At 64.2% G+C, this 57,671-nt stretch carries 52 protein-coding genes and 1 pseudogene (1 of these 53 running past the window's edge); 19 read left to right on the top strand and 34 right to left on the bottom strand.

Translation table 11 applies throughout. The features are described from left to right. The 6 genes from BST12_RS14920 to BST12_RS14945 form a co-directional block, all read right to left on the bottom strand. Nucleotides 1-521: PE family protein (locus BST12_RS14920; protein ID WP_083113903.1), on the bottom strand; the 521-nt coding region annotated here is incomplete at its 3' end. Nucleotides 522-708: 187 nt separating this feature from the next. Further along, nucleotides 709-2,997 carry a phosphoenolpyruvate synthase gene (gene ppsA / locus BST12_RS14925; protein ID WP_083113904.1) on the bottom strand — a complete coding sequence of 763 codons (2,289 nt, stop codon included), beginning with the start codon at nt 2,995-2,997 and terminating at the stop codon, nt 709-711. A gap of 3 nt (nt 2,998-3,000) precedes the next feature. Next, nucleotides 3,001-4,527, bottom strand: coding sequence for a bifunctional aminoglycoside phosphotransferase/ATP-binding protein (locus BST12_RS14930; RefSeq protein ID WP_083113905.1), 1,527 nt, complete (start codon nt 4,525-4,527; stop codon nt 3,001-3,003). Between the two features lie 35 nt (nt 4,528-4,562). After that, nucleotides 4,563-5,450 (bottom strand): universal stress protein, encoded by an 888-nt coding sequence (locus BST12_RS14935; RefSeq protein ID WP_083113906.1) that lies wholly within the window; start codon nt 5,448-5,450, stop codon nt 4,563-4,565. A 135-nt stretch (nt 5,451-5,585) separates the two neighbouring features. Continuing rightward, a complete protein-coding gene (locus BST12_RS14940) occupies nt 5,586-7,955 on the bottom strand; it encodes a heavy metal translocating P-type ATPase (RefSeq protein ID WP_245850319.1) in 2,370 nt (789 codons plus the stop codon). Nucleotides 7,956-8,001: 46 nt separating this feature from the next. Further along, nucleotides 8,002-8,880: a universal stress protein gene (locus tag BST12_RS14945; protein ID WP_083113908.1), complete on the bottom strand. Its 879-nt coding sequence runs from the start codon at nt 8,878-8,880 to the stop codon at nt 8,002-8,004. 211 nt (nt 8,881-9,091) lie between these two features. On the opposite strand from BST12_RS14945, the gene otsB reads away from it, so the two are divergent. Together otsB and BST12_RS14955 are read left to right on the top strand one after the other, a co-directional pair. Beyond that, nucleotides 9,092-12,721 (top strand): trehalose-phosphatase, encoded by a 3,630-nt coding sequence (gene otsB, locus BST12_RS14950; RefSeq protein WP_083113959.1) that lies wholly within the window; start codon nt 9,092-9,094, stop codon nt 12,719-12,721. A 122-nt stretch (nt 12,722-12,843) separates the two neighbouring features. Next, nucleotides 12,844-13,662: a universal stress protein gene (locus tag BST12_RS14955; RefSeq protein ID WP_083113960.1), complete on the top strand. Its 819-nt coding sequence runs from the start codon at nt 12,844-12,846 to the stop codon at nt 13,660-13,662. A gap of 28 nt (nt 13,663-13,690) precedes the next feature. Here BST12_RS14955 and BST12_RS14960 read toward each other — a convergent pair whose 3' ends face one another. The 10 genes from BST12_RS14960 to BST12_RS15010 form a co-directional block, all read right to left on the bottom strand. Continuing rightward, nucleotides 13,691-15,340 (bottom strand): sensor histidine kinase, encoded by a 1,650-nt coding sequence (locus BST12_RS14960; RefSeq protein ID WP_170062130.1) that lies wholly within the window; start codon nt 15,338-15,340, stop codon nt 13,691-13,693. 193 nt (nt 15,341-15,533) lie between these two features. Beyond that, complete coding sequence (gene dosR / locus BST12_RS14965) at nt 15,534-16,190, bottom strand: hypoxia response regulator transcription factor DosR/DevR (RefSeq protein ID WP_083113910.1); 657 nt, start codon at nt 16,188-16,190, stop codon at nt 15,534-15,536. Nucleotides 16,191-16,601: 411 nt separating this feature from the next. After that, nucleotides 16,602-17,372, bottom strand: coding sequence for a universal stress protein (locus BST12_RS14970; RefSeq protein WP_083113911.1), 771 nt, complete (start codon nt 17,370-17,372; stop codon nt 16,602-16,604). A gap of 119 nt (nt 17,373-17,491) precedes the next feature. Beyond that, complete coding sequence (locus BST12_RS14975; protein WP_211281279.1) at nt 17,492-18,505, bottom strand: 1-phosphofructokinase family hexose kinase; 1,014 nt, start codon at nt 18,503-18,505, stop codon at nt 17,492-17,494. A gap of 5 nt (nt 18,506-18,510) precedes the next feature. Then, nucleotides 18,511-20,547: an erythromycin esterase family protein gene (locus BST12_RS14980; RefSeq protein ID WP_083113912.1), complete on the bottom strand. Its 2,037-nt coding sequence runs from the start codon at nt 20,545-20,547 to the stop codon at nt 18,511-18,513. An 18-nt stretch (nt 20,548-20,565) separates the two neighbouring features. Next, the gene (locus BST12_RS14985) at nt 20,566-20,997 is read right to left on the bottom strand and encodes an HSP20 family small heat-shock protein (protein ID WP_083113913.1); all 432 of its coding nucleotides are present in this window, start codon (nt 20,995-20,997) and stop codon (nt 20,566-20,568) included. Nucleotides 20,998-21,442: 445 nt separating this feature from the next. After that, nucleotides 21,443-24,007 carry a cation-translocating P-type ATPase gene (locus tag BST12_RS14995; RefSeq protein ID WP_083113914.1) on the bottom strand — a complete coding sequence of 855 codons (2,565 nt, stop codon included), beginning with the start codon at nt 24,005-24,007 and terminating at the stop codon, nt 21,443-21,445. Further along, nucleotides 24,000-24,983 (bottom strand): Acg family FMN-binding oxidoreductase, encoded by a 984-nt coding sequence (locus BST12_RS15000; protein ID WP_083113915.1) that lies wholly within the window; start codon nt 24,981-24,983, stop codon nt 24,000-24,002. Before BST12_RS15000 ends, BST12_RS14995 begins: the two co-directional genes overlap by 8 nt. Nucleotides 24,984-25,020: 37 nt before the next feature. Then, a complete protein-coding gene (locus tag BST12_RS15005) occupies nt 25,021-25,893 on the bottom strand; it encodes a universal stress protein (protein ID WP_245850321.1) in 873 nt (290 codons plus the stop codon). Nucleotides 25,894-25,905: 12 nt separating this feature from the next. Beyond that, a complete protein-coding gene (locus tag BST12_RS15010; protein ID WP_083113916.1) occupies nt 25,906-26,508 on the bottom strand; it encodes a hypothetical protein in 603 nt (200 codons plus the stop codon). Between the two features lie 200 nt (nt 26,509-26,708). On the opposite strand from BST12_RS15010, the gene acsA reads away from it, so the two are divergent. From acsA to BST12_RS15045, 7 genes are all read left to right on the top strand, one after another. Further along, nucleotides 26,709-28,505 (top strand): acetate--CoA ligase, encoded by a 1,797-nt coding sequence (gene acsA / locus BST12_RS15015; RefSeq protein WP_083113917.1) that lies wholly within the window; start codon nt 26,709-26,711, stop codon nt 28,503-28,505. Beyond that, complete coding sequence (gene pdhA, locus BST12_RS15020; protein WP_083113918.1) at nt 28,502-29,515, top strand: pyruvate dehydrogenase (acetyl-transferring) E1 component subunit alpha; 1,014 nt, start codon at nt 28,502-28,504, stop codon at nt 29,513-29,515. Before acsA ends, pdhA begins: the two co-directional genes overlap by 4 nt. Further along, entirely contained in the window at nt 29,512-30,489 is a 978-nt protein-coding gene (locus tag BST12_RS15025) for an alpha-ketoacid dehydrogenase subunit beta (protein ID WP_083113919.1), read from the top strand. The genes pdhA and BST12_RS15025 overlap by 4 nt, the downstream gene beginning before the upstream one ends. Next, nucleotides 30,486-31,691, top strand: a complete 1,206-nt coding sequence (locus BST12_RS15030; RefSeq protein WP_083113920.1) for a dihydrolipoamide acetyltransferase family protein — start codon at nt 30,486-30,488, stop codon at nt 31,689-31,691. Before BST12_RS15025 ends, BST12_RS15030 begins: the two co-directional genes overlap by 4 nt. 6 nt (nt 31,692-31,697) lie before the next feature. Next, a complete protein-coding gene (locus tag BST12_RS15035) occupies nt 31,698-31,961 on the top strand; it encodes an acyl carrier protein (protein ID WP_083113921.1) in 264 nt (87 codons plus the stop codon). A gap of 68 nt (nt 31,962-32,029) precedes the next feature. Next, nucleotides 32,030-32,476 carry a pyridoxamine 5'-phosphate oxidase family protein gene (locus BST12_RS15040; protein ID WP_372511070.1) on the top strand — a complete coding sequence of 149 codons (447 nt, stop codon included), beginning with the start codon at nt 32,030-32,032 and terminating at the stop codon, nt 32,474-32,476. A gap of 77 nt (nt 32,477-32,553) precedes the next feature. Continuing rightward, complete coding sequence (locus BST12_RS15045; RefSeq protein WP_139801697.1) at nt 32,554-33,003, top strand: hypothetical protein; 450 nt, start codon at nt 32,554-32,556, stop codon at nt 33,001-33,003. On the opposite strand, the gene BST12_RS15050 is transcribed toward BST12_RS15045, so the two are convergent. The 3 genes from BST12_RS15050 to BST12_RS15055 are packed head-to-tail and all read right to left on the bottom strand — an operon-like array spanning nt 32,973 to nt 34,273. Then, entirely contained in the window at nt 32,973-33,587 is a 615-nt protein-coding gene (locus tag BST12_RS15050; protein ID WP_425437397.1) for a CBS domain-containing protein, read from the bottom strand. The genes BST12_RS15045 and BST12_RS15050 overlap by 31 nt on opposite strands. Beyond that, nucleotides 33,571-33,699: a hypothetical protein gene (locus BST12_RS34875; protein WP_372511069.1), complete on the bottom strand. Its 129-nt coding sequence runs from the start codon at nt 33,697-33,699 to the stop codon at nt 33,571-33,573. Before BST12_RS34875 ends, BST12_RS15050 begins: the two co-directional genes overlap by 17 nt. Next, on the bottom strand, nt 33,692-34,273 hold the full coding sequence (locus BST12_RS15055; protein ID WP_372511068.1) for an SRPBCC family protein: 582 nt from the start codon (nt 34,271-34,273) through the stop codon (nt 33,692-33,694). The genes BST12_RS34875 and BST12_RS15055 overlap by 8 nt, the downstream gene beginning before the upstream one ends. A 223-nt stretch (nt 34,274-34,496) precedes the next feature. On the opposite strand from BST12_RS15055, the gene BST12_RS15060 reads away from it, so the two are divergent. Continuing rightward, nucleotides 34,497-35,894 carry a WS/DGAT/MGAT family O-acyltransferase gene (locus BST12_RS15060; protein WP_083113964.1) on the top strand — a complete coding sequence of 466 codons (1,398 nt, stop codon included), beginning with the start codon at nt 34,497-34,499 and terminating at the stop codon, nt 35,892-35,894. Between the two features lie 15 nt (nt 35,895-35,909). Here the strand turns inward: BST12_RS15060 and BST12_RS15065 are convergent, their stop codons facing one another. Next, nucleotides 35,910-36,713, bottom strand: a complete 804-nt coding sequence (locus BST12_RS15065; RefSeq protein ID WP_083113924.1) for a ribosome hibernation promotion factor — start codon at nt 36,711-36,713, stop codon at nt 35,910-35,912. Between the two features lie 778 nt (nt 36,714-37,491). Here BST12_RS15065 and BST12_RS15075 point away from each other — a divergent pair. Together BST12_RS15075 and BST12_RS15080 are read left to right on the top strand one after the other, a co-directional pair. After that, nucleotides 37,492-37,812, top strand: coding sequence for a DUF4189 domain-containing protein (locus BST12_RS15075; RefSeq protein WP_245850323.1), 321 nt, complete (start codon nt 37,492-37,494; stop codon nt 37,810-37,812). A gap of 135 nt (nt 37,813-37,947) precedes the next feature. Continuing rightward, on the top strand, nt 37,948-38,415 hold the full coding sequence (locus tag BST12_RS15080) for a hypothetical protein (protein WP_245850325.1): 468 nt from the start codon (nt 37,948-37,950) through the stop codon (nt 38,413-38,415). A gap of 4 nt (nt 38,416-38,419) precedes the next feature. Here the strand turns inward: BST12_RS15080 and BST12_RS15085 are convergent, their stop codons facing one another. Next, on the bottom strand, nt 38,420-39,823 hold the full coding sequence (locus BST12_RS15085) for a wax ester/triacylglycerol synthase family O-acyltransferase (RefSeq protein ID WP_083113927.1): 1,404 nt from the start codon (nt 39,821-39,823) through the stop codon (nt 38,420-38,422). A gap of 13 nt (nt 39,824-39,836) precedes the next feature. Then, nucleotides 39,837-41,087: an alpha/beta hydrolase family protein gene (locus BST12_RS15090; protein ID WP_083113928.1), complete on the bottom strand. Its 1,251-nt coding sequence runs from the start codon at nt 41,085-41,087 to the stop codon at nt 39,837-39,839. A 234-nt stretch (nt 41,088-41,321) separates the two neighbouring features. Here BST12_RS15090 and BST12_RS15095 point away from each other — a divergent pair, with 234 nt between their 5' ends. Continuing rightward, nucleotides 41,322-41,582, top strand: coding sequence for a hypothetical protein (locus BST12_RS15095; RefSeq protein ID WP_083113929.1), 261 nt, complete (start codon nt 41,322-41,324; stop codon nt 41,580-41,582). 62 nt (nt 41,583-41,644) lie between these two features. Here BST12_RS15095 and BST12_RS15100 read toward each other — a convergent pair whose 3' ends face one another. Together BST12_RS15100 and BST12_RS15105 are read right to left on the bottom strand one after the other, a co-directional pair. Further along, nucleotides 41,645-43,483 (bottom strand): nitrilase-related carbon-nitrogen hydrolase, encoded by a 1,839-nt coding sequence (locus BST12_RS15100; RefSeq protein WP_083113930.1) that lies wholly within the window; start codon nt 43,481-43,483, stop codon nt 41,645-41,647. A gap of 12 nt (nt 43,484-43,495) precedes the next feature. Further along, nucleotides 43,496-44,554 (bottom strand): cupin domain-containing protein, encoded by a 1,059-nt coding sequence (locus tag BST12_RS15105; RefSeq protein ID WP_083113966.1) that lies wholly within the window; start codon nt 44,552-44,554, stop codon nt 43,496-43,498. Nucleotides 44,555-45,185: 631 nt separating this feature from the next. On the opposite strand from BST12_RS15105, the gene BST12_RS15110 reads away from it, so the two are divergent. From BST12_RS15110 to BST12_RS30900, 4 genes and pseudogenes are all read left to right on the top strand, one after another. Beyond that, nucleotides 45,186-47,069 carry an AMP-dependent synthetase/ligase gene (locus BST12_RS15110; protein ID WP_083113967.1) on the top strand — a complete coding sequence of 628 codons (1,884 nt, stop codon included), beginning with the start codon at nt 45,186-45,188 and terminating at the stop codon, nt 47,067-47,069. 10 nt (nt 47,070-47,079) lie between these two features. Beyond that, nucleotides 47,080-47,514, top strand: a pseudogene (locus tag BST12_RS15115) (phosphoribosyltransferase); the annotation flags it as partial. Nucleotides 47,515-47,647: 133 nt separating this feature from the next. After that, nucleotides 47,648-48,751: an IS3 family transposase gene (locus BST12_RS15120; protein ID WP_245850327.1), complete on the top strand. Its 1,104-nt coding sequence runs from the start codon at nt 47,648-47,650 to the stop codon at nt 48,749-48,751. A gap of 60 nt (nt 48,752-48,811) precedes the next feature. After that, nucleotides 48,812-49,141 (top strand): hypothetical protein, encoded by a 330-nt coding sequence (locus BST12_RS30900; RefSeq protein ID WP_083113933.1) that lies wholly within the window; start codon nt 48,812-48,814, stop codon nt 49,139-49,141. Here BST12_RS30900 and BST12_RS15130 read toward each other — a convergent pair. The 10 genes from BST12_RS15130 to BST12_RS15175 form a co-directional block, all read right to left on the bottom strand. Continuing rightward, nucleotides 49,088-49,366: a DUF1876 domain-containing protein gene (locus BST12_RS15130; RefSeq protein WP_083113934.1), complete on the bottom strand. Its 279-nt coding sequence runs from the start codon at nt 49,364-49,366 to the stop codon at nt 49,088-49,090. The two genes, BST12_RS30900 and BST12_RS15130, sit on opposite strands and share 54 nt — an antisense overlap. After that, entirely contained in the window at nt 49,363-49,833 is a 471-nt protein-coding gene (locus BST12_RS15135; RefSeq protein ID WP_083113935.1) for a hydrogenase maturation protease, read from the bottom strand. The genes BST12_RS15130 and BST12_RS15135 overlap by 4 nt, the downstream gene beginning before the upstream one ends. Next, the gene (locus tag BST12_RS15140; RefSeq protein WP_083113936.1) at nt 49,830-51,122 is read right to left on the bottom strand and encodes a Ni/Fe hydrogenase subunit alpha; all 1,293 of its coding nucleotides are present in this window, start codon (nt 51,120-51,122) and stop codon (nt 49,830-49,832) included. Before BST12_RS15140 ends, BST12_RS15135 begins: the two co-directional genes overlap by 4 nt. After that, a complete protein-coding gene (locus tag BST12_RS15145; protein WP_083113937.1) occupies nt 51,119-51,877 on the bottom strand; it encodes an NADH-quinone oxidoreductase subunit B family protein in 759 nt (252 codons plus the stop codon). The genes BST12_RS15140 and BST12_RS15145 overlap by 4 nt, the downstream gene beginning before the upstream one ends. Then, nucleotides 51,878-52,735 (bottom strand): FAD/NAD(P)-binding protein, encoded by an 858-nt coding sequence (locus BST12_RS15150; protein WP_083113938.1) that lies wholly within the window; start codon nt 52,733-52,735, stop codon nt 51,878-51,880. Further along, complete coding sequence (locus BST12_RS15155) at nt 52,728-53,852, bottom strand: 4Fe-4S dicluster domain-containing protein (protein WP_372511067.1); 1,125 nt, start codon at nt 53,850-53,852, stop codon at nt 52,728-52,730. Before BST12_RS15155 ends, BST12_RS15150 begins: the two co-directional genes overlap by 8 nt. A 70-nt stretch (nt 53,853-53,922) precedes the next feature. Then, nucleotides 53,923-54,528 carry an Rv1733c family protein gene (locus BST12_RS15160; RefSeq protein WP_083113940.1) on the bottom strand — a complete coding sequence of 202 codons (606 nt, stop codon included), beginning with the start codon at nt 54,526-54,528 and terminating at the stop codon, nt 53,923-53,925. Beyond that, nucleotides 54,509-55,519, bottom strand: a complete 1,011-nt coding sequence (locus BST12_RS15165; protein ID WP_083113941.1) for an Acg family FMN-binding oxidoreductase — start codon at nt 55,517-55,519, stop codon at nt 54,509-54,511. The genes BST12_RS15160 and BST12_RS15165 overlap by 20 nt, the downstream gene beginning before the upstream one ends. Before the next feature lie 291 nt (nt 55,520-55,810). Further along, nucleotides 55,811-56,227, bottom strand: coding sequence for a type II toxin-antitoxin system VapC family toxin (locus tag BST12_RS15170; protein ID WP_083113942.1), 417 nt, complete (start codon nt 56,225-56,227; stop codon nt 55,811-55,813). Then, complete coding sequence (locus tag BST12_RS15175; protein WP_083113943.1) at nt 56,224-56,475, bottom strand: FitA-like ribbon-helix-helix domain-containing protein; 252 nt, start codon at nt 56,473-56,475, stop codon at nt 56,224-56,226. The genes BST12_RS15170 and BST12_RS15175 overlap by 4 nt, the downstream gene beginning before the upstream one ends. A 361-nt stretch (nt 56,476-56,836) precedes the next feature. Between BST12_RS15175 and BST12_RS15185 the strand changes: the two genes are divergently transcribed. Together BST12_RS15185 and BST12_RS15190 are read left to right on the top strand one after the other, a co-directional pair. Then, the gene (locus tag BST12_RS15185) at nt 56,837-57,448 is read left to right on the top strand and encodes a hypothetical protein (RefSeq protein WP_083113944.1); all 612 of its coding nucleotides are present in this window, start codon (nt 56,837-56,839) and stop codon (nt 57,446-57,448) included. After that, nucleotides 57,445-57,671, top strand: the 5' portion of a protein-coding gene (locus BST12_RS15190; RefSeq protein WP_083113945.1) for a helix-turn-helix domain-containing protein. It continues 820 nt past the right edge of the window; only the first 227 of its 1,047 coding nucleotides appear in the window; its start codon is at nt 57,445-57,447; its stop codon lies beyond the right edge, outside the window. Before BST12_RS15185 ends, BST12_RS15190 begins: the two co-directional genes overlap by 4 nt.

The raw sequence follows: 57,671 nt of genomic DNA on the forward strand, positions 1-57,671 counted from the left end.
CCACCGGCCCCGCCTGCGCCGATCAGCCCCGCGGCACCACCGGCCCCGCCGGCGACTCCGGTCGCGGTTTGCGTAAAGCCATTGCCGCCGTTGCCATACAGCACGCCGCCGGCCCAGCCATTGGGATGTGCGGCCGTGCCATTAGCGCCATTGCCGACCAGCGGGCGCTGTAACACCGCCTCGGTGGGCGCGTTGACCAGGGCAAGCACCGCGCGCTCGGCGGTCTGCAACGGCGAGGCGTTCGTAGCCTCGGCCAGCCCGTAGGCCCTCCCGGCGGCCCGCAGCGCCTGGACAAACCGGTCGTGCAGCTCAGCGGCCTGCGCGGTGACGGCCTGGTACTGCTGAGCGTGGCTGCCGAACACGGCCGCGATCGCCGCCGACACCTCATCGGCGCCGGCGGCCGCGAGGACGCTGGTCGGGCCGGCCGCGGCCTGGTTCGCATAATTGATCGCCACACCGATGTCAGCCAGATCCGACGCGGCAGCCGCCACATATTCCTGCGTCACGCTCACAAACGACATCGCGTACCTCCAATCACCAATCAGTGACCGAAGGTTTGCTGGTTTTGGTGCCGGTTCGGTCGCCGTGTACGAGTCACGTGATGACGCTAAGAAACCGGCATGCCAGCGTCTAGCAAAAGTTTACGAAGTAACTATTGCACGCAACGCAAGCATCGAAAGGGCATCACCGTGGCGCACACGACGTCGGTTATGCACCTCCGCGGGCGTTCTCCAACAGCAACCGCCGCTCTGCGGCGGCAACCGTGCGACGGGTGGCGTCGACCGCATCCGGGTTGACCGACACCGAAGTGATCCCCATGCGGACCAGGTGTTCGGCGAAGGCCGGGTTGGTCGACGGCGCCTGCCCGCACAGCGAAGAGGTAATGCCGTGTTTGCGCGCGGTCGCCACGATGCGACCGATCGCATCCAGCACAGCCTCATCGGATTCGTCGAACAGCTCGGCGCAAATATCGGAGTCGCGGTCGACGCCCAGGACCAATTGGGTGAGGTCGTTACTGCCGATGGACACTCCGTCGATTCCCATGCCGACGTACTCGGGCAGCCAGTAGGTCACCGAAGGCACCTCGGCCATCACCCAGCGATGCAGACCCCGCTGCGAACCGAGCGGGCTGGAGTCGACCAATGACAGGCAGGTTTCCAGTTCCCATCGGGTGCGTACGAACGGAATCATCAGATGCACGTTGGGATTCTGCTCGCGCACTCGCGCCAAGGCCTCGAGTTCCAGGGCGAACAAGTCCGGCTCTTTGATGTATCGGTAGCACCCGCGGTACCCGATCATCGGATTGTGCTCGGCCGGCTCGTAAGCATCACCGCCACGCAGGCCGCGAAACTCGTTGCTGCGGAAGTCGGTAGCGCGGTAGACGACTGGCCGGGGCGCGAACGCCGACGCGATTCGGCCGATGGACCCCACCATGGCATCCACCAGTTTGGACTGCTCGTCGTGTGCGATGAGGTCGCGTGGGTGCCGCCCGGAAAGCGCTTGGGTAAGCATGAATTCCGCGCGCAACAGGCCCACCCCGTCGACATCCTGTGCCGCGACAGCTTCGGCCGAGTCGGGTATGGCCAGATTGACGTAGATCTTGGTGCCGGTGGTGACGCCGGCCGAAATGCTCACGGGCCGTTCGATCGTCGCAGCCTGCACCTGCGCTTTGGCGGCTCCCGCTACGACGTTCCCGTGCGCGCCGTCGACGGTCACCAGCTGGCCGTCGTGCAGGGTGGTCGTCGCGCCGCGAGCTCCCACCACGCACGGAACCATCAGCTCACGCGCGACGATCGCGGCGTGGCAGGTCATGCCGCCGGTCTCGGTGACCAGTGCGGCCGCCCGCCGGATGGCGGGCAACCAGTCCGGGTTGGTCATGGGGGCGACCAGAATCTCGTTGTCCAGCAATCGGTTTCCCTCTTGCGGCGTCTGCAGCACTCGGACCCGTCCCGACGCCGAGCCCGGCGCCGCGGGCAGTCCGCGTAACAACACACTCGAATCGCCCGGCTCTTCGGTTCCGTTGTTGCCCAACGTGGTGATGGGCCTGGCCTGCACCAGCCACACTTGTCCCGAGGCGATCGCCCATTCGACGTCTTGCGGGCAGCCGTGGTGGGCCTCGGTGGCAATCGCCAGTTCGGCGACACGGCGCAGGGATGCGTCATCGAGAACCCGGGCTTCGGCCTGCGACGGCGTCAGCTCCACCACTATGTCGTGGCCGTCGGGGCCGCGCTCGATCTTGAACGCCTGGTACCCGATTCGCACGTCGAGGACCTCGAGTGTCTTCTTGTCGACGAGATAGGTGTCTGGCTGGACCTTCCCGGACACCACCACCTCGCCGAGGCCGACGGCGGCCTCGATGACGAGATGATCCCGCTCCCCCGTGCTGGGGTCGGTGGTGAATGCGACGCCCGACTGCTCGGAGGCGATCATCTGCTGGACGACGACGGCCATCGCGGGATCCGCCGTGAAGCCACGGCTGGCACGATAGGTGATTACCCGCGGGCTGAACAGCGAAGCCCAGCATTGCTTGACGGCGCCGATCAACTCGTCTTCGCCCATCACATTGGTCAGGGTCTGGTTCATTCCCGCGAACGACGCGTCGCGGCCGTCCTCGCCCGTTGCCGACGAACGCACCGCGACAACACAATTGGGCCCTAGCCGTTGGTAGGAGTCGAGCAGCCGGGTGCGAACGTCATCGCTCAAGCCGGCCTTGGTCACCAGAGTCTGCATCCGCCCGCACAGCTCCGAGAGCCGGGCGCTGTTGCCGATCTGCTCGAGTGCTTCGCGGTGCAGCGCGGCGAGTTCGGCGTCGACTCCGCCCGCCTGCATCGACGCCAGGTAGCTGCTTCGCATCAGCACGAATCCCGGTGGAACGGGAAGACCAGCAGCGACCAGCTCGCCCATGTTCGCGCCCTTACCGCCGGCTTCCTCGGCATCACTTAGCCGCAATGTCGCTATGTCCGAGGCGAAAGCGTTGACGTCAGTGTCTGTAGGCATTTCCTACTCCTTCCAGTTGGCTCGACGCCAGATGTCGCGAGCCTCTCGTAATGAATCCTCAAGCGGCCGATCGGTTTGCAGTACGTGCGCGGTGTCCCAGCCGTTGTGTTGTGCGGCCAGGGCAGCGGCGATCTCCGGCGTCGCGTCGGAGTTACCCGGCTCTCTCGTCCGGACCCTGCCCGCCGCCGCATCGACAGGCGCGGCGCACATCAACTCGACCAGTGCCGAATGTGTTTCGGTTGCAAGGCAATGAGCCAGTGCACGAATGTGGGGATCACGCCAGGTGGCGTCGAGAATCACTGATTGCCCATTGACCAGATGCTCACCGGCCCGGCGCAGCGCCACCTCGTAGACGGCCATGACGTTTTGCGGGCGGTAAAGTCCGGCGTCCAAGACGCCGGGCTCTCCTGCGATGGCGCCCTGATCGCGCAGCTCTCGGCGCACCTCATCAGTGGAGATGACCTGGGCCCCAACGTGTTCAGCGAGTGCGGCCGCCAAAGTAGACTTCCCGGTGCCGGGATTTCCCCCGACGAGCGCCAGCCGGACGCCGCCGTCTTCCAGGTGCCAGGTTGCGATGGCGAGGTGACAGGCGGCGTCCATCCCGGCCTGCGCTGCGCCCTGGGACAGCCGGACACAGTCGACCTTGGCCCGGACCAATGCTCGATAGGCGACATAGAAGTCGCGCAGTGACGCCGGCGCCGAATCGGCCGAATGGGCTTCGTAGCGTTCCAGGAAATAATCACCAAGGTCTTTTCGACCCAGGAATTCCAGATCCATCGCCAGGAACGCGGCGTCGTCGATGCGATCGACATACCGCAGTGCGTCGTCGAACTCCAGGCAATCGAGGATGGCCGGCTCGCCGCGTACCCAGAAGATGTCGTCGGCGAGCAGATCGCCGTGGCCGTCGACGATGCATCCCTGCGCAATGCGGTCGGCGAACAACGCCGCGCGACCCGCGATGAATTCGGTGAACAGCTGCTGAATCCGTGCCAGCGACTCCTCGGAAAAGGTTGCACCCGCATAGCGCTGCAGTTCCTGCAGGTTGTCCATCCAGCGTCGGTTAACGGCTTCGGTGCTGCCTTGTGCGTCGATCGCCGGGCTACGTTCGGCGCGCTCGTGAAAGCGAGCCAGCACCCTGGCAATGGCGTTCAGCACGCCTCGGACCGACTCGTCGTCTTCCCCGGTGCGCCCGCGTGTGACCAATGCCGCCAATCGGTCCCGGTCGCGATAGCGGCGCATGACGACGAACGGTTCGGGCGGACCTCCGGCGGGATCCTCGAGATGGGCGATCCCGAGGTAAGTGCCCGCGGACAGCCGGCTGTTCAACGCGACTTCCCGGCGACACGCGTGTTCGCGCAACTCGGGTGTGCGGAAGTCGAGGAAGTCGGTTAGCACCGGCTTTTTGGCCTTGTAGGCCCGGTCGCCGACCAGCAGCACCACGCCGGTGTGGGTTTCGTGAACCTCGACGTAGGCCCCCGCCGCGGCCGTCAGTGACCCGGCGGTATCGGTGGTAGGGATCGTGGCATTCATGACGTTGAGTCAGCTCGGCATCGGGGATTCCAGCGTCACGACTGTCGTGCCACGATGACCGGGATATGAACCGAGTGGACGACCGCGTTGCTGACCGAGCCCAGCAGCATTCCGGCCAAGCCGCCTCGGCCGTGGCTGCCAACGACGACGAGCTGAGCCGAAGACGCATCTTTGAGCAGGCGCCGCGCGGGGCGATCGCACACAACGGAGCGGTGGACCTTCACGTCGGGATAGCGTTCTTGCCAGCCCGCCAAACGTTCGGCCAGAATCTGCGCCGCTTCCTCCTGGCATGCAGACCAGTCCAGCCCCGGCAGTTCCACCACTTCGACGTCGCTCCACGCGTGTACCGCATTCAGCTCCACGCCGCGGCGCGACGCTTCGTCAAAAGCAATGGCGGTCGCCAGCTCTGACGCCGGTGAGCCGTCGATTCCCAACAGCACCGGAGCCGACTCGGGATCAATCGGATGGGGCTCCGAGGCGCCTTCCTCCCGGATCACCGCTACCGGACAGTTCGCCCTTCGCACCACGCCCGAACTGACCGAGCCGAGCAATCCGCGCGCGACCGCACCCCGCCCGTGGCTACCGACGACCAGTATCTCGGCCTCCCGGGATAGCTCGATGAGTGTGGGAGTGGGCGGCGACCAGATGAGCTGGCTGGAAATGTGAACCTTGTCCGACGCCAAAGCGTCCTTGACCATCTTGATCGCCTGCTCAATGACTTGGCGGCCGTCTTCTTCCAACCACACCGAGATGCCGGCAAGCATCGGCATCTCCGGCCACGTCGGAGCGAGATTCACCATGTGCACCAAGGTCAGTGGGAGGCCGCGCAGCGCGGCATCGCGCGCCGCCCAACAGACCGCCGAATTCGAGGCGGGCGACCCGTCGACTCCGACCACGATGCCATGACGTTTGGGTGTGGACATTTGTTCTCCCTCAACAAGTAATTGCAACGGTAGTGACCACGCGGTGGTTGGTCGTGAGGCTTTAGTCCCCAACCGCATGGACATGCGACCTCAGATGCAACCCGTGGCGTCGAGGACGCGAGCGGCAGCCGACGATCACAATGGCGTTGGTGTACCCCGTTTTTCGTCTTGCTCGATATCGTCGACAGCAAGAATGAAGTAGCTTTCCTCTTCCTGGGCGAAGTGCAGACGCAACAGCGCATACAGTCCGTACAGGCACGCCAAGAGGTCGCCGACTTGGTCCTGCTGGATGCCGCCGGCGGCTTGGGCAAGGGCCAGATGGGTGCCGATGCGGTCGGACATCCGCCGGATTTCGGCGTGCATTCGACTCATGGTGGCGGTCGCTTCGCCGCTGCCCAGGGGGCGCGCCAACGCCGGGTAAAGCTGAGTTTCCTCGGCGTCCTCGTGCGGCAGAATTCGTTCGGTCAGCAAGGTATGCACTGCCCCCAGCGACTCCAGGGCCGCACCAGGCGGACCGGAGACCAGTTCGTCGGCGGTGGCGCGCAGCCGTCCGACGGTGTCGCGAAGCCGGTCGTGTTCTGCGGCGAAGCGGTGCAGCAGCTGCTCGGTGCCCGCGGCTAACGACACGTCGGTGGCGGGGTCGCCGCGCAGCGCACGCAGGGCGTTGAGGATGACGGCCAGATCGATACCCTCTTGCAGCAGTGCCCCGGCTGCGGGCGGCAACCAGCCCAGTGCGGCAATCCCCATGGCCATCAGTGACAGGGTCATGCCGACGACCGCGCTTTGTACGGCGATGCGACGTGACCAGCGTGCGATGTCCATCGCGTCGGCCAGCCGGTCCAGCCGATCGGTGGTGAGGACGATGTCGGCGGCTTCCGACGAAGCGGTGGCCCCGCGCCCACCCATGGCCACCCCGACGGTGGCCGCGGCCAGCGCCGGAGCGTCATTGACGCCGTCGCCCACCATCACCGTGACCGCGCGTGCGGTTTCGGCACGCACGGCAGCGAATTTGTCGGCCGGAGTCTGGTCGGCATAGACCTCATCCAGACCCAGGATGGTGGCCACCTCGCGAGTCGGTTCGGCCCGGTCGCCGGTGAGCAGGATCAACCGGGTGAATCCGGCCTCGCGCAACCGCCGCACCGTGCGCGGGGCCTGCCAGCGCAACGGATCCCGCAACAACAGGGCACCCGCCGGCTCACCGTCCAGCCACACCCAGGCGATCGCTGCGCCGTCCAGCCGCGCCCGGTTGAGTACCGACTCCACCCACGGGCCGGTGACGGTGTCCGCCGGCAACTTGCCGACCGACACTCGACGCCCGTCGACGGTCGCGGCCACACCGTGGCCCGGCTGCTCGACCACATCGGTTGGCAGCGACAGCTGCAGGCCCCGGTTGAGCGCCTCGGTGACGATGGCCTCGGCCAGTACATGCGGGGAGAATTGGTCGGCCGAAGCGGCCAGCCGCAACAGGTCGGCCGCGTCGACACCGGGCGTGACCGGCAGATCGATGACCGCCGGTCGTCCCATGGTCAGGGTGCCCGTCTTATCCATCGCCAAAGTCGTTGCGTGCCCTAGGTTTTCCAGTGCGCCGCCGCTGCGGATGACCACTCCGGCACGCGACGCCCGGGATAGACCGGCGACGATCGCCACCGGCGCGGCCAGCAGTAGCGGGCATGGGGTGGCGACTACCAGGACCGCGACGGCTCGCACGGCCGACCCGCTGACCAGCCAGGCCACCCCGGCCAATAGCAGTGTCAGCGGCAGGAACCAGGCCGCAAACCGGTCGGCCAACCGGACGATCGGCGCGCTCTCGGCGCCGGCTTGCTGCGCCATCCGCACGATGCCGGCGTATGTACTGTCGTCGGCGCTGGCGGTGGCACGAACCTCGAAAACGCTGCCCGCGTTGACCACACCGCTACGGACGGGTTCACCGACCGCCCGTTCGACCTGCAGCGACTCCCCCGTCAGCGCCGACTCGTCCAGAACTGCCACCAGGTCGACGATTCGGCCGTCCACCGGGACGACCTCGCCGGGGCCGACCACCAAGGTGTCGTTGACCGCCACCTCCGCCAGCGGGATCACGCTGACCTGGGTTCCGACCCGTCGCCGCGCGAACCGCGGAGCACGTTCGAGCAGACCTCGCAGATCCCGCGAGGCCCGGCGCTCGGCGGCAGCGTCGAGCGCCCGGCCACCGGCCAGCATCACCGCGATCAATGCGCCTGCCAGATACTCGCCAACCAAAAGGGTGCCGATCAGCGACAGCACCGCGACGACGTCCACGCCGACGCGTCCTCGACGCAACGCGACCACTACCCATACCAGCGCGGGCATGATCGCCACCGCGGTGGCCGCAATCCAGCAACTATCGGCCAGCGTCGGCCTGCCGATCAGCCAGGCGACCCCACCGGCGGCCAGGCCGCTGACCGTGAGCACCACCATGCCCAACTCAACCAGCCAACGCAGCCGCCACATCCGTAGGCCCCCCGCGGTTTCCGCGCCAGCGACCATCGCCGAACCCCGTAAATTGTTGCCGAATAAGGTATTTCACGCACTCCTATGCCGGGCGTGCCACGATCACCGGCGCACAGACCGAGTGCACAACCGCGTTGCCGACCGAACCCAGCAGCATGCCGGTCAACCCGCCGCGGCCGTGGCTGCCCACGACTACCAGCTGAGCGGTTTGCGACTCGTCGATCAGAGCGCGACCGGGGTGATCGAGAACGACCACCCGGTTCACCTTGACATCTGGATAGCGTTCCTGCCAGCCCGCCAGGTATTCGGCCAGGCTGCGCTCGGCTTCTGCTTGCCAGTCCAGCCACGGCAGCTGATACACCGCGATATCGCTCCATGCGTGCAATGCAGTGAGTTCCACACCCCGGCGCGACGCTTCGTCGAATGCGATGGCCAGCGCAAGCTCGGAGACCGGCGAGCAATCGATGCCCACCACAACTGGGGCCCGATTGGACCGCGGCAGCCACGAAGCCTCGTCGCGGATGACCGCGACCGGGCACCTGGCGCTGTGCACCACACCCGAACTCACCGAGCCCAGCAGGGTCCGCTCGACCGCGCCGCGCCCGGTGGAGCCGACGACGACCATCTCGGCATCGTCGGACATCTCGACGAGCGTCGGTACCGGAGGCGAACACTTCATTTCGTGGGTCATCGCGATCGGTCGTTCGGTTGCCGCGACGTCTTCGGCGATCTTGACCGCCTGCTCGAGCACCTGACGGCCATCTTCCTCCTGCCACAACGCAATTCCGTTCGGCATGGGCATCTGCGGATAGGTGGGCACGAATGCTCGCAGCATATGGACCACAGTCAGCGGGACGTTGCGCAGCGCCGCCTCGTGCGCCGCCCAATAGACTGCGGCATTCGATGCGGCGGATCCGTCGACGCCGACGACGATGCCATAACGCTTCAAGGTGGTGGACATGTTGCTCTCCTTAGTCCGTCACCCAAAACGCTATTGCGGGAATTCTCGCCAGGCTGGGGCCTTTAGTCCTCTAACGGGTAGCCCTGAGACCCTCATCGACCGCACGGGGTAGATCGCGGCTCATGCCGGTGGCATCGTCACAAGGGTGACCGAATGGCCAGCCACCATCGATGGGCGTTACCACGACGCGGTCGTCTTCGACCTCGACGCAATGGTATTCACCGATACCGCCTCGGGCCGCGTTCGCGCCTTCGACTCAACCGTCCCCTTGCTGCGCCAGCTGCGCACCGTTGGTATCGCGACCGGCGTCTACTCGCGCAGCGGCAACTGCACGCAACTGTTGCGCGAGGCCGGCATCAACGAACTTGTCAACGTGACCGCCGGCGACGCCGCCGGACGACTCAATCAGGCGGTCCTGATCGCGGTAGCCAACCGGCTGGGCAGCCGTCCCGATCGCTGCGTCGTCGTCGCCGACGACGAGTCCGGGGTTCGGCTCGGCAGCTACGGCGGATTCAACCTGGTATTCGGTCTCGACCGCACCGGACACGTCGACGGACTCATCTCCTGCGGAGCCGATGCGGTGATCGGCGACCTGGCCGAAATCTCGGTGCGCAGCGGTGACGCCGGCATCTCGGCCATTCCCGATGCCCTACGCAGCTACACCCAGATAAAAGAACTGATGAACGGCCGACGACCGGCAGTGTTCCTCAACGTAGACGCAACCTTGTCCGAGATCATCGATCACCCCGAGTCGACAGGGCTGGTCGCCGACGCCACCGAGGCGCTGCAATTGCTGGCCAAACGCTGCCCCGCGGTATTGATCAGCAGCTGGGAATTGGCCGATATCCGGGAGCGGGTCAATGTCGACGAACTCTGGTTTGCCGGTAGCCACGGTTTCGAACTGGTCACCCCGGCCGGCGCGCGGCACGAGAACCGGGTGTCCACCCCGTCGACGAACACATTGGAAAGTGCGGCGGCGCAACTGAACCTAGAGCTGAGCGGCACGCCAGGGATACTGGTGGAGCTCAAGCGGTTCTCGGTGGCCGTGCATTACCGCAAAGTCGATCGTGAGCACATCGACAGCGTGATCGCGGCGGTGCGCCGACTCGGGCGCTCCCAAGGCTGGCGGGTGACGATGACCCGCAAGACGATTGAACTCTATCCGAACATGGCTTGGGACAAGGGCAAAGCGCTGGAATGGATGCTCGGACACCTTTCCGGAAATGACGGCGCTGCCGATTCTGCCACCGTTTTGCCGATCTACATCGGCGACGATATCACCGACGAGGATGCGTTCGACGCGGTCCGCTTCGACGGCGTGGGAATTGTGGTGCGTCACGACAAGAACCGCAACCGGCCCTCTGCCGCCTCGTTCAGTCTCGAAAACCCGCTCGCGGTAGTGCAATTCATTCAGGTCCTGGCCGAAGACTTACGAGATGCCGCGGCCCATCCAAGCGACGAATGGGAACTCGTCTACCAAGGATACGATCCCGATACCGAGCCGCTGCGCGAGTCATTGTGCACGATCGGCAACGGCTACGTCGCCACCCGCGGTTGCGCACCGGAGGCGACGTCCGCAGCGAGGCACTATCCCGGCACCTATGCGAGCGGCGTATACAACACGCTGACCGATCGGATCGCCGGCCGGGCCATCGAGAACGAAAGCCTGGTCAACCTGCCCAACTGGCTGTCATTGACGTTCCGGATCGACGGCGGCCCTTGGTTTTCCGTCGACGACGCGGAGTTGATGTCCTATCGTCAGAGTTTCGACCTGCGGCACGCGACACTCACCCGGACACTGCGCTTCCGCGACACCGCCGGCCGAATCACCACGCTGACGCAGCAACGGTTCGCCTCGATGGACCAGCCCCACGTACTTGCCATGCGCACTGTCGTCAACGCCGAGAATTGGTCGGGCACAGTCGAATTCAGATCACTGCTGGACGCAACCGTGGGCAACACCCAGGTGGAGCGGTATCGTTCGTTGTCCAGCATCCACCTCACCGACTCTGAAATAGAAGAAATAGCACCGGGCTCGGTGCTACTGCGCACTCGAACTTCGCAATCATGTATAGCGATTGCGGTTGCCGCGCGTACTACGTTGTGGCGCGACGACGATATCCCGGTGGATGCTCATTACACGGTGGTCCGCGAACCCAACCGCGGCGGCCACGATGTTCCGGTGACGCTGTCGGCCGGACAATCGATTGCCTGTGAGAAAGTTGCTGTCATATTCACCGGCCGAGACGCCGCCATTTCCGAACCGTCCAGCACCGCCTGGCATTATCTCGACGAAGCCGGCCGCTACGGTGAACTGCACCAGCAACATGCCCGCGCCTGGGCGCGGCTGTGGGAGCAGTGCAGCATCGGCCTGCTGGACGGCACCAACTCACTGCGGGTGCTGCGCTTGCATTTGGTGCACCTGCTGCAGACCATTTCACCGCATACCGCCGAACTGGACGCGGGCGTCCCGGCCCGTGGCCTACACGGGGAGGCCTACCGGGGACACGTCTTCTGGGATGCGTTGTTCATCTCTCCGGTGCTGAACATGCGGATGCCGAACGTGTCGCGGTCGTTGCTGCTGTATCGGCATCGCCGGCTTCCCGAGGCCCGGCGCGCGGCACACAAGGCGGGTTATCTGGGTGCGATGTTTCCCTGGCAGTCGGGCAGTGATGGACGTGAGGTAAGCCAGGAGGTCCACCTCAATCCGCAGTCGGGCCGGTGGAATCCGGACGCCAGTGCGCGCGCACACCACGTCGGCCTCGCCGTCGCCTACAACGTGTGGCAGCACTACCAGGTAACCGGTGACCATCAGTATCTCGTCGACTACGGGGCCGAGACGCTGGTCGAGATCGCCCGTTTCTGGGTGTGCCTGGCCGACTTCGACGACGGTCTGGGCCGCTACACGATACGAGGAGTCATCGGTCCTGACGAGTTCCACTCCGGCTATCCCGGCCGTGAGTACGACGGGATAGACAACAACGCATACACCAACGTCATGGCGGTTTGGGCGATCATGCGGGCGATGGACGCGCTGGATCTGCTGCCGTTGCGCGATCGGCTGGCAATCGTCGGAAAGGTCGGGCTGACAACGCAGGAGCGCGACCGGTGGGATCTCGTGAGCCGGCGGATGTTCGTCCCGTTCCACGACAATGTGATCAGTCAGTTCGAAGGTTATGCGGAACTCAAAGAGCTGGATTGGGAGCGCTATGAGCAGCGCTACGGCAACATCCGGCGCCTCGATCGCATCCTGGAAGCCGAGGGCGACAGCGTCAACCACTACAAGGCGTCCAAGCAGGCCGACGCCCTGATGTTGTTCTATCTGCTCTCCGCCGATGAGTTGCTTGGCCTATTCGGCCGGCTCGGTTACCACTTCGCTCCCGAACAGATCCCAAAGACCGTCGAGTACTACATGGCGCGCACTTCGCACGGATCGACCTTGAGCGAGATCGTGCACTCGTGGGTATTGGCCCGCGGCAACCGCGATAACGCCATGGAGTACTTCGAACAGGTGCTCAATTCCGACATCGCTGATATCCAAGGCGGTACGACGGCCGAGGGCATCCATTTGGCGGCGATGGCCGGCAGCATCGACCTGCTGCAGCGGTGCTTCACCGGTCTGGAGACTCGCGACGACCGGCTGATTATCAACCCGCACTGGCCAACTGACCTGGGGTCGATCGAATTCCCATTCGTTTACCGGGGTCACCGCCTTCACCTCCGCATCAGCGGACGAACCGCCGATCTCACCGCCGAAGCAGGCAACGCCAGGCCGATCGAGATCGAATGCCGTGGCCGGGTGCAGCGCCTGCAGCCCGGGCAAGCCATCGCGGTTCACTAGCAGTTGCGAGATGACCATGGCAGGCAAAACCAGGGCCGAACGGCCCTGCTGGAAATCCGCTGCCGCAGATAGCCTCTCGGGCAGATGATGCTGGAAATCCAGCCATGGGGACGGAGCAGCTGATGAGTGATCGAACGTCGCCGCGATCGATCGCGGTAGGCATCGACGGTTCAACCGCTGCCATCAATGCCGCGATATGGGCGGCCGCGGAAGCCCACAGCCGTGACATCCCCCTGCACCTCATCCATGCCATCGCCGAACAGCAAGCCGATGCGCCGCCGGACGAGATCAACCTGGACAGGCAATACGGTGAGACGGCACTGCGCGCGGCCTCGGCCGCGGTGCACGCCACGGGTCAGCCGGTCAAGGTCGAAACCGACATGGTCCTCGGCTCCCCGGCCGATGTCTTGATCGACGAATCATCCCACGCGGCAATGGTTTGCGTTGGCTCGGTGGGAATCGGTGTGCTGGCACGCAAACTGCTCGGCTCGACCGCCGAAGCCGTAGCACGCCACTCGCTCTGCCCGGCGGCGATCATTCGCACCGATCACGAATACGCCACGCGTACGGATTCGGACTGGATCGCCCTGGTCGTCGACGACGCGCCGGACAACGACGCAGTGCTCGAACACGGCTTCCGGCAGGCACGGCTACGTAATGCACCCATCTTGGCGTTGGGCGTGTGGCCGTGGGGTTTCGGTGAGATTCCGTACGAACAGCTGAATCACCGTCTCGGACAGTGGGTTTCCCGGTATCCGGAGGTGCACGTGCAGCCGGCTGCGGCCCGGCGGGGAGCCGCGACATTTCTCACCAGCACGCAGGAACCGGTTCAATTGGCCGTACTCGGCAGCGCCGACGCCGATCACGTCAGCAAAATCGTCGGTCCGGTCAGTGCCCATTTCGGCCACTCCGGGTGTTCGGTACTGGTGGTACGCGAATGAGTTCTCGCCTACCCGGCCGGGCTCGCCGTCACCGGTCGGGTAGCGGCGCCGTCCAGTAGACCCGGGTGCCGCCCTCGGGCGGGGTGATGATCTCGCAGGTGCCCCCGAGTTGTTCGGCGCGACGCGCCATATTGGCCAACCCGCTGCGGCGGCGGTTGTGGTCCGGCATGCCGCAACCGTTGTCGGTGATGGTCAAGGTGAACATGTCGGCGGCGACGACCTCGACGGTGAGTCGCGAGGCGCCGGAATGGCGAACGGCGTTGCTGATCGCTTCGGTGGCGACGGCCTCGGCCTGCTCAGCGAGTTCACCACCGATAGCGGTCATGGGCCCGTCGATGCGGACGGTGGTGACGATGTCGCGGTTCTCGGTGAGGTCGGCGATGACTTGCTGCAGTTGCTGCCGGAAATTGCCGTCGGCTACCGGCGTCGACTTCAGCCGGAAGATAGTGGTGCGAATCTCCTCGATGATGGTCTGCAGGTCGTCGAGCGTCCGATTGAGCCGAGTGGCGACTTCTGGCGAACGCGCCCTGGCAAGGGTTCCTTGCAAATCCATCCCGGTCGCGAACAGCCGTTGAATGACATGATCGTGCAGGTCGTGCGCGATGCGCTCGCGCTCCCCCAGAATCGTCAGCTGTCGCTCGTTCTCCTGGCCGGATGCCAGCATGAGGGCTATCGCCGCGTGCGTGGCGAACTGCTCTACCACGTCGAGATCGCTGTCGACGAAGGGCTGCTGGTAGGCGCCCCGAGCCAGCGCGATCACACCGGAACTTTCGTCATGGGCACGCAGCGGCATCACGATCGCCGACCGCTGCCCGACGTCGGTGAACGCCTGGATCGGATAACTCAATGACTCGGTGATCTGCGGTTGCCCTGAGCGAAAAACCTCACCCGTGGTAGAGCCGTCGACCGGAACCCGCTGACCGACCACCTCAGCCGCGTGCACTCCCACCGCGGCGGACACGACCAGCGTGTCGGTTTCGTCCGGCGGCAAGTCGGCGTCGACCGGGACGAGCACGATCGCCTGTTCGGCGTCGGTCAGCGCGCAGGCGCGCTCAGCGATGAGCTGTAGTGGCCGTAGCTCGCCCTCGGTGTTGGCCAGCAGGGCGGTAGTGATTTCCCGGCTGGCCTCCATCCACTTCACCGAAGTCCGTTCGCGCTCGAATACCTGCGCGTTGTCAATGGCGACGGACGCCGCGAAAGCCAAAGCACGCGCGGCGAATTCATCCGATTCGGAGAACACCCGGCCCGGCTCGACATGGGTCAGATACAGACTGCCGAAAACCGTTCCCCGGATCGTGATCGGTACTCCAAGGAAGGCACGCATCGGCGGATGGTGTTCGGGAAAGCCGACAGCGGCCGGATGCATGGTCAGATCGTCCAGCCGCAGCGCCGGAGTTTCGACCAGCGATACGCCCAGCACGCCCTTACCGACCGGCAGATGCCCGATCCGGTCAGCCGTATCGGGGTCTATTCCCCCGTGCACGAACGACAGCAAGGTGCCGTCAGTATCACGGACGGCCAGGGCGCCGTACGGAGCACTGGTCAGTTCCCTGGCTGCGAGGATGATGCGATGCAACGTCGCCTCCAGGTCGAGATCTGAACCGATCTCGACGATCACCCGCAGCAACTGCTCCATCTGATCGCGGGCTGCCAGCAACTCGTCGAGCTGTTGGTGCATTCGGTTCACGAGTCCGGGCTGACCGAGCCCAGCAAACACCGAGCCGGTTTGCTCGTTTGCCACCCGATACCTCCACGCGCATTGGGTTCAGCCGGCCAAGTCCCGCGGTCAGCCGAATGACTTCAGTGTAGTGGGCCGTCGCCCGACGACCAGGTTTGGCAAGACCAGCTAACTTTTGCTTTAGCTGCACGTATTAGTTGCCGGTACTCGGCGAACTCGACTTTCGGCCCAGCTTAGAAGCGAAAACCGCCGCTTGGGTACGCCTCTCCATGCCGAGCTTGGCTAACAATCGCGAGACGTAGTTCTTCACTGTTTTCTCGGCCAGAAACATCCGCGCCGCGATCTGCCGATTAGTCAAACCCTCGCTGAGCAGCCCAAGCAGCGTCCGCTCCTGCTCGGTCAATCCGGCCAATGGGTCCTGTTCCTCGGTACCGCCGCGCAGCTTGGCCATCAGGGCCGCGGCGGCCCGGTTATCCAGCAGCGATTTACCTGCTCCGACGTCTTTGATGGCCCGGGCCAGCTCCATACCCTTGATGTCTTTGACGACGTAGCCGCTGGCCCCGGCCAGAATCGCCTCGAGCATCGCTTCGTCGGAGGTGAACGACGTCAGCATGAGGCAGCGCAGGTCAGGAACCGCGGAAAGCAGGTCGCGGCACAGCTCGATTCCGTTACCGTCGGGCAGGCGCACGTCGAGCACGGCGACGTCGGGCCGCAACGCCGGAATCCTGGCCATCGCGGCGGACACCGAATCCGCTTCGCCGATGACTTCCAGTTCAGGGTCGCAGCTAAGCAGGTCGACCAGTCCGCGACGTACGACCTCATGGTCATCGACCAGGAAAACCTTAACCATTGCGAATCCTTCCGGCCGAGCATGCGAAGTAAAGTCCGCAGGTTATAGGCCAACCTCTCACATGTGACGATGCGCAAACAAGATGATCGGCACACGGCGCGGCAGCGGACTGGCCGAAGGGTTGCACAGCGAGACCCACCCACTAGCCCTGCGATGCGGCGCAGGGATGGCCGGACCTCGCAGATGTTCGTCCGGCACTACCGTCGACACAGCCGGCCCGATGCCGAGTGGAAGGCAATGTCGAAATCGTTGCCCCACTTGCTATCCCGGGCGGCGGTCGCTACTTGGGTCAATTCGGCCCGGGCTGCGATATCACCCGCGATATCGCACTTCAGAATCGCCTATTGGCACGCTTGCCGATACGCCTGTGGCTCATGTGACTTCGACACCGGCAAACGGCACCGGGCACTGCTAGTGCCGCAGCAGCAGCACCGAGCAATCCGGGTAGCCCAAAATGGGATGGCAGTTCGGCGTGACCAGACCTGGCAGCTCCTCGGCATCGGCCTGCCCCACCACCGCCAATCCGATTGCGCTGCTGTGAGTTTCAGCGCCCTTGGCGCCGGTGCCCGCGGCGACGATCTGGACGGGGACATCCGGATACCGGCGTACCCAGCTGTCCACGCGTCGATCGATCTGCCGAACGACTGCGTGGCGGCGGCGTCCTTCTTCCATTGCCTGGTGTACGACTTCGTCGTTGTCGGGATCATCGTTGAGAACCACGGCGATCACGCCGACGTCGGTCGGCGATCCGTCGGGATTGGTTCGGATGACGGCCACCGGACAGTGCGCCCGCGCCACCAACCCCGCGGCGGTGGGACCCAGTAATCCATCGGCCGCCCATCCCCGTCGCGCGGTGCCCACGCAAACCAAGGCGGCATCGCGCGACTCGTTTATCATCACCTCAACGGGATCGCCGGACAGAATCGCCGTTTCCACCTCGACCGGTCGACCTGCGTCCTGTACGGCACAGTCGGCCTGGGAGAGCGCCATTTCGCCCCGTTCAAGCTCCCAGTCGGAGGCGGGAGCCGATGCGGCGGCGTCACCCGAACGCCGCACGACATAAACGAGTCGAAGGGGCATCTGCCGGCTGATCGCTTCGTCGATCGCCCACTTAGCCGCGTTGACGGCGGCTTGCGTGCCATTGACGCCCACGACCACCGACTTGGCGTCCAGTTGGTTCATGTCGGCTCCCGGTTGGTTCCATTGGCTCAACGTCAGGCTATTGCGCCCATCGCCGGCTGCGCAGGAGTCGTTCGTCCTCACCTGCGCTGCCGTTCGTCCTCAACCGGCCAAGGAAGGACTCACACGTCGGCGGGCGCTGCGGCAACGACCTCCGTGGGATCGACGACTCGCTCGAACAAGTCCTCCACATCGGCCCGATCGCAGGCGGCGGTTCCGGGCGTCATCAGCATCGCCGCACCCGCTGCGATGCCTAGCCGAACCGAGTCGACCAGCGACCATCGGCGGCTGAGGCCCATGGTGATCGCGGCTACCATCGCATCACCGGCACCCACCCCGCTGCCGCTGGGCATCGAAACCGCCGAAAAGCGCTGTCCGCCATCGCGTGTCGCAAGCAAGGCGCCGTCGGCACCCAGGGACACTACTACCACTTGGGCACGACCGCGTTCGATGAGCTCTTGTGCGGCAGCCAATTGGTCGATCTCGGTGAGGAGGTCGCGTCCGACGCATTCCCGCAATTCCCGCAGGCTCGCCTTGAGCAGGAACACCCCCGAAGAAATGTGCCGCAGTCCGCCGCCGGAGGTGTCCAGAATCAGGACGGCACCCGCGTGCCGGCAAACGTCGGAAACCCGTTGGTAGTAATCGGCCGGCACCCCCGGGGGCAGGCTGCCGCTTGCTACCACAAAATCGGCCGATTCTGCGGCCGTCCGTAGCCTGCCCAGACATTCCTCTTGTTCCGCCGGTGTCAGCCGCGGCCCGGGAAGCACGAATCGGTATTGCCTGCCGGTGCTGGTCTCGTTGACAGTGAAGCTTTCTCGCGTCGCCTCCCCGATCGGCACATGCTGAAAGGGCACGCCGGCATTGCGCAGCAAAGCCGTGATGAGACCACCCGTGGGCCCGCCGGCCGGAAACACCGCCAACACCGACCCGCCCAGAACCCGCAGGATCCGAGCGACGTTGATGCCGCCGCCACCGGGATCGCGGCGCGGTGCACCGCAACGCATCTTGTCCATGGGCCGCACCACGCCGATGTCTGTGGTGATGTCGAGCGCCGGATTCATGGTCAGTGTGACGATCCGCGGTTCGGTCGCAGCCTGTCCTACCGGGCCCTCAAAGTCCGCTTCTACACTGATCATTTCGATTACAAGCCGCTCGGGTAGGTTTCCGGAGTTTCGCCGGCGATCCATAGACTCGTGGTCTCGAGAGGCTCGAGTGCGCGGGTCTTGTCGATGTGGATCATGGCATCGAACTGATCGGCAGGCCGGACGTGGAAGTAGTGGCTCTGGCGCTCGGTCGCGGGCAGATAGATCACCCCGATGGCGCGCCCGAGCCGGACGACGGCCAGCGGGTCAGCGGCCCGCGGGTGCAGCGCCGCCGATACGACGAAGGCATCCCTGCCGGTCTCGTGGAACAGTTCTTCGATGCTGCCGTTGAGCGCCGGCCGCACCATCTTCCGCTCGGCAATTCCGCCCCACTCACTGGCAGCCGTGACCGTGCCGGTGAAGGTGCTGAGCCCGATGAGGCGCGACTCGTCACCGTGTTGCTGTCGAACGAGCTGGCCGAGGGTGAGCTGTCCGTCGGACCCCACTTCGGTGGCCCGCGCATCCCCTACGTGAGAATTGTGGGCCCACACCACGATTCGGGCTCCGTCGCCGTGCCGGTCCAGGTGCTTCAGCAGCGCCTCCAACGTCTGCGCCATGTGCTTGTCGCGCAGATTCCAGGAGGTGACCCGCCCGCTGAACATGGCGCGGTAATACACCTCCGCGTTGCGGACCGTTTGTGCGTTCTGCTGCGCGTAGAACAGTTCGTCTTCGGCAAGCAGGCCGTCGCGCCGCGCATAGGCCAAAGCGTTGCGCTGCATGTCGATGAGTTGCTCGATCGCCTGACGCTCACATGAGGGTCCTGCGCCGAAGGCCGCCGAGAAGCCGTATGCCTGACCATCATCGGCTGACGCGTGGTCGAAGCAGGCATAGCGAGCGCGCGCCCGCGCCGCCGCATTCGAGTCGATGTCGTCGAGGTAGTTGATGACTTCCTGCATCGACCGGTGCAGGCTGTAGAGATCCAAACCGTAGAACCCGGCCTGTCGCGCACCGGTTGCCGCACACCGTTGGTTGCGCGCGCGCAGCCAGTCCACGAAGTCACGCACGACAACGTTGCGCCACATCCAGGCCGGAAATCGCTCGAAACCGCTCAGCGCTTCATCGGCGTTGCCGTCTGCGCCGACGCCGCGGACGTACCGATTGACCCGATATGCATCAGGCCAGTCCGCTTCCGCGGCGACGGCGCAGAAGCCCTTGTTCTCGATCAACCACTTCGTGATGGCGGCCCGCGCCTCGTAGAACTCGTGGGTGCCATGGGAACTTTCGCCGATCAGCACGATCCGGGCGTCCCCAATGATCTCCTCGAGCGTGTCATACGGCGGAAAACCGCCGGGAGCGTCGACCGCCACGCTGCGAATCACCTCCGCGGCGGTCGGCGCCGCCGCAGCGGTGATGGTGGACCCGACCGTCGGGGTCGACAGCAGCTGCCGGACTTCATCGTCGGTGACTTGGCGGAAGTCCCAAAAGGATTCGCCGACCGCGAGAAATGGAGTCGGCATCGACGCGCAAACCATGTCGTCGACCAAACCCGCGAATTCCCGGCAGGTGGATTCCGGAGCTGCCGGCACGGCGATCACGATGTGTGCGGGCTCGGCGTCGCGTAACGCCTGCACCGCGGCGAACATACTGGCTCCGGTGGCCAAACCATCATCCACCAGAATCACCGTCTTGCCGGTCACCACCAGCGGCGGGCGCCCCGCACGATAGGCGGCCTCGCGCCTGACCAGCTCGCGGCCCTCCCGCTCGGCGATGTCACGCAGCTGCTGGGGTGTGATTCGCAGTCCGCGCAATACATCGTCGTTGACGACGACGCGGCCGCCGCTGGCTAACGCGCCAACCGCGAACTCTTCGTGGTCGGGTGCGCCAAGCTTGCGCACGATGAACGCATCCAGGGGCGCCTGCAGCGCGGCGGCGACCTCCCACGCGACAGGTATTCCGCCCCGCGCCAAGCCGAGGACTATCACGTCCTCGCGGTTGCGGTACGCGCTCAGCAGTGTTGCCAACACCCGGCCGGCTTCGCGGCGGTCTCGGAATACCCGCCGCGGTGAGTGCCGGCTGAGCTTGGCTGCTGTGGTCATTTCACACCGGTATTCGGGCTAGTTCGGCGATTGGATCTGAACGCGCCGCTCGGCCGGCTTCTTCTGTGCGACGGCCACCGAAATAGTGAGTATGCCTTTGTCGTAGGTGGCCTTGATGTCGCCGTCGTCGGCCCCGTCCGGCAACGAGAGGGTTCGGACGAAGGAGCCGTAGGAGAATTCCGATCGGCCGTCGAAGTCCTTTTTCTCGCTGCGCTCTGCCTTAATGGTCAGCTGACCGTCGCGCACAGTGATATCGATGTCCTTTGCCGGGTCGACACCCGGGATTTCGGCGCGCACCTCGTAGCGGCCATCCTTCATTTCGTCTTCGAGCCGCATCGCGCGGGTATCAATGACCGGACGCAGACCGGCAAATGACGGGAACGCTGCGAACAAGTCCGGGAACTCCGGGAAGAGCGACCTCGACGCACGCTGTGCGGGAACCGTACTCATGATTGGCTCCTAATAGAGTTTGGTGGATTATCGATATCCATTCGACCAGTCAGCCACCGTCTCCGACAGGGACCGAAGTCCCCCTTTTCGAGGCCATTAGTCGATCGCATTGCTGACCGGCCCGCGTCCGGCGAGCTTGGCCGATATGGCTCATGACACTGTCAAGCAGCAGAACGTAGGCATCGCCGTCTTCGAAGAGACGGTCAAATCCCTCGCGTCGGAGAAACCCCTCAAGCCGCCGATCCAGCGTCCAATCGATATAGGTTTTATCGGCGTATGCGGATCTGAGAAATTGGCACGCAATTGCATCAATATCGAAATCAGTCAATGTCAACGGTCCACCTAGGCTGACTGTCATATCACTTCCCTGCGCCCAGATACGCTTTGAAAACTCTGGTCAGAACCATTGTTTCGGCGATAGGCGGCTCGCCAATAGGGTCAGAAGTCACCTTTGCCGCCGCAACCGCCAGCGGTAGATCTCGTCGACGCCCCAGACGGCCCATGGCATAGGCACCAGCATGAGCAGCATCCATGGATCGGGAGCCGCGGTATCGAAGACACATTGCAACGGGGGCAGGTAGATCACTGCGGCGGCAAAGATCAACTCGAACGCAATGCCGCTCAACACGAGTCGATTGGTCATGAAACCAACCGACTTCAGCGATGCCCACGCCGTTCGCGATGCCAGCGCCGTGCCGACCTGACACGCCACAATCGCCGCGAAGGACATCGTCGTCGCCTGCAAATACGTTCGATGCAACGGTGTTCCCACTCCGGTGGGAGCTGCCGGATGCCAGCCGCCGTGCAGCAGCACCGCCAGAAATGCGGCCATGACCGCCACCGCCGAGACCGTTCCCATCAATCCCCAGGCCCGCCAGAGCAAGCGGCGAGTGATGACATTCTCCGATTGCGAGCGTGGTGGCTGTTCCATCAAACCCGCCTCGGCCGGTTCGCGGCCCAACGCCAGAGCCGGCAGCGTCTCGGTGCCCAGATCCACCGCAAGGATCTGCACCACGGTCAGTGGCAGCGGGACGGCGCCACCGGAAAGTGCGAAGACGAGAAACGGTACGACCTCGGGCACCGCGTGGGCGAAGATATACATCACGAACTTTCGAACGTTCGCGAAAACTCGTCGCCCTTCGCGAATGCCTGCTCCGATCGTCGCGAAATTATCGTCGGTGATGACCACCATGGCCGCCTCGCGGGCGACGTCAGTCCCGCTGCGGCCCATGGCGACACCGATGTCGGCGCGACGCAGCGCCGGTGCGTCGTTCACGCCGTCACCAGTCATCGCCACCACCAAACCCAACTGATGCAGCGCATCGGCGATGCGCAGCTTGGCCTCTGGCAGCACCCGAGCGAAGATGATCTCGTCTCCGCTGGTAAGCAGTTCGTCGAGCTCGCGCTCGCTCATCTGGTCAAGTTTCTCGCCGTCAATCACCTGCTGGGCGTTGATGCCGACCTGACGTGCGATCTCGGCGGCGGTACGGCCGTTGTCCCCGGTCACCACATGCACGCGGATCCCCGCGCTGTGGCACTCATTCACCGCCGCAAGGACTTCGGGTCGCGGCGGGTCCAGCATGCCAATCAGCCCAAGGAGATTGAGCTGGTCTTCGGCCTGCTCCCGGGCGAGATCGGGACTTTCGGTTGTCAAGTCGCGGCTGGCGATCGCGAGCACCCGCAGTCCACGTTCGGTCATGCCGTCGACTCGCTGTTGCCAACGTCGGCCGGCCTCGGGCGCCAAGGTGCAACGCGGCAGGACTTGTTCGGGCGCCCCTTTGGTATGCAGGACCTTTCGCTCGGCCACCCCGTCGAGTGTCGACATGCGCATGAGTTGAGGTTCGAAACGAAACAGCTTGAGGCGCTGGTTATCCCGCTGTGCTACGTCGATCGACAACCCCGATGAAGCGGCGTGGTCGAGAAGTGCTATCTCGGTAGGATCCCCCATCCGATCGCCGTCGTAGGTGGCGGTGGTGCAAAGCGCCGCCGCGATCAGCAACGGCTCGCTGGCGCCGACGGGTTCGACCTCGACCACTCGCATCTTGTTCTCGGTCAGCGTGCCGGTCTTGTCGGTGCAAATGACCGCGGTGCATCCCAGTGTCTCGACCGACGACAGCCGTTTCACCACAGCGCCAACGCGGGCCAGCGAGCGCGCACCGGCGGCCAGCGCCAGCGTGATGGTGGGCAGCAGCCCCTCGGGAACATTGGCCACCAGTAACCCGATGGCGAATAAGAACGCGGCGCCAAGGCTGAGACCGGCGAAAAAGCCCAGGGGTAGGAACAACAGCCCCACCGCGATCGCAACGCCGGCGATCATCCACGCCACTCGCCGAACCTGACGCTCCAGCGGGCTCATGTCGGAGCGCACTTGCCGCGACAGCGTGGCGATCCGGCCCAGTTCGGTGTGGCTGCCGGTGTTGCGGACGATCCCGACAGCCGATCCGGCAACACACGTTGTTCCGCTGAATACCAACACCTTTGAGTCGAGCGGACGCTGGGATTCGCCGGCATCGCCGGCGCTGCGTTCGACCGGTGTCGACTCTCCGGTGAGCGCCGACATGTCGACTTCTACGCTCCCCTTAATGAGGCGCACGTCGGCCGAAATGCGCTCGCCTTCGTCGATGAACAACACGTCGCCGGGAACCAGTTCGCGCGCTAGGACCTGAACACGATGGCCGTCGCGCTGAATCCAGGCCCGTTGGGGCAGATACGCGCTCAGCGCCTCGACGGCGTGCTCAGCGTGCTGTTCCTGGAAGAAGGCCACCAGCGCGTTGAGCACGATGACGGCGAAAATGGCGATCCCCAACACCATTGAGCCCGACACCAGCGCAAGAACAGCTGCCAGCCACAGCAGCAGCGCCAACGGATGGCTGAACTGCCGCAGCAACCCGGCCAGGCGTCGTTGGGGGCCGGCCGCCGGCAGCTCGTTGGGTCCATATACCTCGCGTCGGCGTGCCGCTTCACGTGACGTGAGTCCCGTTTCAGGACAGGCATTCTGAGCGCTAACGATGAATCTCCACTACATCGCTGAGCGGCCGCCGCGGCGTCGGCTGCCGGCTCTTGCCGGAAAGCTCGATACCGACCCGGATCAAGACCTGAGGCATCGCTTCGGTGGCGCGTATGAGCTGCCGCACCATGTCGCGGCTGTTCTTCACCTCGGTGAGGTGCGATACCGGGCAGGTTGCCAGTCCGGCCATGGTGCACTCCAACAGGACCGAAGAGAGCGCCTGGCCGCAGTTCAACGCATCCATACGCGTGTCGGCGGGCGTGGTGAGCAAGAGGATCTTCGCCTCGTCTTGCCCGCTGGAGGCACCGCGCTCCTGGTACCACCTGGGCGGAAACCGGCGCTGCACATCGACCCGGCGGGCCTGTGACTCCGATAGCAATGCGCTGTGCGGTATCCCGTCAGACTCTCTGGAAGGTTCAGTCCACCAAGTCAATTCGTGCTGATATTCGTCGTCGTACCGGCGTAGCGACTCAGCGAGAAGCGACGCCGCCGCGAGTTGCGGGCGCACCTCGTCAGGCAGAACTTCGAGTGCGGCCAATTCGCTGTCGTAGCAACTGAAGAGCAATGGCTCGAATGACGACCAGTCCTTCGGTGCGCGAAACGGACGCCGATCGGTGCGGCGCTGCGAAATCGCCTTGGCTCGGTCGCGCCGGGCCTCGGCGACGGAGTCCAGGTGTGCGAAGTCGATCGCGGCGAGATGATCACGATTGTTCGGGTTGGGCAGGTAGTCGACCTGGCAGTCCCAGCCGGCCGCGGCCATGGCGACCCTGAAGTGGTCCAGTACTGCCCCGCAGCTGATGATCGCTTCGCGGCCCGAGCTGTCGGCTTCGCTCACGATTCGGTGCGGGTCAGCGAACAGGTCCACACTGGTGTGTGCAACGATCCACCGCCAGGGCTGACTGTTGTGCAGAGAAGGAGCTCGGCACGCCAATTCCAGTGCCTTACTGATGACTTCGGTATCCACCATCGTTCGAGTCATTGCTCACGCCCCTCCCGCTGTCTGCTCTCAGCACCGCTCACAGATGTTGACGATCCACGACCAGCACCGAGCAGTCCGCGTTGTGCAGCACCGCATTGCCCGTCGGCCCCACCAGTTGCTCTAGCTGCTCGCGGTTGCGAATGCCGACAACGACCAACCGCACCGTTCGCCGGTGCTCGGACAGGTAGTCGAGCAAGGTGCCATGCCACACCGCGGCATCGATGCCGACGTCCGGGTAGTGCCGCCGCCACCGCGCCAGGCGGCGGTCCAAGTGGCATAGCATCTGGTGATCGCCGTCCTCGCTGCCGACTTGCGCGCCGAAGCCACCGCCCGACCCGTGGCGGTAGCTCACCACTACCCGAAGGGGCAACTGGCGCAGCCGCGCTTCCTGAATCGCTGCACCCATCACCGCATCGTTGTCGACCGACCCGTATGCGTCGACGACGATCCACTGGCCATCACGCGCCTCGTGACCTCCATGGCCGCGAATGATGGCCACCGGGCAATGCGCCGATGCCGCAAGCGCGGTCGCGGTTGAACCCGCCCGCTCCGGCCGGAAGTGGTGCAGGCCGACGGCACCGACGCACACCATGGCAGCAGACGCCGAAGCCCGGATCAACGACACGATCGGGAACTCCTGGTCGATCTCGACTTCGATCTTGACCGGCTTCTCCTCGGCCTCGACGGCCATCGAGACATAGCGAACCGCGTTTTCTGCGATGGACAGTTTGCGGGCCGCCCGTTCCACGCGGTTCTGCGGCGTATCGTCCGGTTCGATCGCATAAACCAGGCGCAAAGGTAAGTCGCGGCTCACCGCTTCATCGACCGCCCACAATGCCGCCTGGATTGCCGTCCGCGAGCCATCGATGCCGACGACGACGGACGGCGAAAGTGATTCATTCACAGCCATTTCCGGGCCACCTCACGCACTTCGCATCAAGGTCTTGTTGATCCGCTCCTGAGCCGCGGTCATCTGCCGATCCGCCAGAAACAGGTAGGCGACGAACTCGCTGTGGTAATTGGTCTTCGCCCCGGCAAGGGTGGACAGACACATGTGCGCGGCCGAATGAAAATCTTCGATGGCCCCCCGCAGCTCGGCCGTCAGCTCCGAGTCGGGCGAAGGCAACCGGGACTGCAGTTTGACCTCCGCGGCGTCGTGCAGGTGCAGACATGCCGGCTCCAAAGCCTCGGGAAAGCCGATCCGCGCGGCGCGTACCACATCCACGGACGCACGCTGCACCTCGGTGAAGTCGTCGCTGGCCCGCAGCCACCATTCCTGCAGCGGCGTCACCGCCGCGCTCACCGGATGCGACGAAGCCGCGCGCTTGGTCTCTCTTGCCGTAATAATGCCCGCGACAGCGCCGACGACCAGACAGATCAACACGACCGCCACTGTCACTGCGAGCCACTTGCGCCAGCGTCGCGCCCGGGGCGCGGGTGAGAGCAAGTTCCCGCCCATCCCCGGCCCGTCTTCTGGATAGCGGCTTTCGGGCCCGAACTGTAGATCGGTGTGCGTGCTCCGCATAACGCCGACCGTATGGAACCTCCACCGGTGGCGACAGGGTCGTTGGGCCGCAAGGTACGAGTCTTTGGTCCCAAGGAACCCTCGCCCGCCGCGACTGATGACTTTCGTCTCTATTGCGGCACCGAGTGCGCGGAAAACGATGAAGGTCTCCCGGCGACTGCAAAGGCAGTGAACCGCCGGCCACGCCGTTAGGACCCCTAATGGAACTCATCCGAAAGACAGCTCACGACCGCCGCGTGCGGCCGAACCTCACCGACTATCAGCAGACGCGGGCGCTGTTCGACTGGTCTGATGTGCCGGCATTGTGCGAAGGCATGGGAGCCGGCAAGTGCAATATCGCTTATGCCGCCGTGGAACGGCATGCGATGGGACCGGCCGCGAAACGCACCGCGCTGAGGTTTATCACCGACAAGGGCTGGGACGGTGCGATCGCCACCCGAGATCTCAGCTACGGCGAACTCGACCGTCTCACCAAACAATTCTCGAGCGTGCTGCGTTCGCTGGGCGTCAGCAAGGGCAACCGCGTCTTCACACTCATGGGCCGCATCCCCGAGCTCTACATCACCGTGCTGGGAGCGCTGCGAAACGGCTGCGTCGTCTCTCCGTTGTTCTCGGCCTTCGGCCCGGAGCCGATTGCGACCAGGGTGAACATCGGGCAAGCCGATGTCCTGGTAACCACCAAGGCGCTTTACGACCGCAAGATCGCCAAGGTACGCAACCGATTACCGTCGCTGCGATACGTGCTGATCATCGAGGACAAGACCGACGGCCAGCCGTCCGGAACGCTGAACTTCTGGCATTGGATGAACGCGGCCGAGACGAACACACCGATCGAACCCACCACCGCCGATGATCCGGCGCTGTTGCACTTCACCAGCGGCACCACCGGCACGCCGAAAGGCGCCTTACACGTACACGGCGCGGTCGCAATGCATTACATGACCGGCTTGTATGCGCTCGACTTGCATCCCGACGACACCTATTGGTGCACAGCCGATCCCGGCTGGGTCACCGGAACGTCGTACGGCATCATCAGTCCGCTGCTGCACGGGGTCACCTCCATCCTCGACGAGGCGGAGTTCGATGCCGAACGGTGGTATGCGATTTTGCAGGACCAAGGTGTTTCGGTGTGGTACACGGCCCCCACCGCGATCAGGATGCTGATCAAAACGGGATCCGAACTGCCGTCGCACTACCAGTTCCCGCGCCTTCGTTTCATCGCCAGTGTCGGCGAGCCACTCAATCCCGAAGCGGTGTGGTGGGGAAAACGGGTGTTGGGCTTGCCAATTCACGACAACTGGTGGCAGACGGAGACCGGTGGCATCATGATCGCCAATACCCCGGCGTTCGACATCAAGCCCGGGTCGATGGGCCGGCCGCTGCCCGGGGTGGACGCATATATCGTGCGGCACAACGATGATGGCACCTCGACGGTCGTCGACGAACCCGGGGTCGAGGGCGAACTCGCGATCAAACCGGGCTGGCCCTCCATGTTTCGCAGCTATCTGGATGCCGAGGAGCGCTACCAGAGGTGCTTCGAAAACGGGCTTTACCTGACCGGAGACCTGGCCAAGAAAGACGCCGACGGGTACTTCTGGTTCGTCGGACGCAAAGACGACGTGATCAAGTCCGCGGGACACCTCATCGGCCCCTTCGAAGTCGAAAGCGCACTCACCGATCATCCGGCAGTGGCCGAAGCCGCGGTGATCGGCAAACCTGATCCCACCGTCGGCGAGCTGGTCAAGGCCTTCGTCACCCTCAAAGACGGTGTCGTCTGCGACGAAGAGCTGCGGCTGCAGTTGCTCGGTCACGCACGCAAGCGCCTCGGAGCGGCGGTGGCGCCCAAGGAGATCGAGTTCGTCGAGTCGTTGCCGCACACCAGTAGCGGCAAGATCATGCGGCGGCTATTGAAGGCACGCGAACTGGGGCTGCCCGAAGGCGATACCTCCACGATCGAGCAGCACGTTAATCACCAGGCCGAGGGAGTTCCGTCATGACCGATGCCAAGCTTGCGCACGAACTCATGTCGGATATGGTTCGCGTGCGCCGCATGGAGGAAAAGTGCGCAGAGCTCTACAGCGCAGCGAAGATTCGCGGATTTTTGCATCTGTATGTCGGAGAGGAAGCCGTCGCCGCAGGCTCACTGAGTGCGCTCACCGACGATGACGCGGTCGTGGCGACATACCGTGAGCACGCGCATGCACTCTTGCGTGGTATCCCGATGACTTCGATCATGGCCGAGATGTACGGCAAACAGGAAGGCTGCTCACGCGGACGTGGCGGGTCGATGCACCTATTCGATGCGTCCAGGCGCTTCTACGGTGGCAACGCGATCGTCGCCGGCGGCCTGCCATTGGCGGTAGGAATTGCACTCGCCGACGCAATGCTTCAGCGTCGCCGGGTCACCGCATGCTATTTCGGTGACGGCGCGGTGGCCGAGGGCGCATTTCACGAGTCCTTGAACATGGCTGTCCTGTGGCACTTGCCGGTGCTGTTCTGTTGTGAGAACAACCTTTACGCGATGGGAACCGCATTGGACCGGGCACAGTCGCAGACCGATCTCACCCTCAAAGCGGCGGCATACCGGATTCCGACGCTGGCTGTCGACGGAATGGATGTCCAGGCCTGCCATGCCGCCGCCCAGCAGGGTGCCGAGCACGTCCGCAGCACCGGTGGGCCCTTCTTCCTCGAGTTCCGCACCTACCGGTTCCGGGCGCATTCGATGTTCGACCCGGAGCTGTACCGGGACAAGGCCGAGGTCGAGCGGTGGCGCGAGCGCGATCCGATCCAGTCGTTCATCAAGCAGTGCCTGCTGGACGGCACGATGTCCGAAGACGACGTGCGTGGCATCGAAGATGCTGCGGCCGAAGAGATCCAGTCCGCCGTGGCGTATGCCGAGGCGGGGACATGGGAGGACACAGCCGATCTCGAGCGCGACGTGATGACGCCCTCCCCTTGCGACGAATGGAATACGCTCGAACAACCGACACCGGAGCCGGCACGATGAAAACCACCTATCGAACCGCAGTACACGACGCGATCCGCGATGCCCTGCGCGAGGACGAACGTGTCGTTCTCATGGGTGAGGACGTCGGACGCTACGGCGGCACATATGCGGCGTCCAAGGGACTACTCGAGGAGTTCGGTCCGGAACGGGTGCGCGACACCCCGCTGTCGGAACTGGGCTTCGTCGGTGTCGGAATCGGTGCGTCTCTCAACGGACTCCGTCCGATCGTCGAAGTGATGACGGTGAACTTCAGCCTGCTGGCACTCGATCAGATCGTCAATACCGCTGCGGCCCTGCGTCATATGTCCGGCGGGCAGTTCTCGGTCCCCCTCGTCGTCCGGATGGCCACCGGCGCCGGACGCCAGCTCGCCGCGCAGCATTCGCACAGTCTGGAGCCGTGGTACGCGCACATACCCGGCATCAAGGTGCTGTCTCCGGCCACCGTCGAGGACGCATACGGCATGCTCGGCCCGGCATTGGCCGACCCCGACCCGGTGGTGATCTTCGAACACGTTCAGCTCTACAACACCTCCTGCGACATCGATGCTCTATCCCCTACCGATATCTCTCGGGCAGCGATCCGCCGCACCGGCGCCGACGTGACCGTGGTGGCCTACGGCGGATCGCTCCCCAAAGCACTCGACGCCGCCAACGAGCTGTCGCTGGCCGGGATCGATTGCGAGGTAATCGATCTGCGCGTGCTGCGACCGCTTGACGAGGGCACCATTCTGGAATCGGTCGCCAAAACACACCGCGCCGTCGTAATCGACGAAGCGTGGCGCAGCGGGAGCCTGGCGGCCGAGATCATGGCTCGAATAATGGAGGGCGCTTTTTACGAGCTGGACGCGCCGGTTGCCCGCGTGTGCAGCACCGAAGTGCCGATGCCCTATGCCAAACACCTGGAGCAGGCGGCTCTGCCGCAGGCCGCCGATATCGTGGCCACCGTGCATGGACTATTCGGAGACCGGCAATGATCGAGTTCACCATGCCCTCACTGGGTTCCGATATGGACGAAGGCACCTTGGTCGAATGGCTGGTGAAACCCGGCGACAAGGTGGCGCGGGGCCAAATAGTGGCAGTCGTCGACACCACCAAGGCCGCAGTCGAGATCGAATGCTGGCAAGAGGGAACGGTCAGCGAACTGATCGTGCCCGTCGGTGAAACCGTCCAAGTGGGAACGGTATTGGCCACGCTGACCGGAGCCGGCGAGGCGGTCGCCAAGCCTCCCGCCCAGCGCACCGGCCCGGCGAAGAAGGCTACGACAACGACAGGCGCGACAGGAGCGCCCGAGGAGCCGGCGAAAGCCGCTCCCACGACGGCCGCACGGCGGCGTCGCTGGGTCTCACCGGCTGCCCGCCGCCTGGCTCAAAGTCTCCGCGTCGACATTGCGGGCGTTACCGGCTCCGGGCCGCAAGGAGCGGTCACCATCAGCGACGTCGAGCATGCGGCCGCCTCTGCTGAGCAACCGGCCGCCAAGCCGAAGTCGAAGTCGTCGCCGGCTGAGCGCGCCGCCCAGATGCGAAAGTCGATCGCGGCGGCGATGAGTCGGTCCAAGCGGGAGATTCCGCACTACTACCTGGCCGATGAAATCCTCCTTGAGCACTCGTTGACGTGGCTGAGTGCGCGAAACGCGCAGCGCTCCATCGACGAACGGGTATTGCCCGCCGCCCTGTTGCTGAAAGCCGTCGGCGTCGCAGCACAGCGGTTCGGTGAGTTCAACGGATTCTGGCGCGAAGACGGCTTCGAGCCGGCTACCAAAGTCCATGTGGGCGTAGCAATCTCGTTGCGCGGCGGCGGGCTCGTGGCGCCGGCTATTCATGATGTTCCGGACAAGAAGCTCGACGAGTTGATGGACGACCTCACCGATCTGGTCGCGCGGGCACGCTCCTTCTCGCTGCGCAGCTCGGAGATGTCCGACCCGACCATCACGGTTACCAACCTGGGCGACAAGGGCGTCGACACCGTCTTCGGCGTCATCTACCCGCCTCAGGTGGCTCTCGTCGGATTCGGCCAGCCGGCTCCACGGGTGTGTGTCATCGACGGCGGTATCCGAGTGGTCACTACCGTGCAGGCCACCCTCGCCGCCGACCACCGGGCAAGCGACGGTCATCGCGGCGCCCTGTTCCTCACCGCAATCAACGAACTACTACAGCAACCCGACCTGCTAGAAAAGTGATGTGCCATGACTGAAAACGACACGCGCGACGTGATTTTGTCCGTACTGCAAAGCATTGCTCCGGAAGTCGAATCCGATGAGATCGAGGACGACATGCTGCTGCGCGATCAAGTCGATCTGGATTCCATGGACTGGCTCAACTTCTTGCGCGGAATTCACAAGCGCCTGCACATCGACATACCGGAATCGGATTACGCGACGCTGCGCACGCTGGCCGATGTGGTGAGCTACGCCGATAGGAAACGCTCCGCCGGCGTCGAACCTCAATAGCGAACGTAACTTTGGTCCCTGTCCGGCGGGACTTTTGGCCACCGATTTTTCCAGCCTTCGACAATAGGATGGTCACTATGAACATGCCGAACGAAGATGGCGTCACGATCCTGCCGGCGCAGGAGTGCTGGGATCTGCTGGCGGGTAGGACACTGGGACGGCTGGTGACCAGCGTCGACGGCCGGCCCGACATTTTCCCGGTCAACTACGCGGTCCAGGGCCGGACGATTCTGTTTCGCACCGCCGAAGGCACCAAGCTGGTCAGCGCCGCGATCAACAACTACGTGGTGTTCGAGGTCGACGACCACAACGTCGCCGAGGGCTGGAGCGTCGTCGTCAAAGGAACCGCACGCACACTTCGTACCGACGAAGAGATCGAGAAGGCCGATCGTGCCCAGGTACTGCCATGGACGGGCTACGAGAAATCGCACTATGTGCGGATCCGCCCCGAGATGGTCACCGGCCGGCGCTTCCAATTCAGCCCGGCGCCGACTGGGAAGTCGATCGACGCCTGACCCGTGAGCTTCACGCCTGCCAAACAGCAACGGAAGTAGGGCAAATGAGCAGCGCGCAGCAACAGCTACGGACGCGGATGTTGGCTCGCGTTCTCGGCCCGTTCTTTGTCATCGCCACCGCGACGACAGTCGCGCGCCCGGATATGCGGACCCTGCTTTCCGACTTCGAAGCCAGCACCCCGTGGCCGTGGATAACAGGCGCGCTCATGCTTCTGGCCGCCCTTGTCATCGTCGCGCTGCACCAGTACTGGCACGGTGCGGCGGCGATCACGGTGTCTGTGGTGGGCTGGCTCCTCGTATTGCGCGCGGTGTTGCTCATGACCTTCCCGCAAGCCTTCATGTCGGCCACTGAAGCCGCATTCGAACTGACTCCCCTCTGGGTGGGTGTCGAGATCTCGATCGGCCTGGTCGGGCTTTGGCTGACCTTCGTCGGCTGGCGCCCGGAACCGAATCAGCCAGTGGCACAGGCCGAAACGCCCCGCAGCGGTGGGCCTTCTCAACGGTTAGCCGGCCGGGCCAGCAGGTAGACATCGACCAGCCGCGCCACATCGCCGGACGTAACGATGCCGACTACCTCACCACCGTCCATGACCAGGGCACGGCTGCGCGGACCGACCGGCGCCATCCGCTGCAGCAACGCGCCGAGCGGCTCCTGGGGTGCCGCGGTCGGCACCTCGCTCAGTGGCAGAGCGATCTGGCGAACGGTGGTCGCATCCCGTTGACCGGGCGCAAGATCGCGCAGCTGCTTCAGCGTGACCAAACCCATGATCGACCCGTCCCGCTCGGTGACGGGATACGACGAATGCCGATCGCCCAGCAGGTAACGCCGGATGAAATCTGCCACGGTAATCCAGCCGGGGGCGGTATGCGGTCGGGCGGTCATCGCGTCGCCGACGCGAACTCCGGCAAAGAGCTCCTGATTTGTTGCCTGAATCTCCTCCTCGCGCGCGGCGGCGAAGATGAACCAGCCGATGAACGCCAGCCAGATGCCACCGACGTAGGCGCCCGCCAGAAACTCAACCAGCCCCAGGGTGATCAGGATGAGTGCGACCACCCGCCCGGCGTGGGCAGCGCCGACGGCGGCGCGTGCTCTGTCAGGCGGCCACGTCACGGGGCAGGGTCGTTGCCAGGCTCCAGGTGAACAACCACAGGATCACCACCACGCTCCAGTGGACTTTTACCGTAAACCCGGCGATTCGTCCCACCGGGATGGCCTCACGCACCGTCGAACCTCCGAACCGCATTGGCAGCCAAGGAGTTTCCCTGCGCTCGGCGCTCCGACTGCTGCTTGACACCCAGCATCAATGCGCGCGTTCCCAGTGCGGTCAACGGCCTGAGCATTTCCAAGGCAATCACTTCCCCCGGGTAGCGCAAGGCGATTCGGGCCCGGACCAGAAGCCGTACCCGGTCTTGCCAGTGTGGCTGCAGATGGATCGACAACACCGCATTCCAGCGCAGGTCCGCGTGCAAGACATTGAGCACGAGGTGATCCTCTGCCACGATGTCGACAACCGTGAACTCCAGCTCATCCGCCAGCCCCAGCCGGCCTTGCGGCCACAGCCGCACGACGTCACCAATCGCAGGTTCCCGATCACCACCGCTGCCCTGGCCCGCTTGCAGCAGCCTGCGCCAGACCACGGCCGCAGGCGCGTCGATATTGACCGCCTCGGTCGTTTGAATCGCCGGATCGCCGACCAGTGCATCGCCGGGCAGCTGCATCCGGTATTCCGCCTTGGTCGCGCCCCAATTGCGGTAATACTCTCGCGCGCAATAGAGAACGGTGAGCAGCGCGGTCACTTCAGCGATGCGCCTGATTTTGGCCATGGCCCCAGTCTGCGTCGGGGGTTGCGCCCTTCGCGAGGGTCATTGGTCCTTGGCGGTACCCCCTTTGTGCCCACCTCGAGCGCCCCGGCAATCGCCGGCTGGTAAGTCCGACATCAGGTTTGGGACTTACGGCACTATCGGCCGCTGCCGTCACCGCGGATAGTGAAGCGCACGAGCGAACTCGGAGGTGGTGGTGATGACGCAGCTGACAACCATCGAGGCGAGCTTCCTGGAAGCAGAAGATGCCGACCGGCACGTGAGTATGGCGATCGGCGCAGTGGCGGTTATCGACGGACCTCTCCCAGGACGCGACGAGCTGATATCCGCGCTGTCGCAGCGTCTGGGCGCTGTCCCCCGCCTCACCCAACTGGTGCACAAACACGCACTCGAAGTCGCCGCGCCGGAATGGGTTGACGACTCGAACTTCGACATCACCCACCACCTGCGCTGGGCTGCGGTGCCGCGGCCCGGCGATGATCCCGCTCTGTTCCGCACCGTTGCCGACATCATGGAGCGCAGACTCGATCGCGATCACCCGCTGTGGGAGTGCTGGGTTATCGAAGGCCTGCCGGAAGCACGGTGGGCGATTCTGATCAAGATCCATCACTGCATCGCCGACGGGATCGCCGCGATGCACATGTTGGCGGATGTCTTTGACAGCGGCGCAGGTACGACGTTTGCCACCGAGATCCGCGCCGCCAAGGAAGAACCGGCACCGAAGGCCACGTCCTCGCCGCTGCGCCTCAACCCGCTGAGCTGGCCCGGCCTGTTGTGGCGCACCTCGCAGACGGCGGCCAACATCGTCAGCCAAACCACCAGGGGCGCCACCCAATTCACCCTCAATCTGTTGACTCCGGCAGCTGGATCATCACTGCACGGCTCGGTGGCCAACATGCGGCGATACAGCGCGGCAAGGGTGTCGCTCAAAGACGTCAAGACGATAAGCCAAGTCTTCGGCGTGACCCTCAACGACGTCGCCCTCGCCGCGATGACCGACAGCTTCCGCGCCGTGCTGATACATCGTGGTGAGAAGCCGCAGCGCAATTCGCTGCGCACCTTGGTGCCGGTTTCGGTGCGACCACCAGACGCCATGGACCGCACCGATATCCGCGTTTCGGCGATGTTGCCTTACCTGCCGGTCGAGCAAGGCGACCCAGTGAAGCGGCTACGGCTGGTGCACGCGCGGCTTAACACGCTCAAAGAAAGCGGCGAACGACAAGCGGCGAGCACCTTCGTAAAAGTGAGCAGTTATGTGCCGTTCATGTTGAGCGCGTGGACAATTCGGCTGCTGGCGCGGCTGCCTCAGCGCAGTGTGGTCACGCTGGCCACCAATGTTCCCGGGCCCCGCCAACGGCTGCAACTATTGGGCCGGCCAGTGGAAATGCTGCTGCCCGTTCCACCCATCGCAATGCATCTGCGCACCGTCGTGAGCATGCTCAGCTACGCCGACGAACTGGCGTTCGGCATCACTGCCGATTACGACGCCACGCCGGACGTTGACGAGCTTGCCCGCGGCATTGAACTCGGGGTGGCGCGGCTGCTGGCTCGGGCCTTGGCCCATAAGCGACCGGCTGCCAAGCGCATTGAAGCCTAGCCCGCCCTAGCCCGCCTAGCCCGCCGGCGTGATCACCCCATAATTCCCGTCGTAGCGGTGATATAACACCGTGGCACGCCCCTGGGCGGCGTCGATGAAGAACAGGAACGGCAGGCCGAGCAGGCTTAGCCGGTTAGCGGCCTCGTCCTCGGTGAGGCACGGCACCGGCTGGCGGCTGATGGCCACGGGCAGCACGAAGGGGCTCAGCTGGTCGGCCAAATCGGGTGTCACCAATGCTAGCCGGTAGCCCGTCGGCTCAGCCCGGTACAGGACGCCCGCGGCACCGGTGCCCTGCTCGGTGAACAGGTGAAAGCCGTAGTCAAGCAGCTCCATTTCGCGAACGGCCTCGTCGACTGTGCAGGGCCCCAGAGTGAACGACTTGCGCCGGATGACGCGGCGCTCATCTGCCGGTCGAGGCAAGTACTCGGGCCGGTGCCCCGGCTCGGAGTCGTGCCGCCACTCTGAGCCGCTGACCGCGCGCTGTTCGGTGCGGCGGGCCGCCCGGTGTGCGGACGTGCGTTCCAGGCGCCGACGCAGCCGCGCCGCAACAAGATCGACCGCTTCTCGCGCCGATTCCGCCTGGACCTGAACGCGAAGCGGGCGGCCATCGACATCAATATTTGCCTGTGCGACCACGGGCCGCGGCACGGCCGGATCGCGGTGCCTGGTCAGCCTGACCCGGGCATGCAGCACCGGTTGGCTGGTGTATCGTCCGAGCTCGCCGATCTTGGTGCGGGCGTATTCGGCCGCTCCCGGAAACTCGTCATGAGTTGTCACGTCGACGTCGATGCCCGCCGGCGATTCTGTTCTCTGTCCCATGCTTACAGTGCTATGCGATGGAACTGGTTGCGGGCCAGGGCCAAAAGTCCCCCAGACGCAGAGGACCTTCGGCCGCAGGCGGTGGCCAGCCGGCCCGCATCCGCCCGAGAGCGGCGGGTCCGGACGGCTAAAGCGTGGCGACGTCGTGACGGGCCGCCAAATCGTTTGGTAAGCGCGCCGAGGGGCCGAACAGCCCAGGCGACTTTCGGGACTTTAGTCCCTACCCCGTAGGGGTATGGAAATCGCATCATTTGAATTATGGAAACGCCAGACTCCGCCGCAACGACTCCCGCGACCGGTCAGCCCAGCCAGTCGGATCGATCTGACCGGCCCGGTCGGTTGGATCAAATCTGGGCCGTGGTGGGCATTACCGCCGGCGTCGTTTTCGTTGTCGCCGTGATCTTTTTTTCGGGGTTCTTTTTGGGTCGGGCTACCGACAACCCCTATGGGAGCTTGCGGGTTTCCGACGGCGGGCGAGACGGTGTCTGCCCGATGATGGGATCCGACGGAGGCATGACGCCCGGCCGGATGGGCCCGGGGGGACCCATGACACCAGGGCAAACGGCTACCCCAACGCCCCAGCCGATGCCGCACCCGTAGCGCAGCACGACTCCCGCTCAGCCCGCTGTATTGCGACCCTCAGAAAGGCGATAAGAACATGATCAACAAACGAGGGCATCGAATCGCACTTGCAGTCGCTAGCGTTGGGGCCACAGCGGGATTGATGGTCCTAGCTCTCCCCCTAGTTCCCCAGGTAGGCGCGAATCTCGACAATGCCGTGTTATCCGAGATGGGTATGGCGGCCGAAATGCCGCTGCCACACATAATGCGCTACGGTGCAATCGCCTACGCGCCGAACGGCGCGTGGGGTAGATCGCGCGGTTACGAATCTCAGTCGCTGGCGGACCAAGCCGCCTTGGAGAACTGCGGTGACAAAGATTGCAAGGTGATCGCTCGCTTCAACCTATGCGGCGCGGTCGCCTATGACGGCTCGACCTACCAAGGTGGGAACGGCTACTCGCGCAGCATGGCAGAAGCCGACGCTTTGAATAAGCTGCCCGGCGGGAAGATCGTCAACTGGATGTGCCAGCAACACTGACGTTGCCTGGGATCGCCGCGAAATGGCCCGTCGTTGTTCCTCATCATTGGTGACTTCCGTCCCTATCACCGGCGCATGCGAAGCGGTCCGATGATCTTGGAATTAAGACTCCCGAGTCTTGAGAGAGGTGCAGTCATGAATTCTTCGCAACCAACCCTGGCCACCACGCGCATGTTTGCCCGCGTGATCGGCCCCTTTGTCATCATCATCACCGGCACGGCGATCGTACGCGCCTCGGCCATGCGAACGCTGCTCAACGACTTCCAGGCAAACTCCGTATGGCCCTGGGTCACTGGCGCATTCGTCTTGTTGATTGGATTGGTCGTCATTGCGCTGCATCCGTATTGGCGAGGCGCCCCGGCGATCATCGTGTCGGTGTTCGGATGGATGACGGCGCTCAAAGGATTCTTCTTGATGGCGTTGCCACAAGGTTATCTATCGTTCGCCGGCACCGCGGTCGACGCCCTTATCTGGTGGCGGGTGGGATTTGTCGCCATGGCGATAGTCGGGGGCTACCTGACCTTCGTCGGATGGATGCCGACCGCCAGCCGGCCGGGCCCGCAGCTGGCCAGCTCGGCACCCGATATCCGCCGTGCGGCATGACGATTCAAGAAACCTCGAGGGCGGTTTCGAGTTCGGCCAGACACGCCTCGGTCAGCGGTATGAGGGATTCGATGTCGGGAACCACCTCAGCGCCTGCTACGTAGCCGAATCCGACTCGATCGGCGTATGAACAGGTCGTCACGTTGAGTCCCTGACCGTCATAGACCGTCGATACCGGATAGATCTCCTCGACATGTGCACCGTTCCAATACATTTCGTCGGCCGGGCCGGGAACATGAGAGATCGGAACGTTGTATCCGGTACGGATTTTCGGGGTGAACGGGAGCGTCGGGAATATCACCGTCGCGGCGATACTGCCGGCGGCCGTCAGCAGCGATGGTGCCGATCCGCGCCGGCCTACCCAGCGCTTTCCCTCCGACATCGACCGGTGAATCAAATCAAGCCGCGCAGCGGGGTCATCCAGGTCGGTGCCCAGCGGACACAGCCAGAGGCCAAACATGTTGCCGTGTTGTTCTCTTGACAGATCACCAGCCCGGCCACGTACGGTGATCGGGCAAATGGCCACCAGCGACTGATCGGGCAGTTCCCTTCGGCCACGCAGCCACTGGCGTACGGCGCCGGCCACCAATGCGGTTGTCACGTCGTTGGCGGTGACGCCGGCCGCGCGCTGCACGGCCTGGATGCGCGACTTGGGCCAGCTGCCCGCGCTGACCGCACGCTCGAGGCCCAGACGACGGTTGAACCGCGTGTGGGGTGCTCCGAGGGGCAACACGGTCGTGTGTCCGACCAGGCTGTCGATCACGGTCGTCAACTCGCCCGTGATGACGCGCTCGATCAGCCTGACACTTGTCGCGGCCTTGCCTACCACCGACCGAAGCGGCGCCGTCAGACGGGTCAGCAGTCCACTGGATGGCGTTGACGGCGTTGATCCGTCGCGACGGTCCGCGTAAAAGGGCGCCATCGAACGCTGCCCCGGGTCAGCGCTGAGCCCATCGGCGATCATCCGGAAACCGGCCACACCATCGATGACGGTGTGGTGGACTTTGATGTAGAAGGCGAAGCGGCCCTCGTCAAGACCGTCGATCAAATACGACATCCACATCGGGCGCGACCGGTCCAGGCGGATGGCATCGAGCTCACCGATCAGCCGCCAGAACGCGCCGTCGCCCGCTGGAGCCCTCACCCGCTGGCAATGTTGGCTCAGGTCAACCGAATCCACGTCGCGCCAGACCCAGAGGCCGCCGGTATCCACACCGTGATGTGGATACCGGCGCAGCCGCGGATCGATCGAATCACCGGCGTCGAGCGTCCAGGAATACAGTTCGTCCACGTAGTTCGGGCCGGCGTCCGCGGGCGGCGACAGGACGAGCACCGCGCCGACATGCATCGGGCTGGACACCAACTCCGCGGTCATCATCGCGGCGTCCAGCGGGTCGAGCGGGTTCATCTCGCCTCGGCGGCTAAGCGGGACGGTCGTGTTGCACCGCGGGGCCGCCCAGTAGCCCGGACTGCTGCAGCGCATCCCATACGAACCGCTGCACCGGCTGCGAGCGGAAGAACCCGGTGTGACCGCCGGGGTACCAGACGATTTCCGGTTTGCCCCAGTGCTGCCAGAGGCGGTTCACCTGCTCGCGTGGATGAACGAGGCGGTCGGCGATGCCGGCGTAGATGAAACGTCCGGGCATGGCCACCAGCGGTTCGAGTGACAGCGGCGAAATCATCCGCCCGATGGGTTCGGCCAATTCCATTGTCTGACGGCGGGGGTCGTCGTGGCTCAGACCGGAGTGGCGCGACAGCACTTCCACCAGGTTGGCCACCGGAACCCCCAGAATGGCACAGGTGAGCCCCTTTTCGAGGCTGGCAACCAGCGACGCGATGTAACCGCCGAGCGAAAGGCTGTTCAATCCGATCAGTGACTCGGGCTCCTGCAACCGGATCCAGGACAGCAACCGGCGGATATCCCACACCGCCTGACCCGTCGCATGTACATCATCGAGCACATCCTCGCCCGGAAACACAGCGCCCTTCGGCAGCCCGCGGGAACGGGGCCCATGCATGGGAAGAACCGGCATGACGACATTTAGACCAAGGTCTTCGTGCAACTTCCAGGCCCGGAACAGGGCGAGATCGACCGCAGCGCGGCCCATCTCGGTACCGTGCACACACACCAACCACGGTCGCGGTTCCGGGTGGCGCAGCAGCAACGCGTACTCGCGGTCGTTCGCTGTGTACTCCTGCCACCGCTGCGCACCGGGCTCGCCCGGATCCGGCGTGTACCCGCTGTCGAACACCATGCGATAGAAGGAACGTTTGCGCCCCTTCACCTTTCGGACTGTCACGTCTGAAAGCGCCGGAGGAGCCGCGAAGAATTCCTGGGGCCGAACCAGCCAGCCCTTCTTTCCGTAGAAATCCAGCCCGGCGGCCACCTCAGCGGTGATGCGCTCGAACACCTCGGGCCTGCTGACCGGGCGGCGCGCCTTCAGACCCAGCAGGACAACCTCGTCGCGAAAAGCCTGTGCCGCCAGGGCGACGGTCGGACGCGCGATCGGAAGTTCGTCCGGCGCTTGGCCAAGGTAATCGCGCCATGATTGGGCGAAGTAGCGGCCCGTATGCATGAATGGCGCGGCAGCGACGGTCAAACCGGTGACGCCGGGCACAGACCAATCAAACGCACCCGTGCGTTGATGCTCGTGGCTGGTGGGCATCGTCATGGCCGCACGCTAACACCCCGCCGAGGACCTCCCGTAGGGACCAATGGCCCTGCCGAACTCACCAAAGTCCTTGACCGCCAATCGAGGTTTATCACCTTGTGCAGAGGGGACGGATGACTGGACGCAAGAGGACTTTAGTCACTCGTGGTGGCACTGGGCCGGCCGTAACGTCGAGTAAGTCCGCAATACTGAAGTCCGCTGGAGACGGTGAACATGTCCCCGAGGAGTGGGATTATGACCGAGGCACCTCAACAATCCATGCCACGCTGGGCCGAGATTTCCGACGACGTGCTGGAATCGGTCGAAACCGGCCGGACCCAAGCCATCGATGCGGTGCGCAAATTCGTCGACCAAATGGATGATCTGATCCCCGAGCAGTCGCGGCGCAAGACCGTTGTCGACGCCGCCCTTACTCTGGCCGACGACTTGGTGACCGCACGTATCGAATTTCTGCGCAGCGTGGTGCGTAGTGCCGGCGAAGCGATGAACAAATAGCGCTTGTTCACCCGCGGCGGCACAAACGGTTCCGGGCATGAAACCGCCTGAGCCTTAATACTTTATTGGACATAGCCGGTCCAACCGGATACGTCGTAGCCAGGGCTGTGTTTCCAGTTCTGGAATGCAGCGCAGTGCGCAGCGAGCCGAAGTGGTACGACCAGATCGGACCGCCGGCCCGCGATCAAGCGCTGCTGGTCCATCCACCAGTCGGGATCTCCTCGTGTGGTGATCGTCGTGGTCACCGCCTCGGCAGTGTCGGCCGACGCGATAATCGGAGCCTCGGCGTTGACCGGATTGATGGTGAAGATCCCGCTCGATCCCTGTCGGCCAGCACCAACTGCGTTGGCGACGACGGTGTAAGCCTGGGCCGTCTTGGCAACGGCATACCACAGGCACATCGTGTTGGCCGGAAACCCATGCGCGAACAGCCCTTCGGACTCCTGCAGTGGACCACCATAATTGCCATCCCAACAGGTGGGAATCGCAATGAGGTCGGCACGGCGCACAGCCAGCACCCCGCTTGCCTCGGGGAAGCGGACATCTTCGCCCAGCAGGATGCCGATGCGACCTATGTCGGTGTCGAACACGGGCAGATCGTCACCCGGGCGGGCCCACGTGTAGCCGGTGTCGAGGTGGGACTGACGGTATCTGCCGGCAACTTTGCCGTTAGGACCAACCAGGACCGCGGTGTGAAACAGTTTGTCTTCGTCGCACTCGATATGGCTGCCCACAACGTAGCGCCCCAGCCGAACCGCGAAATCGGACAGTACCTGGACAGTGCGCCCGAATGGTGATTCGGCTTGCGCTGCCGCGGCCTGCACGTCGATCGGGGCGCCCGCGGTGCTGAACGCGGGAAGCACCACGAGTCCCGGTGGTGAAGTGTTGGCCTCCAACTTCGTGATCTGTTCGTCCGCCCGGGCGATGTTGTCGTCGAATTCGCCGGCGCTGAGCTGATATTGGACGGCACTGACTGTGACGGTGTGGGAATCCGTCGATGCTTGGGCATCGGCCGGGGCCCGGTAGAAGGCGAGGTCGCCGTAGAGTTCGGGCCGCCGGCGATCCAAGGTCGCTTTCTGGTCGTTCAGATAGCGGGCGGGATCGATGTAGCCGTAAAGGATCGCCCCGGGACTGGCGGCGGTGAGGTTCTGGTTGGTCGCCGGCAGATGGCCCGTGCGCCGGCCGTCAGCCTGCCAAACAGACGCTGACCCTCCATAGAAGACCGATATGCCGGTGGTCGGATTGGTCTCGACGTTGTTGCGGTCGGAGGCGACCATGGCCAGCCCGTTCCACGCCGAAAACTGCTGTACGGCAGCGATGGTGGAGTGATTACCAGCGGCCGCCCGACCCAGCTGAGTCAACACTCGGTCACTCGAACAGATGTAGGCGATCAGGTCTGCGCCCTTTACTGCGGCCAAACGTGCCGGCTCCCAATAGGTGTCGTCATAGCAGATAAGCATGCAGATCCGGCCGAGCTCAGTCTCGAACACCGGATATCCGGTGTTGCCGGGCGTGAACCACATGACATCGCTTGGATTCAGCCCACTCTTGCGGTACTTGCCGATATAGCCGTTCGGACCCACCAGTGCACCGGTGTTGTAGGTGAGCCCGGTCTCTCGATCAACCTCGGCAATGCCGATAGCGACGTAACAGCCGTACTTGCGGCACAATTCGGCAATTTTCGTGGTCGCCCGTCCCGGCACCGTGTCCATGTACGGCAGGAACTGGTCGAGGTCGCGGTAGACATAGCCCGAAAGTGCGGCCTCCGGCATCACGATCAGCCTGGCACCGTTGCTCGCTGCTTCGTCGATAACAGTGCACGCGCGTTCGAGGTTGCGGTCGAACTCGAACAACTCGGGATTGAATTCGACTGCTGCGACCTTGAATGGGGCGTTCGGCATGCCGGTGTGGTGCTACCGCTCGCCCATTGCGCGCTCGTCGACCGGATTGCCCCGGGTGACGATCAGCGGGTCAGCGTTGGTGAACGGGAAGTCGGGCAGGTCGTCGATGTGCACATCGAAGGTTGCGGCAAGGACTTCCCGCGAGTACGCACTGATCGAGGCGCGATAGCCGATGTCGCCAGGGGTGGGTTGGTCGAAGAAGATGAGGAAATGCATGTCGGGGGATCCGACCACTTCGATGTGATGCGGGTAGGCGCGCGGAATGAAGTAGACGTCGCCCTCCTGCAAATACCAGGTGTCAAGCGTCCCGTCGGGGTCCATCACCGTCATCCGGGCCGATCCGCGATGCACATAACCCATCTCGGCGGTGACGGGGTGCCAGTGCGGTTCGCGCATCCCGTCCTCGCGGATGCGCAGCGAATACATCGACAAATCCTTCAGGGCGGCCCAGTACTGGACCCGGGCCAGATGAGCTGAACCGACCGCGATGCTGATCTGTGGGGTTTGCGCCTCGACGGAGAACTTGTGGGGATTACCGAAATGAGCTGTCGATGGCACCACCGGTTCACCGGTGCGCTTGGCCAGCAGGCGGTCGGCAGTGTCGCGGCGGATCTTGGCGAAATCCGAGGCGTCAAGGTCGTAGGTGTTGCCCAGCACGGCATCGGTCATCGCGCCGAACGCGGCGAACAATCCGAAATCCTCGGGCCGTTCGTTGCGAAATGCGATGATGAATTCGGCTGCCCCCACACCGATGTTCTCGATATGGTGCAGTGACCCCGAGTCGATGTGGAACATTTCACCGGCGCTGACGACGAATGAGGAAAACTGGCTGTAGGTGTCAAGGACCGACACCAACGCCGTGCCCGCGACGCAGTAGGTGAGTTCATTTGCGTTGGCATGCCAGTGCGGAGTACGCATGGCCCCCGGGTGGATGACGACCCGCTTGATCGAGACGCCGTTGAGGATCGGGAAATTGTCGGCTGTGACGCGCCGGATCGATCCGAGCGCGGACTCTTCGACGATCTCGCCGTCGGTCAATGAGATTGCATGCGGGCTACGGGATCTGGTCATTGGGCCGCCTTCCTGCTGCGGGTCGGACGGATTGGTTTGCGGGTGACCGCGGGCACGCCTATACGGAAAAAAGCCGATCGCCACAACATCGCTGGTGTCTGGATCCGCGGTCGCTAATCGAGTGGTAAGCACCGCATGGCCGCGTTCGCCGCCGTCGGGCGCCAAAACCGTTCTCGTTCCATTGCTGTCGCATATTGCCGCAGCGCCAGGCTGACGAATTCGATTACACCAGCATTTTGACGAGGCCGGCAAGCTCAGAATGATTGCTTCTGACGATCCTGCTATAGCCATCGATTATCGACACGTGAAGTCCGCATCGTAGGCGGACACCGGCCTGACCGACGGCCAGGTCAACGATTGGTAGCCCACGCAAAGGTTTTCGGGGTCGACCGAGCCGGGTGTGACAACCTCGGACTCCTTTCCCCCACAGCATCGGCCGCTAGCGGTCGATGCTGTCTGGATGCCGCTGCTTCCGGAAGGGGCGTAAGGCCGCTAAGGCTCAGGGGCATAGGTCACTTCAGGAGTGGTCGCGCTATTGTGCCCATCTTTATGACTTTGGTCTCTATTTCCGGCCGCTACGGATCAGCATGATCAGAGGTGATAATCGCTTCGCGAGCAACGGATAAGCATGATGAAAACACCACTCGCCTCATTGGAGAGGCCAGACTTCACCATAATCGAGAACCGCGCACCGTCGGTGGCACACATGTTCGTCAACCGCGTCGCGGCCACCCCGGATGCGGAGGCTTTCCGGTACCCGCGCGGCGACAGCTGGGAGGGCGTCACCTGGCAGCAGGTGGGTGACCGCGTCCACTACATCGCCGGCGGGCTGATCTCGTTGGGGATCCTCCCAGAAGATCGGGTGGCACTCGCGTCCTCGACGCGATACGAGTGGGTGCTGGTCGATTTCGCCGTGATGTGCGCAGGCGCCGCCACCACCACGGTGTATCCGACGACGAACGCCACCGATGTCGCATACATCGTCGCCAACTCGGGTAGCCGGATCGTGGTCGCCGAGGATCAAGCCCAAGTGGACAAGTTGATCGAACATCGCGCGGATCTGCCCGACGTGAGCAAGGTGGTGATCATCGACGGCAAGGGTGACGGCGATTGGGTGATCACGTTGAGCGATCTCGAGTTACTGGGCAAGCAACTGCTCACCGACTCCCCCGATGCTGTCGACGAGCGCATCGCAGCGGTCGGTCCCGACCGGCTCGCCAGCCTCATCTATACGTCCGGGACCACCGGACGGCCGAAGGGCGTGCGGCTGACCCACGGGGCGTGGACTTATACCGCAGCGGCCATCGACGCACTGAATGTCCTTGGACCCGAGGATCTTAACTTCCTGTGGCTGCCGTTGGCGCACTCGTTCGGCAAGGTGATGCTTGCCCTGCCGCTGCAGATCGGCTTCACCACCGCGATCGACGGTCGGGTGGACAAGATCGTCGACAACCTGGCCGCCTTGCGTCCCACCATCATGGGTGCGGCGCCACGCATTTTCGAAAAGGCACATGCCCGCATCGAGGGCATGGTCGCCGAACAGGGCAGGGTCACGAAGAAGATATTCGATTGGGCACTCGGGGTCGGGATCAGGATGTCGGAAGCCCGGCAGGCCGGGAAGAAACCCTCGTTGGCCGAGTCACTGGCATACCGATTGGCAGACCGGCTGGTGTTCTCCACCATTCGGCAACGGTTCGGCGGACGAGTCCGGTTCTTCGTGTCCGCGGCCGCCGCCCTCGATCGCAACGTGGCTCAGTGGTTCGACGCGGTCGGCATCACCGTGCTCGAAGGCTATGGCCTGACCGAGACTTCAGCGGCGTCATTCATCAACCGCCCCAACGCCTATCGGTTCGGAACGGTGGGCTGGCCGTTCCCGGCCACCGAGGTCAAGATCGCCGAGGACGGCGAGATCCTGCTCCGCGGGCCCGGTGTGATGACCTCCTATCACGACCTGCCCGACGCCACCGCCGAAGCGATCGACGATGACGGCTGGTTCCGCACCGGGGACATCGGCGAGATCGACGACGACGGCTATCTGCGGATCACCGACCGCAAGAAGGACATGTTCAAAACCTCGCAGGGCAAGTACGTGGCACCCTCGGCGATCGAAGTGAGATTCAAAGGACTCTGCCCCTATGCGGGCGAACTCATCGTCGTCGGCGAGACCAAACCTTACTGTGTGGCGCTGGTGAGCCTGGACGGCGAGGCGATCGCCGACTGGGCGGGCAAACATGGTCTGCCCGATCAGTCTTTTGCCGGGATAGCGCGCGACGAGCAGACCCGGGAACTGATCGCCGGATACATCGATGCGCTGAACTCGGAGCTGAATCGCTGGGAGCAGATCAAGAAGTTCAGCATCATCGATCGCGAACTTTCGGTCGAGGCAGGCGATCTCACACCGAGCATGAAGCTTCGCCGCAAAGCGGTCATCGACAAGTTCGCCGACCGACTGGCAGCTCTGTACGAACAACCGTCAGCCGTGGGCAAACCGGCGCAGGGCGCAGCCGCAAGGTGAGTGGACAGCGATGAGGCGGTTCAACGATCGCGCCGCTGCCGGAAGGCGATTGGCGTCACACCTGGATTTCCTGCGTGGTCACGATGTCGTGGTACTCGGGTTGCCGCGCGGCGGAGTGCCGGTCGCCTACGAGGTCGCCAAGGCGCTGAAAGCCCCCCTCGACGTGCTGCTGGTGCGCAAGCTGGGGGTGCCGTTCCATTCGGAAGTAGCCTTCGGCGCCATCGGCGCCGGCGGTGCGCGGGTGATCAGCGACGACGTTGTCCGCGAAGCGCGGCTCAGCGAAAAGGAGATCGCTGCGGTCGAAGATCGGGAACGGGCTGAACTGCAACGCCGTTCGAAGCGCTACCGCGGCGACGATCCCCCGACGGCACTGAACGGACGGATCGCGCTGATCGTCGACGACGGCATCGCGACCGGCGCGACCGCACAGGTCGCATGCCAGGTTGATCTGTTCCCGTGTTGTAGGTCCACGGTTGTGAGAGTCGAGGGCAGAGTGATCATCAGGAGGTCACATGCCCCGCATGTATTCGTCGTCGGTGCGCCGGCAAATCGTTGTTCGGCTGCGATCGGGTGAACCGGTGGCCGCCGTGGCGGTCGATACCGGGATATGCCAGGCCACATTGTTCCGCTGGAAACGTCAGGCACTCATCGATGCCGGAGTCATCGAGGGCACCCCCAGTGTGGAGGCCGACGAGCTGGCGGCCGCTCGCAAGCGTATCGCTGCGTTGGAAGCCGAGCTGGCCTTAACCCGGGACGCCTGCGAGCTGTTTGATGACCAGGCGGTGGTGCCCCCAAAACGCCGACGCGCGATCGCTGAAGGGCTGATCGCGCGAGGTCATTCAGCCCGATCCGCCTGCCGGATAACAGGATTAGCGCGTTCCTTACTCCAATATCACCGGCGTCGCCCTATCCCAGACCGCGAGGTGCGCCGGCTCATCGTGGCCGACACGATCAGCGAGATCCACCAGCGATCGCGCGGCACCTACGGGCGCCGGCGAGTCCGAGCCGCGTTGCTTGCCGACTACGAGATGAACGTCAACCTCAAGCTGGTCAACTCGATCATGTCCGAGCAAGGCCTGTGTGGGTTACCGCGCCCGGGACGGCGTAAGCCCAATCTGATCGGTGTCGACACACCTGTTGACCTGGTTAATCGGCGCTTCATCGCCACTGGCCCCAACGAATTGTGGTGCACCGACATCACCGAGCATCCGGCCCGCGATGGCAAGGTGTATTGCTGTGCGATCCTGGACTGCTTCTCGCGCATGATCGTAGCCCGGACCTTCTCCACGACCGCTGACACCGCACTGGTCAATAATGCGGTTAACATGGCCGTGGGAAACCGAACACGAAGTGGCCCAACAATTCTGCACGCCGACCACGGCACCCAGTTCACGTCTTGGAGCTTCGGGGAGAACATGCGGCGATGGGGCCTGCTCGGCTCGTTCGGCACGGTGGGCGACTGCTTCGACAATGCGGCCATGGAGTCGTTCTGGGCCAGACTCCAGGTCGAACTACTCAACACCCGCAGATGGGCCACCACCATCGAGTTGGCTGCCGCCATGGCCGATTACATCGACAACTTCTACAACGTCGAACGGCGCCACAGCTACCTCGGTAACATCAGTCCGACAGAGTTCGAAACGCTCTGGACGTCCACCTATTCGATCCCTCAGCTCGCATAACCACGGCTCGAAACAGCGGGGACAGATCAGGTGGCCCGCGCCCAGGGAGCCAGCAGAGTCGTGCTGGCGACACCTATCGGTCCCAGCGACACCGCAGAACTGTTCGCCGGATATGCCGACCAGGTGGTGCTGCTGGAAACACCCGTCCCGTACTTCGCGGTCGGCCAGGCATACCGCAACTTCGACCAGACCTCCGACGACGAGGTGATCGCCCTGTTACGCAATGCCCGCAACGGTTTTCGGGCGATTCCCTGGCACCCAAACGGGGTTGTGGTTTCGCGCACGGCAGCCGAAGCAGCCGGCACAGGTTCACCGATCACCTCGGACCTGCCCTGTTCAGTGATGCAGGCGGGTGACCGCAGCGTGCGTGCTGGCCTGGATATCCGTTGACGTCAAAGCAAACAGCTGATTCGCCAAATCGGACAGCGCGCGAGCGATCGCCAGCTCGTCGCCGATCTGAGCCACCGGTTCGTCGGCCGGATCGAGTCGCGAAAGCCCCACACCGACGAATGTCTGGTCCGCCCAGGCCATTCGCGCCTTGGCGCGGGTGCGCTCGTCACCCTCTTCGATCAGCACATCGATCTGGCACGTCTTGGTGTTATCGCATGCGGTCATCCGAGCCTCCTTGTCTCACAGTTGATTTCAGCCAGTACCAGGCCGACGACTTCGGGTACAGCGCGTTCGACCTGAGGTGTCAGTCCGATGCCGTGACCGATATCGGCCACATCGACGGTGAATATCTGAAGTGCGGCGGGGGCGCGGCGAAGTGACTGGCCGAGCGCGTACGTGCGGCCGATATCGATGCTGTGCGAGCTCAGGCCCTGCGCCACGCCGGCGACGTCGCCCAGGGCGCAGCGACGCACTCGCCCCGCGGTCAACGCAGTCGCCATGGCGGCATCGATCACCACGGCCAGGCCGGCGCCCAACCAGGCCTCGACCAGAGCCATGGGCTCCACGATGTCGGTCACCACACGGACACCGGGCAATCCCCGTTCATGTAGTGCGGTGGCGGCGGCAACCCCCACACCGTCGTCGCGGCGGTAGCGATTTCCCAGGCCTATCACGACGATTCCGCCGGTCACGTGCGCTGCACTGTCAGAGACAGGAAGTGCGTCGAGCACGAGATGCACGGGTCGTAGTTGCGGATCACCCGCTCGCACAGTGCGCTGAGCGCGGTGTCCTCGAGTTCGAGGTTCTCCGACACCACCCGCGCCAGCGCGGCTTCGATGGCAGCCTGGTTCTGCGACGTGGGCGGGATGATCGTCGCAGCGGCAACCAGCCCGTCCGCCCCGATGCGGTATCGGTGATAGAGCAGACCGCGGGGTGCTTCGCTGACGCCATGTCCGACGCCGGCGCGAGCCGGGACATCCATGAATGGGCGCGACGGCCGCTGGTACTCGTCGATGATGCGCAGCGCCTCCTCGATCGCGTAGACCACTTCTACGGCGCGGACCACGATACTGCGGAACGGATTTCGGCATGGCGCCGAGAGCCCGGCCCGTGCGGCGGCCTGCGCCGCTACCGGCGACAGCGCCGACGAGTTCAGCGAGTAGCGCGCCAGCGGCCCGGTCAGATAACGGCCGCCATCGAGTGTCGCGTGCAGAGCCGTGGAGTACGGCACCTGAGCTTCGACGACGTGGCTGGTGAATTCGGCCACCGGAAACGGCTGACCGGCGCTGCGTGCGATGGTGCCGTTTTCGATCGGGTATTGGCCCGCGGCGGTCAGTGCAAGAAACTCGTGGTCGAGGTCGAGATCGGGGAATTCGAAGCCGGCTACCCACTCGACGGTGGCCAGTGCGTCGTCCAGCGCCCGGCGCAACTGCTCGGCTATCGGTTTGAGCTCCAAACGCGTTGGCACGGAATAGAATCCGCCTAGGCGTAGGTTGACCGGATGTATCGCCCTGCCCCCGACGAACTCCATCAGGCGATTGCCCGACTTTTTCAGTTCCAGCCCACGTTCGACAACCTCGCGGTGATCTCGGGACATGCCGATGATGTCGTCGTAGCCCAGGAAATCCGGGGCGTGCAACAGGTAGATGTGCAGGACATGGCTATGGATCCACTCGCCGCAGTACAGCAACCGGCGCAGGGCCACCAGGTCGGCGTCCGGCTCGACACCACACGCCTGTTCAATCGCGTTGCAGGCGCTGACCTGATAGGCCACCGGGCAGATTCCGCAGACCCGAGCCGTCAGATCCGGCGGCTCGGTGTGGGCGCGTCCGCGCAGGAAGGCCTCGAAAAACCTCGGTGGCTCATAGATATTGAGCTGGACGCTTTCCAGGGCTCCGTCTTTCAACGTAACGTGCAGCGCCCCTTCACCTTCCACTCGCGTTATGGTGCCAACGCTGAGCGTGCGGTCGCGCGGGGTCATGCCTGCCTCCGCTCGCCGGCGAACCGTGCGACGTTGAAGGTCGAGAACACCCGGTCGGTGTCACCGTCGGACATTCCATCGCGGCGCAGTAGCGGGATGAGCGTCGCCACTTGCGGCGCCGCGGACGGACCGAAACATCCGTAGCAACCGCGGTGATGTCTGGGACACAGTGCCCCGCAGCCGGCGTGAGTGACCGGCCCCAGACAAGGGATGCCGTCGGCGACGACAACACATGTCACGCCGCGAAGTTTGCATTCGGTGCACACCGTTTTGGCCGGCAACCGTGGCTTGCGCCCGATCAACAAGGCCGCGAGCGTATCGAGCAGCTGCCCGCGGTCGATGGGGCAGCCCTGCAGCTGGTAATCGACCTTGACGTGAGCCGACGCCGGAGTCGAGGTGGCCAGCGTGTCGATGTATTCCGGCTTGGCATATACGACCGACGCGAATTCCGCGACGTCGGCGAAGTTGCGCAGCGCTTGCACTCCCCCGGACGTTGCGCAGGCGCCGATGGTCACCAATAGCTTTGACTGGTCCCGGATTTCACGGATGCGCCGCTGGTCGTGCGGGGTGGTGATCGAGCCCTCGACCAAAGACACATCGTAGGGCCCATCCAGCATGGCGCTGGACGCTTCGGCGAAGGTGGCGATCGTCACCTGGTCGGCGAGCGCGAGTAGCTCGTCCTCACAGTCCAGCAGTGTCAGCTGACACCCGTCACAGGAAGCGAATTTCCACACCGCCAACGTAACTGGGCTCATCTACAGCTCCTTCACCCGCAGCAGCGGTCCGGCGACGTCGTAGCCGACGACCGGACCGTCCCGGCAGAGCAACAGCGGACCCAACTGGCAATGTCCGCACCAGCCGACGCCGCAGTGCATGTTGCGCTCAAGCGACACTCGAATATCCTGGGGTGCAATGCCTTTGGCGGTCAAGGCGTCAGCGCCGAACCGCAGCATCGATTCGGGTCCGCAGAGAAACGCGCTGGTGCGACCCGCCTCGAGCGCCAGCCGGCGCAGCGGTTCGGTGACCAGTCCCACCTCCCCGCTCCAGCCTTGCGTCGGCGCGTCGACGATCAGGTGCACGTCGATCCGTGGGTCGTCGGCCCACGTTTGCAGTTGAGCGGCGAATACGAAGTCGGCCCGCGACCGGGCACCCACGACCAGCATCACCTTGCCGTAGCGTTCGCGCTGCGCCAGCGCGCCGAGGATCGCCGGGCGCAGCGGACACAACCCCACGCCGCCGGCGACCATGACCAGATCGCGGCCGACGACATCGGCCAACCCCCAGCTTGTTCCGAAGGGCCCGCGCATCCCGATGATGCTGCCCGGTTGAGCGTCGTGCAGGGCACGGCTGACCGCGCCGACCGCGCGAATGGTGTGGGTAATGGATCCGTCGGTGACCGTGGGATCGCCACTGATCGAGATAGCAGCCTCCCCGACGCCGAAGGCGTACAGCATCATGAACTCGCCGGGCTCCGGTGAGCGCACCGCCTCGCCTACCGGCTCCAGGCATAGCGTCGCCGAATCCGGGCTCTCCACAACACGACTGCGCACCCGATACGGCAGCGGGGCCATGGCCGAGGGAGCCTGCGTGGCCGCCGTCGTCCATTCAGTCATTGCCGGCCATCTTGTTCATCTCCGCGGTGATGTCGATGCCGGTGGGACACCAGGCAATACATCGCCCGCAGCCAACGCAGCCGGACATGCCGAACTGGTCGTGCCAGGTGCCCAATTTGTGCGTCAGCCAGTGCCGATAGCGCGATGCGCCGGACTGACGGACGCTGCCCCCACCGTGGACGTAGGTGAAGTCGAATTCGAAGCAGGATGCCCAGTGCCGCCATCGTTCGGCGTGGTCACCGGTCAGGTCGCTGACGTCTTCGGTGGTGGTGCAAAAGCACGTGGGACACACCATCGTGCAGTTGCCACAGGTCAGGCAGCGGCTGGCCACCTCCTCCCACTGATCGGATTCCCGCGAGTCGGCCAGTAGGCTGCGCAGATCGGCTTCCGGCATGTGCCGACCCATCTGGTTCGCGGCGTTCGCGACATCTTCACGCGCGCCAGCGATTTCGGCATCGGTCGCCTGCTGCGGCGCCAGCGCGGCAATGACGTCGGCGCCCGCTGGGCTACCGACGTCGACGACATAGGTCGGCTCCCCGCCGTCGAGGCGCTCGGTCAGCGCCAAATCGTAACCGGGACCCACCGCGGGCCCGGTGCCCATCGAAGCGCAGAAGCAGAGCCCGCCGGGTTCGGTGCAATTCACCGCGACGACGAAGATCTGTCGGCGACGGGTGACGAACGAGTTGTCGGGATAGGCGCCGCCGCCGAGCACCCGGTCGAGGGTCGCGATCGCGGCAAGGTCGCAACCGCGCACACCAAGGAATGCATACCGCGGCGTCTCTGGTACGGGTTCGTCGTCGGCGCACCCGTTGCGGGTGCCCGCCCATAACCGCTCCCGTTGCGGATGCAGAAACTGTTTCCACGACTGAGGCCCGGCCGAATGCCCGAACGCCGCACGGTCGTTGCGGCCACGCACGCGATAGTGCCCCGGGCTCACCTCCACGCCCCAGCCGTACGGAAGGTCGCGCGCGGTTTCCAGTTCTGCGAGCACAATGGCGTTGTCGCGCAACGTCGGACCGACTACGCGATAGCCTCGCTCGATCAACACGTCCACCAGGCGGTGCAGGCCGGCCGGGTCGAGCAACCCAGCGACGGAGTCTTCGTCGTGTCCGGTCACCGACACATCATCCGTCCAATCCAGGTGCGCTGCATAGCACTTTTACCCGTCAATACTCACCACGTGATCGTCAATGCCAATTCGTCCGGCCGCCATGTTCCTCCAAGCAGGCGATCTCGTGCTCCCACTGCGCGTCGCGGGTTCGATTTAGTCTCGACCGCACCGCACCGCGCAGCCAGCTGACCGCCAGACCGACGACCAGCAGCACCGTCATCGCGCTGAGTACGGCATCGCCCACCGCACGCCAAGTCGGGATGGGCGGCGGAGTCAGGTTGCCGGCGGAGTCCACCCAAACCTGGATGCGGTCGCCTGATTTGACCGGGCTGCGGTGTTCGAACGAGCCACTGCGCTCGTCGGCACCCACCGACCACTTTGCCTGCACAACAGCCTGATTGGACTCCCGATCGAGGGTCACGGTCGCGTTGACGACTGTTGCCGTGACCGTATGACGCGTCTGCGCCTGCTGGTCGTACGACCGCCACCGCGCGCTGTAGACAGACGCGGCCACCACACCAGCGACCGGTATGGCGACCAGCGACACCACCAGAGCCAGCACGATGACAAACGCTTCGATGCGGTCGGCACGCCTGAGCAGCGGGTTGCGCCCAACGATGCGCACGATCAGCCAGGTGTGCGGATCCACGGTGAGCGCGTCTTCATCGGTTCGATCGGACATCGCTTGGTTCCGGATCAGTCAGCCACTCAACGGTTTCGGAGAATGCACGTCGCGGCGTCGCCGGCAACGGATCGGCGTTGATCGGAGCCCAGCCCACCCGCAGCAGCATCTGCGGATAGCTGTGGTTGCCGAAAACGTCGGCGCGCACGGCCGCACGCGTCTCGGGGATCTCCAGGGGTTCGGTGACCGGGCAGCTGGCCAGCCCCATCGCTGTCGCGGTGAGGAGCACAACGCTGGTGGCCTCGCCGGCGCGCAGCTGTGCCAAGCGGTCGTCGGTGCGCGTTCCCAGTGCGAGAACTACGGCGGTGTCGTCATCGGTGAGTTCGTTGCGAGGCATGGCCAGCGTAGGGGCGGCGAAACGCCGACTCGGGATCGCCGCGGCCGGGTCCGATGCCGGCGTGTTGCGAGCCGGGACACCAGCCTCCGAGGCATGCCGCCCACTCCAAGTGGCAAGCTCGCTGATGTATTCGGGATCCGCGGCGTGTGTTGAAACCGACTGCGACACAATCGCATTCAGCTTGTCCATCGCTTCGACTCGATGCAGCGCCACCCCATTGCGGGCGGCCCGCGCGGCCATCAGGGCGATGTCGGCGACCGGGACCTCCCAGAAGCCGTACTGTCGGCGATCGGTTCGGCGCCGCGGTATCGCCGCGGCCAGCATGATGTCGAGCTGATCGGGTGCTTGCGGGGACACCTCGATCGCTGCCAGGTGATTGGGATCAGCCGGATTCGGCAGCCGGGACACCCTGGCCTGCCACCCGGTGGCCGCCAGCGCGATGATGCAGTGATTCAGCGCCGCGCCACAACTCAACAACAGGTCGCGACCCTCTGGATCGGTGTGGGGCAGTTGCAGGCTGGTATCGGAATACAGATGCAGGCTCGACTGGCCCACGCGCCAGCGCCACGGTTGGGTGTTGTGAACCGACGGCGCGCGAGAAGCCAGCGTCAACACCGTATGGATCGTGCCTGCATCTGGGAAGAATGCGCTCATGACTTGAGTTCCTTTCGAGCCAGGAAGTCCTGCTTTCGACAATCGCCCGATCCGAGCGCCGATACGAGAGCACGCCGTCCTTTATGGACGGGACTTTGTGCCATTACCGGAACGCTCGATTCGCTCCCCGGGCTAGGCCGCGGCGGCAAGTGTTACCTCGACGGATAGGTGCTCACCGACGGCATAAACGGCCGGCCAGTCAGCAGCCAGCGCAGCACGCGCCACATCGTCGACCCATGATGTCCGTCATCACCGGATCATGGGCATTCTGAGCGACTATCGGGCACGACGTCAGTTCCAGGGGTCGACCAGGCCGACGCCTGTTCCGTCGAAGTGGCGAGTATTGCGGGTGGCCACGGTCGCGTGCCGAGATGCAGCGATGCCGGCGATCTGCACATCACGAATTTCAACCGCGCGCCCGACTCGTCGTTGGGTGGCGGCGATGGTCCCAGCGGCAATCGCAGCCGTCAGGTCGAAGGATTGCACACGACCATCGAGGTCTTCGTCGAGAAGTTGAGAAAAGGTCTCGTCGAGCCTCTTGCGTCGGTGGCTTGGCGTCAAAAGTTCGATGGCAGTGCGTATCTCGAATACTGTGACCGATGTCGTCCAGATTGATTCGGTGGGCTGAGTGTCGAGCCATTCCACGACGGCCGGATCGGGCGTGTCCCGCATCAGCGCGGAGAGCACGTTGGTATCGAGCACGATCATGATTCGTTGAAATGTGCCGGCTGGACAGGCTGTCCCCGCAGTTCGGGTATGTCCTCGGTCAAGCCCCTGCCTTTGAAGCGTGACGCGATACGAGACCCGAGCCGCCCGGGGGGATTGTCGACGTTGCGGACCGCGTTCCGGATGATTTCGCGCGCCTCTTCCTCAGTGCTGCGCCCGTGCTGACGGGCTAGCCGCTGCAATTTGGCCTTGGTGTCGTCCTCAAGTTGACGGATGAGAATCTGCGCCACGTCGCGATGCTATCATGATAGCGTTCATCCACCGCGGCCGAGCCCAGCCAGTCGGGGCCGCTTTTCGTCACAGTGACCGATGCCCGAGGGGCTGATGGCGCTCGACGCTGATCCAGAGGTCGTTGGGTTGTGTTCAACAGTTTTGGATCCACTGGCCAAGATGACGCCCGACATCTCCTGACTACTTTGTGCGTCGCCGCGACGGATCTGTTGTAGTGGTCGACGTTCGGGAAGATGATCGGTCTCTGATACCGACCGTGAGGTGTTTGATCGATCAGCGACGACGTGTGGAACCGTGGGCACGGACTAGGGCAGGCATGTTGTCGCGAAGTTGTCGTACGAGGCCGGTATATTTTCTGGCATGTTCCAATACCCGGATCAGCAGAAGGTCATCGACGACCTTGGCGACAAGTTCCTCTTGGCCTTCGCGAAAGCGGTCGATACCGCGCGCAATGACCTCACTGCGTTCGAGCAATTCCGGCCCGAGTGGTTCGTGAACTTCTCCAAGCGCTTCGTGGCCAACTTCATCCATGAACGTATGTGGGCCGGCATGGTGCGGCAGCTCATCGACCACGCTGAAGTCACCATCGTCGACAACGAGCCCACCCGTCAGATTCACTTCGGCAGCAACTACGTGGTGCGGTTCAAACGCCATTCCAGCGCCCTGAAAATCGAGTCCTTCCCGACACCGGGCGCACTGGCATTCTGGACCAATCGCGCCACACTGCCCGATTTGGAGCTCATGACCTTGGCCATGGGCTATATCTGGAATCCCGATATCGGCGAGATCGGCGACGCAATCTTGTCGTTCCGCGATGGCAAGGACAACCCCATATGGTCGGTGACGTTGAACTCCAACGAGGGTGAATCCGCTACCGACATCACCTGGGCACCCGTACCGCCGGAGTTGCCGCAGCTCGATCTCAGCGAAATCGTGGACGACGACCAGAGTTCGGCGGATGAAGGATCATGACCAGGATCGGCGACGTAATTCTCACAGCCCGACGTGCCGCAGGTCTGACGCAGGAAGAACTCGCCACACGGCTGGGTATCACCCAGGCGGCGTTGTCTCGTTATGAGAATGACTTGCGTGAACCCGATGAGGAGGCCGTCGCGAAGATCAGCGAAGCCCTCGACGTATCACCTGAGTTCCTGACTCACGCGTTCCATCTCACGGGCGCGATCGCCGCCGATGC

Origin of the sequence: Mycobacterium angelicum (genome assembly GCF_002086155.1) — a bacterium.
In the GTDB taxonomy this organism is placed as follows: domain Bacteria; phylum Actinomycetota; class Actinomycetes; order Mycobacteriales; family Mycobacteriaceae; genus Mycobacterium; species Mycobacterium angelicum.

Coding starts and splice junctions, on each gene's coding strand:
- ppsA (WP_083113904.1), bottom strand. CDS start 2,997: ATGCCTACAGACACTGACGTCAACGCTTTCGCCTCGGACATAGCGACA.
- BST12_RS14930 (WP_083113905.1), bottom strand. CDS start 4,527: ATGAATGCCACGATCCCTACCACCGATACCGCCGGGTCACTGACGGCC.
- BST12_RS14935 (WP_083113906.1), bottom strand. CDS start 5,450: ATGTCCACACCCAAACGTCATGGCATCGTGGTCGGAGTCGACGGGTCG.
- BST12_RS14940 (WP_245850319.1), bottom strand. CDS start 7,955: ATGGTCGCTGGCGCGGAAACCGCGGGGGGCCTACGGATGTGGCGGCTG.
- BST12_RS14945 (WP_083113908.1), bottom strand. CDS start 8,880: ATGTCCACCACCTTGAAGCGTTATGGCATCGTCGTCGGCGTCGACGGA.
- otsB (WP_083113959.1), top strand. CDS start 9,092: ATGGTATTCACCGATACCGCCTCGGGCCGCGTTCGCGCCTTCGACTCA.
- BST12_RS14955 (WP_083113960.1), top strand. CDS start 12,844: ATGAGTGATCGAACGTCGCCGCGATCGATCGCGGTAGGCATCGACGGT.
- BST12_RS14960 (WP_170062130.1), bottom strand. CDS start 15,340: ATGCACCAACAGCTCGACGAGTTGCTGGCAGCCCGCGATCAGATGGAG.
- dosR (WP_083113910.1), bottom strand. CDS start 16,190: ATGGTTAAGGTTTTCCTGGTCGATGACCATGAGGTCGTACGTCGCGGA.
- BST12_RS14970 (WP_083113911.1), bottom strand. CDS start 17,372: ATGAACCAACTGGACGCCAAGTCGGTGGTCGTGGGCGTCAATGGCACG.
- BST12_RS14975 (WP_211281279.1), bottom strand. CDS start 18,505: ATGATCAGTGTAGAAGCGGACTTTGAGGGCCCGGTAGGACAGGCTGCG.
- BST12_RS14980 (WP_083113912.1), bottom strand. CDS start 20,547: ATGACCACAGCAGCCAAGCTCAGCCGGCACTCACCGCGGCGGGTATTC.
- BST12_RS14985 (WP_083113913.1), bottom strand. CDS start 20,997: ATGAGTACGGTTCCCGCACAGCGTGCGTCGAGGTCGCTCTTCCCGGAG.
- BST12_RS15000 (WP_083113915.1), bottom strand. CDS start 24,983: ATGACTCGAACGATGGTGGATACCGAAGTCATCAGTAAGGCACTGGAA.
- BST12_RS15005 (WP_245850321.1), bottom strand. CDS start 25,893: ATGGCTGTGAATGAATCACTTTCGCCGTCCGTCGTCGTCGGCATCGAT.
- BST12_RS15010 (WP_083113916.1), bottom strand. CDS start 26,508: ATGCGGAGCACGCACACCGATCTACAGTTCGGGCCCGAAAGCCGCTAT.
- acsA (WP_083113917.1), top strand. CDS start 26,709: ATGGAACTCATCCGAAAGACAGCTCACGACCGCCGCGTGCGGCCGAAC.
- pdhA (WP_083113918.1), top strand. CDS start 28,502: ATGACCGATGCCAAGCTTGCGCACGAACTCATGTCGGATATGGTTCGC.
- BST12_RS15025 (WP_083113919.1), top strand. CDS start 29,512: ATGAAAACCACCTATCGAACCGCAGTACACGACGCGATCCGCGATGCC.
- BST12_RS15030 (WP_083113920.1), top strand. CDS start 30,486: ATGATCGAGTTCACCATGCCCTCACTGGGTTCCGATATGGACGAAGGC.
- BST12_RS15035 (WP_083113921.1), top strand. CDS start 31,698: ATGACTGAAAACGACACGCGCGACGTGATTTTGTCCGTACTGCAAAGC.
- BST12_RS15040 (WP_372511070.1), top strand. CDS start 32,030: ATGGTCACTATGAACATGCCGAACGAAGATGGCGTCACGATCCTGCCG.
- BST12_RS15045 (WP_139801697.1), top strand. CDS start 32,554: ATGTTGGCTCGCGTTCTCGGCCCGTTCTTTGTCATCGCCACCGCGACG.
- BST12_RS15060 (WP_083113964.1), top strand. CDS start 34,497: ATGACGCAGCTGACAACCATCGAGGCGAGCTTCCTGGAAGCAGAAGAT.
- BST12_RS15065 (WP_083113924.1), bottom strand. CDS start 36,713: ATGGGACAGAGAACAGAATCGCCGGCGGGCATCGACGTCGACGTGACA.
- BST12_RS15080 (WP_245850325.1), top strand. CDS start 37,948: ATGAATTCTTCGCAACCAACCCTGGCCACCACGCGCATGTTTGCCCGC.
- BST12_RS15085 (WP_083113927.1), bottom strand. CDS start 39,823: ATGAACCCGCTCGACCCGCTGGACGCCGCGATGATGACCGCGGAGTTG.
- BST12_RS15090 (WP_083113928.1), bottom strand. CDS start 41,087: ATGACGATGCCCACCAGCCACGAGCATCAACGCACGGGTGCGTTTGAT.
- BST12_RS15095 (WP_083113929.1), top strand. CDS start 41,322: ATGACCGAGGCACCTCAACAATCCATGCCACGCTGGGCCGAGATTTCC.
- BST12_RS15100 (WP_083113930.1), bottom strand. CDS start 43,483: ATGCCGAACGCCCCATTCAAGGTCGCAGCAGTCGAATTCAATCCCGAG.
- BST12_RS15105 (WP_083113966.1), bottom strand. CDS start 44,554: ATGACCAGATCCCGTAGCCCGCATGCAATCTCATTGACCGACGGCGAG.
- BST12_RS15110 (WP_083113967.1), top strand. CDS start 45,186: ATGAAAACACCACTCGCCTCATTGGAGAGGCCAGACTTCACCATAATC.
- BST12_RS15130 (WP_083113934.1), bottom strand. CDS start 49,366: ATGACCGCATGCGATAACACCAAGACGTGCCAGATCGATGTGCTGATC.
- BST12_RS15140 (WP_083113936.1), bottom strand. CDS start 51,122: ATGACCCCGCGCGACCGCACGCTCAGCGTTGGCACCATAACGCGAGTG.
- BST12_RS15145 (WP_083113937.1), bottom strand. CDS start 51,877: ATGAGCCCAGTTACGTTGGCGGTGTGGAAATTCGCTTCCTGTGACGGG.
- BST12_RS15150 (WP_083113938.1), bottom strand. CDS start 52,735: ATGACTGAATGGACGACGGCGGCCACGCAGGCTCCCTCGGCCATGGCC.
- BST12_RS15160 (WP_083113940.1), bottom strand. CDS start 54,528: ATGTCCGATCGAACCGATGAAGACGCGCTCACCGTGGATCCGCACACC.
- BST12_RS15165 (WP_083113941.1), bottom strand. CDS start 55,519: ATGAGCGCATTCTTCCCAGATGCAGGCACGATCCATACGGTGTTGACG.
- BST12_RS15170 (WP_083113942.1), bottom strand. CDS start 56,227: ATGATCGTGCTCGATACCAACGTGCTCTCCGCGCTGATGCGGGACACG.
- BST12_RS15185 (WP_083113944.1), top strand. CDS start 56,837: ATGTTCCAATACCCGGATCAGCAGAAGGTCATCGACGACCTTGGCGAC.